Source organism: Trueperaceae bacterium, from assembly GCA_036381035.1.
Classification (GTDB): domain Bacteria; phylum Deinococcota; class Deinococci; order Deinococcales; family Trueperaceae; genus DASRWD01.
In genome coordinates this window covers 170929-227657 of sequence record DASVDQ010000024.1, presented here as the reverse complement: position 1 = coordinate 227657, position 56729 = coordinate 170929, and the positions used below count along the sequence as shown (strand labels likewise).

At 73.6% G+C, this 56729-nt stretch carries 51 protein-coding genes and 5 tRNA genes (2 of these 56 only partly in view); 29 read left to right on the top strand and 27 right to left on the bottom strand.

Going from position 1 to position 56729, the window contains the following annotated elements:
* Positions 1-217: the final stretch of a DNA-3-methyladenine glycosylase gene (locus VF202_04280; protein HEX7039311.1), read on the top strand. The gene continues 452 nt to the left of window position 1, outside the view; only the last 217 of its 669 coding nucleotides appear in the window; the start codon falls outside the window, past its left edge; it ends in the stop codon at positions 215-217.
* A 115-nt stretch (positions 218-332) separates the two neighbouring features.
* Here the strand turns inward: VF202_04280 and VF202_04275 are convergent, their stop codons facing one another.
* From VF202_04275 to VF202_04265, 3 genes are read right to left on the bottom strand one after another with little or no spacing between them, the layout of a single operon-like run.
* Complete coding sequence (locus VF202_04275; GenBank protein HEX7039310.1) at positions 333-1280, bottom strand: cation diffusion facilitator family transporter; 948 nt, start codon at positions 1278-1280, stop codon at positions 333-335.
* A complete protein-coding gene (locus VF202_04270) occupies positions 1246-1638 on the bottom strand; it encodes a DUF2007 domain-containing protein (GenBank protein ID HEX7039309.1) in 393 nt (130 codons plus the stop codon). Before VF202_04270 ends, VF202_04275 begins: the two co-directional genes overlap by 35 nt.
* A complete protein-coding gene (locus tag VF202_04265) occupies positions 1635-2789 on the bottom strand; it encodes a M20/M25/M40 family metallo-hydrolase (GenBank protein HEX7039308.1) in 1155 nt (384 codons plus the stop codon). The genes VF202_04270 and VF202_04265 overlap by 4 nt, the downstream gene beginning before the upstream one ends.
* Before the next feature lie 222 nt (positions 2790-3011).
* Here VF202_04265 and VF202_04260 point away from each other — a divergent pair, with 222 nt between their 5' ends.
* Positions 3012-3836 carry a zinc finger Ran-binding domain-containing protein gene (locus tag VF202_04260; GenBank protein HEX7039307.1) on the top strand — a complete coding sequence of 275 codons (825 nt, stop codon included), beginning with the start codon at positions 3012-3014 and terminating at the stop codon, positions 3834-3836.
* A gap of 94 nt (positions 3837-3930) precedes the next feature.
* Here the strand turns inward: VF202_04260 and VF202_04255 are convergent, their stop codons facing one another.
* Positions 3931-4263: a methylated-DNA--[protein]-cysteine S-methyltransferase gene (locus tag VF202_04255; GenBank protein HEX7039306.1), complete on the bottom strand. Its 333-nt coding sequence runs from the start codon at positions 4261-4263 to the stop codon at positions 3931-3933.
* 61 nt (positions 4264-4324) lie between these two features.
* On the opposite strand from VF202_04255, the gene miaB reads away from it, so the two are divergent.
* Positions 4325-5668 (top strand): tRNA (N6-isopentenyl adenosine(37)-C2)-methylthiotransferase MiaB, encoded by a 1344-nt coding sequence (miaB, locus tag VF202_04250; GenBank protein HEX7039305.1) that lies wholly within the window; start codon positions 4325-4327, stop codon positions 5666-5668.
* Positions 5669-5695: 27 nt separating this feature from the next.
* Here miaB and VF202_04245 read toward each other — a convergent pair whose 3' ends face one another.
* Positions 5696-6727, bottom strand: a complete 1032-nt coding sequence (locus VF202_04245; protein ID HEX7039304.1) for a hypothetical protein — start codon at positions 6725-6727, stop codon at positions 5696-5698.
* A gap of 100 nt (positions 6728-6827) precedes the next feature.
* Here VF202_04245 and VF202_04240 point away from each other — a divergent pair.
* The 4 genes from VF202_04240 to VF202_04225 all read left to right on the top strand — a co-directional run bounded on the left by VF202_04240 (position 6828) and on the right by VF202_04225 (position 7757).
* Positions 6828-6904, top strand: a tRNA-Pro gene (locus tag VF202_04240).
* Positions 6905-6919: 15 nt separating this feature from the next.
* Positions 6920-6995: transfer RNA gene (locus VF202_04235), tRNA-Gly, on the top strand.
* A 61-nt stretch (positions 6996-7056) separates the two neighbouring features.
* Positions 7057-7132, top strand: a tRNA-Arg gene (locus VF202_04230).
* Positions 7125-7757: a hypothetical protein gene (locus VF202_04225; GenBank protein ID HEX7039303.1), complete on the top strand. Its 633-nt coding sequence runs from the start codon at positions 7125-7127 to the stop codon at positions 7755-7757. The genes VF202_04230 and VF202_04225 overlap by 8 nt, the downstream gene beginning before the upstream one ends.
* On the opposite strand, the gene VF202_04220 is transcribed toward VF202_04225, so the two are convergent.
* Positions 7688-9718, bottom strand: coding sequence for a VWA domain-containing protein (locus VF202_04220; GenBank protein ID HEX7039302.1), 2031 nt, complete (start codon positions 9716-9718; stop codon positions 7688-7690). The two genes, VF202_04225 and VF202_04220, sit on opposite strands and share 70 nt — an antisense overlap.
* A gap of 214 nt (positions 9719-9932) precedes the next feature.
* Positions 9933-10613, bottom strand: coding sequence for an HTH domain-containing protein (locus tag VF202_04215; GenBank protein ID HEX7039301.1), 681 nt, complete (start codon positions 10611-10613; stop codon positions 9933-9935).
* 128 nt (positions 10614-10741) lie between these two features.
* On the opposite strand from VF202_04215, the gene VF202_04210 reads away from it, so the two are divergent.
* Entirely contained in the window at positions 10742-11194 is a 453-nt protein-coding gene (locus VF202_04210; GenBank protein ID HEX7039300.1) for a hypothetical protein, read from the top strand.
* A gap of 61 nt (positions 11195-11255) precedes the next feature.
* A complete protein-coding gene (locus VF202_04205; GenBank protein ID HEX7039299.1) occupies positions 11256-12491 on the top strand; it encodes an MFS transporter in 1236 nt (411 codons plus the stop codon).
* Here VF202_04205 and VF202_04200 read toward each other — a convergent pair.
* Positions 12481-12951 carry a hypothetical protein gene (locus VF202_04200; GenBank protein ID HEX7039298.1) on the bottom strand — a complete coding sequence of 157 codons (471 nt, stop codon included), beginning with the start codon at positions 12949-12951 and terminating at the stop codon, positions 12481-12483. The genes VF202_04205 and VF202_04200 overlap by 11 nt on opposite strands.
* 265 nt (positions 12952-13216) lie before the next feature.
* Here VF202_04200 and VF202_04195 point away from each other — a divergent pair.
* From VF202_04195 to clpX, 5 genes are all read left to right on the top strand, one after another.
* A tRNA-His gene (locus VF202_04195) sits at positions 13217-13293 on the top strand.
* Positions 13294-13357: 64 nt separating this feature from the next.
* A tRNA-Leu gene (locus VF202_04190) sits at positions 13358-13441 on the top strand.
* 74 nt (positions 13442-13515) lie between these two features.
* On the top strand, positions 13516-15054 hold the full coding sequence (locus VF202_04185; GenBank protein ID HEX7039297.1) for a trigger factor: 1539 nt from the start codon (positions 13516-13518) through the stop codon (positions 15052-15054).
* 53 nt (positions 15055-15107) lie between these two features.
* The gene (locus VF202_04180) at positions 15108-15713 is read left to right on the top strand and encodes an ATP-dependent Clp protease proteolytic subunit (protein HEX7039296.1); all 606 of its coding nucleotides are present in this window, start codon (positions 15108-15110) and stop codon (positions 15711-15713) included.
* Positions 15713-16918: an ATP-dependent Clp protease ATP-binding subunit ClpX gene (gene clpX / locus VF202_04175; GenBank protein ID HEX7039295.1), complete on the top strand. Its 1206-nt coding sequence runs from the start codon at positions 15713-15715 to the stop codon at positions 16916-16918. Before VF202_04180 ends, clpX begins: the two co-directional genes overlap by 1 nt.
* 7 nt (positions 16919-16925) lie before the next feature.
* Here the strand turns inward: clpX and VF202_04170 are convergent, their stop codons facing one another.
* From VF202_04170 to rho, 4 genes are all read right to left on the bottom strand, one after another.
* Positions 16926-18068, bottom strand: coding sequence for a cysteine desulfurase family protein (locus VF202_04170; protein ID HEX7039294.1), 1143 nt, complete (start codon positions 18066-18068; stop codon positions 16926-16928).
* A gap of 41 nt (positions 18069-18109) precedes the next feature.
* Positions 18110-18574 carry an RrF2 family transcriptional regulator gene (locus VF202_04165; protein ID HEX7039293.1) on the bottom strand — a complete coding sequence of 155 codons (465 nt, stop codon included), beginning with the start codon at positions 18572-18574 and terminating at the stop codon, positions 18110-18112.
* Between the two features lie 247 nt (positions 18575-18821).
* On the bottom strand, positions 18822-19376 hold the full coding sequence (locus VF202_04160; protein HEX7039292.1) for a M23 family metallopeptidase: 555 nt from the start codon (positions 19374-19376) through the stop codon (positions 18822-18824).
* A 15-nt stretch (positions 19377-19391) separates the two neighbouring features.
* Positions 19392-20639: a transcription termination factor Rho gene (rho, locus tag VF202_04155; protein ID HEX7039291.1), complete on the bottom strand. Its 1248-nt coding sequence runs from the start codon at positions 20637-20639 to the stop codon at positions 19392-19394.
* Positions 20640-21710: 1071 nt separating this feature from the next.
* On the opposite strand from rho, the gene ileS reads away from it, so the two are divergent.
* Entirely contained in the window at positions 21711-25118 is a 3408-nt protein-coding gene (gene ileS, locus VF202_04150) for an isoleucine--tRNA ligase (protein HEX7039290.1), read from the top strand.
* Between the two features lie 73 nt (positions 25119-25191).
* On the opposite strand, the gene VF202_04145 is transcribed toward ileS, so the two are convergent.
* The 4 genes from VF202_04145 to VF202_04130 are packed head-to-tail and all read right to left on the bottom strand — an operon-like array spanning position 25192 to position 29589.
* Positions 25192-26070, bottom strand: coding sequence for an ABC transporter permease (locus VF202_04145; GenBank protein HEX7039289.1), 879 nt, complete (start codon positions 26068-26070; stop codon positions 25192-25194).
* Positions 26067-27014 carry an ABC transporter permease gene (locus VF202_04140; GenBank protein ID HEX7039288.1) on the bottom strand — a complete coding sequence of 316 codons (948 nt, stop codon included), beginning with the start codon at positions 27012-27014 and terminating at the stop codon, positions 26067-26069. Before VF202_04140 ends, VF202_04145 begins: the two co-directional genes overlap by 4 nt.
* Before the next feature lie 9 nt (positions 27015-27023).
* The gene (locus VF202_04135) at positions 27024-28682 is read right to left on the bottom strand and encodes an ABC transporter substrate-binding protein (protein HEX7039287.1); all 1659 of its coding nucleotides are present in this window, start codon (positions 28680-28682) and stop codon (positions 27024-27026) included.
* A gap of 16 nt (positions 28683-28698) precedes the next feature.
* The gene (locus tag VF202_04130) at positions 28699-29589 is read right to left on the bottom strand and encodes a DUF1028 domain-containing protein (GenBank protein HEX7039286.1); all 891 of its coding nucleotides are present in this window, start codon (positions 29587-29589) and stop codon (positions 28699-28701) included.
* 200 nt (positions 29590-29789) lie between these two features.
* Here VF202_04130 and gap point away from each other — a divergent pair, with 200 nt between their 5' ends.
* From gap to VF202_04110, 4 genes are read left to right on the top strand one after another with little or no spacing between them, the layout of a single operon-like run.
* Positions 29790-30782, top strand: coding sequence for a type I glyceraldehyde-3-phosphate dehydrogenase (gap, locus tag VF202_04125; protein ID HEX7039285.1), 993 nt, complete (start codon positions 29790-29792; stop codon positions 30780-30782).
* Positions 30779-31978 carry a phosphoglycerate kinase gene (locus VF202_04120; protein ID HEX7039284.1) on the top strand — a complete coding sequence of 400 codons (1200 nt, stop codon included), beginning with the start codon at positions 30779-30781 and terminating at the stop codon, positions 31976-31978. The genes gap and VF202_04120 overlap by 4 nt, the downstream gene beginning before the upstream one ends.
* Positions 31968-32603: a RimK-like ATPgrasp N-terminal domain-containing protein gene (locus VF202_04115; protein HEX7039283.1), complete on the top strand. Its 636-nt coding sequence runs from the start codon at positions 31968-31970 to the stop codon at positions 32601-32603. Before VF202_04120 ends, VF202_04115 begins: the two co-directional genes overlap by 11 nt.
* Positions 32591-33466 carry a hypothetical protein gene (locus tag VF202_04110; GenBank protein ID HEX7039282.1) on the top strand — a complete coding sequence of 292 codons (876 nt, stop codon included), beginning with the start codon at positions 32591-32593 and terminating at the stop codon, positions 33464-33466. Before VF202_04115 ends, VF202_04110 begins: the two co-directional genes overlap by 13 nt.
* On the opposite strand, the gene VF202_04105 is transcribed toward VF202_04110, so the two are convergent.
* From VF202_04105 to VF202_04085, 5 genes are read right to left on the bottom strand one after another with little or no spacing between them, the layout of a single operon-like run.
* Positions 33438-34571 (bottom strand): peptidase C39 family protein, encoded by a 1134-nt coding sequence (locus VF202_04105; GenBank protein HEX7039281.1) that lies wholly within the window; start codon positions 34569-34571, stop codon positions 33438-33440. The two genes, VF202_04110 and VF202_04105, sit on opposite strands and share 29 nt — an antisense overlap.
* Complete coding sequence (locus VF202_04100; protein HEX7039280.1) at positions 34568-35521, bottom strand: electron transfer flavoprotein subunit alpha/FixB family protein; 954 nt, start codon at positions 35519-35521, stop codon at positions 34568-34570. The genes VF202_04105 and VF202_04100 overlap by 4 nt, the downstream gene beginning before the upstream one ends.
* Positions 35522-35527: 6 nt before the next feature.
* On the bottom strand, positions 35528-36283 hold the full coding sequence (locus tag VF202_04095; protein HEX7039279.1) for an electron transfer flavoprotein subunit beta/FixA family protein: 756 nt from the start codon (positions 36281-36283) through the stop codon (positions 35528-35530).
* A 25-nt stretch (positions 36284-36308) separates the two neighbouring features.
* The gene (locus tag VF202_04090; GenBank protein ID HEX7039278.1) at positions 36309-37448 is read right to left on the bottom strand and encodes an acyl-CoA dehydrogenase family protein; all 1140 of its coding nucleotides are present in this window, start codon (positions 37446-37448) and stop codon (positions 36309-36311) included.
* A gap of 34 nt (positions 37449-37482) precedes the next feature.
* Positions 37483-38634 (bottom strand): acyl-CoA dehydrogenase, encoded by a 1152-nt coding sequence (locus VF202_04085; GenBank protein ID HEX7039277.1) that lies wholly within the window; start codon positions 38632-38634, stop codon positions 37483-37485.
* 64 nt (positions 38635-38698) lie between these two features.
* On the opposite strand from VF202_04085, the gene VF202_04080 reads away from it, so the two are divergent.
* Complete coding sequence (locus VF202_04080) at positions 38699-39022, top strand: SCP2 sterol-binding domain-containing protein (GenBank protein HEX7039276.1); 324 nt, start codon at positions 38699-38701, stop codon at positions 39020-39022.
* Positions 39023-39032: 10 nt separating this feature from the next.
* Here VF202_04080 and VF202_04075 read toward each other — a convergent pair whose 3' ends face one another.
* Positions 39033-39500 carry an 8-oxo-dGTP diphosphatase gene (locus VF202_04075; protein ID HEX7039275.1) on the bottom strand — a complete coding sequence of 156 codons (468 nt, stop codon included), beginning with the start codon at positions 39498-39500 and terminating at the stop codon, positions 39033-39035.
* The gene (locus VF202_04070; protein HEX7039274.1) at positions 39500-40795 is read right to left on the bottom strand and encodes an aspartate kinase; all 1296 of its coding nucleotides are present in this window, start codon (positions 40793-40795) and stop codon (positions 39500-39502) included. Before VF202_04070 ends, VF202_04075 begins: the two co-directional genes overlap by 1 nt.
* A gap of 54 nt (positions 40796-40849) precedes the next feature.
* Here VF202_04070 and VF202_04065 point away from each other — a divergent pair, with 54 nt between their 5' ends.
* The 5 genes from VF202_04065 (at position 40850) to VF202_04045 (ending at position 46101) form a co-directional block, all read left to right on the top strand.
* Positions 40850-42241: an FAD-dependent oxidoreductase gene (locus tag VF202_04065; GenBank protein HEX7039273.1), complete on the top strand. Its 1392-nt coding sequence runs from the start codon at positions 40850-40852 to the stop codon at positions 42239-42241.
* Positions 42242-42312: 71 nt separating this feature from the next.
* Complete coding sequence (locus VF202_04060; protein HEX7039272.1) at positions 42313-43110, top strand: ABC transporter ATP-binding protein; 798 nt, start codon at positions 42313-42315, stop codon at positions 43108-43110.
* Positions 43100-43795 carry an ABC transporter ATP-binding protein gene (locus VF202_04055; GenBank protein HEX7039271.1) on the top strand — a complete coding sequence of 232 codons (696 nt, stop codon included), beginning with the start codon at positions 43100-43102 and terminating at the stop codon, positions 43793-43795. Before VF202_04060 ends, VF202_04055 begins: the two co-directional genes overlap by 11 nt.
* Positions 43796-43799: 4 nt before the next feature.
* Positions 43800-44846: a branched-chain amino acid ABC transporter permease gene (locus tag VF202_04050; GenBank protein ID HEX7039270.1), complete on the top strand. Its 1047-nt coding sequence runs from the start codon at positions 43800-43802 to the stop codon at positions 44844-44846.
* Between the two features lie 61 nt (positions 44847-44907).
* On the top strand, positions 44908-46101 hold the full coding sequence (locus tag VF202_04045) for a branched-chain amino acid ABC transporter permease (GenBank protein ID HEX7039269.1): 1194 nt from the start codon (positions 44908-44910) through the stop codon (positions 46099-46101).
* 203 nt (positions 46102-46304) lie between these two features.
* Here VF202_04045 and VF202_04040 read toward each other — a convergent pair whose 3' ends face one another.
* Positions 46305-47558: an ABC transporter substrate-binding protein gene (locus VF202_04040; protein ID HEX7039268.1), complete on the bottom strand. Its 1254-nt coding sequence runs from the start codon at positions 47556-47558 to the stop codon at positions 46305-46307.
* A gap of 292 nt (positions 47559-47850) precedes the next feature.
* Between VF202_04040 and glnA the strand changes: the two genes are divergently transcribed.
* Positions 47851-49191, top strand: coding sequence for a type I glutamate--ammonia ligase (glnA, locus tag VF202_04035; protein ID HEX7039267.1), 1341 nt, complete (start codon positions 47851-47853; stop codon positions 49189-49191).
* A gap of 2 nt (positions 49192-49193) precedes the next feature.
* Complete coding sequence (locus tag VF202_04030; protein ID HEX7039266.1) at positions 49194-49727, top strand: crossover junction endodeoxyribonuclease RuvC; 534 nt, start codon at positions 49194-49196, stop codon at positions 49725-49727.
* On the opposite strand, the gene VF202_04025 is transcribed toward VF202_04030, so the two are convergent.
* Positions 49675-52413 carry a hypothetical protein gene (locus tag VF202_04025; GenBank protein HEX7039265.1) on the bottom strand — a complete coding sequence of 913 codons (2739 nt, stop codon included), beginning with the start codon at positions 52411-52413 and terminating at the stop codon, positions 49675-49677. The two genes, VF202_04030 and VF202_04025, sit on opposite strands and share 53 nt — an antisense overlap.
* 26 nt (positions 52414-52439) lie before the next feature.
* Between VF202_04025 and VF202_04020 the strand changes: the two genes are divergently transcribed.
* Positions 52440-53243, top strand: a complete 804-nt coding sequence (locus VF202_04020; GenBank protein HEX7039264.1) for an Ig domain-containing protein — start codon at positions 52440-52442, stop codon at positions 53241-53243.
* On the top strand, positions 53240-54850 hold the full coding sequence (locus VF202_04015; GenBank protein ID HEX7039263.1) for a hypothetical protein: 1611 nt from the start codon (positions 53240-53242) through the stop codon (positions 54848-54850). Before VF202_04020 ends, VF202_04015 begins: the two co-directional genes overlap by 4 nt.
* Here VF202_04015 and VF202_04010 read toward each other — a convergent pair.
* Together VF202_04010 and VF202_04005 are read right to left on the bottom strand one after the other, a co-directional pair.
* The gene (locus VF202_04010; GenBank protein HEX7039262.1) at positions 54847-55155 is read right to left on the bottom strand and encodes a 4a-hydroxytetrahydrobiopterin dehydratase; all 309 of its coding nucleotides are present in this window, start codon (positions 55153-55155) and stop codon (positions 54847-54849) included. The two genes, VF202_04015 and VF202_04010, sit on opposite strands and share 4 nt — an antisense overlap.
* Positions 55156-55181: 26 nt before the next feature.
* Positions 55182-56729 carry the 3' portion of a hypothetical protein gene (locus tag VF202_04005; GenBank protein HEX7039261.1) on the bottom strand. It continues 333 nt past the right edge of the window, so 1548 of the gene's 1881 nt are visible here — the last part of the coding sequence; its start codon lies beyond the right edge, outside the window; the stop codon is at positions 55182-55184.

Here is a 56729-nt window from a genome sequence, read left to right as displayed (position 1 = left end):
GCTCGGCATCGGGCGCGGGCACGACGCCGAGGCGCTGTGGGGACCGCGCCTCTACGTCCTCGACGGGCCGCCTCCCGCCGCGGTCGCTGTGACCCCGCGCGTGGGCGTGGCCTACTCCGGCCCATGGGCCGACGCGCCGCTGCGGTACCTCGACCCGCACAGCCGCCACGTCTCTCGGCCCTCGCCGTCCCAGCTCGGCAGCGGGCGTCGGCGCTGAGGCGGCCCCGGGGGGCGGGGCCCTTGGGCGACAGGGGGCCGAGCGACGCGGCCCTGGCGCGACCGGCGCCCGCGCGACGCGGCCCCGGCGCGACGGGCCCCGCGCCGCGATCGGCCTAGCGCTCCTCCGGGTACTCCTCGCGGGGGCTGCGCGAGACGTCGCGCACGCCCTCCTCGTACGGCTCGATGTGGACGGTCATCTCGAGCCCCTCCACGGCCGAGCGCACGCGCCGCTCGACCTCCCTGGCCACCTCGTGCGCCTGCTCGACGCGCATGTCGCCGTCGACGAAGACGTCCACCTCGGCGAACCTGGCGCTGCCCGACCGCCTCGTGCGCAGCCGGTGGTAGCCGCGCACGCCGTCGACGCCCTCGATCTCGCCGATCACCCTGGCCTCGTCGGCCTCGGGCAGGCGCTCGTCGAGCAGGCGCGAGAGCGAGCGGCGCATGACGTTGACGCCGGTGACGACGATGTTCGCGGCCACCAGCAGCGCCACCAGCGGGTCGAGAGGCAGCCAGCCCGTGAGGCGCACCAGCCCGACGCCGACGATCGTGCCCAGCGAGGTGAGGACGTCGGTGAACAGGTGGCGGGCGTTCGCCGCGAGCGCGTCGGAGCGCACGCGCCGCGCCACGCGGAGCAGCCGCATGGCCAGGCTGCCGTTCACCACGGCCGCCGCCGCGGCCAGGCCGAGGCCGATGCCCACCTGCTCGAGCGGCTGCGGCTCGAGCAGGCGCCGCACCGCGGTGAGCCCGATCACGGCCGCGGCCACGATTATCAGCGCGGCCTCCAGCACGCTCGAGAGGTACTCGGCCTTGGTGTGGCCGTAGGGGTGCTTGTAGTCGGGCGGGGCCGCGGCGACGCCGACGGCGACGGTGAGCACGACCGCGGCGACGAGGTTCACGAGCGACTCGGCCGCGTCGGAGAGCAGGCTCACCGAGCCCGTCACGAGGTAGGAGCCGAACTTCAGGGCCAGGATGACGAGCGCGCCCGCCAGGCTGAGCGCCGCGGCGCCGCCCTTGGCCTCGTCGCCGCTACTCGCCGTGCCCGTCGTCCTCCTCGTCGTCACCGTCCTCCTCGCCGAGCGGCGCGAAGCCCTCGACCGCCTCGCCGCGCGCGAGGCGCTCCATCAGCTCGTCGAGCTCCTCGCCCTGGTAGTCGGTGACCGTCTCGGCGATCAGCGCCATCGCCGCCTGAGCCTGCTCCTTCGGCACGAGCACGTGCGTGGCCGTGACGTTCGTCGAGCCCAGGTGCGAGAACGCGTCAGACTGCAGGTCGAGGCCGCGCACCATCACGACGAACCCCTCCTCCTCGAGGAGCGCCGCGACCATCTCGGCCAGGGCGGCGGCCGGTGCCTCGTCGACGACCGTCCACTCGTCGCCGTTGACGATCACGGTCTCGCCCTTCATGCTGCGTCCTTCGGTCACGGACGACCTCCCAGGTAGGCGAGCGCGAGCTCGCGGTAGGCGCGGGCGGCGACCTCGAGGTCCGCCACGGGCACGCTCTCGCGGGTGGTGTGGGCCAGCTCCTCCTCGCCAGGGCCGAACCCGACGACGGGGCGTCCGCCCACGGCGAGGTGCGGCGCGTCGGTGCAGAACCACCACACGCCCTCGCGCAGCTCGCGGCCCGACGACCGCAGGGCGCGCGTGAGGGCCGCGCGCGCCGTGGCCACCGCCTCGTGCCCCTCGTCAGCGAGGTAGGCGGGCGCCACGTGGGGGCGCTCCTCGACGCCGCCGTCCGGACGCGTCGCGCGCGAGGTCGGCACGCTGAACGAGACCCCGTCGTCCGCCGCCACGGAGCCGAGCAGCGCGAGGACCTCCGCCGCGCCCTGCCCGGGCAGGGTGCGCACGTCGATGACCAGCTCGGCGCTGCCCGGCACCACGTTCGTCGTGCCGCCCGGCGACGTGCTCAGGCGCGTCGGCGTGGCGGTGGCGGAGCCGAGGACCGCGGAGGCCGGCAGCTCCAGGTCCCGGAGGCCGGCGACGTAGCGGGCGGCGGCCTCGAGCGCGTTCTCGCCCAGCTCGGGCCGCGCGGCGTGGGCGATCCTGCCCTGGAACGTCGCCACGACCTCGACCCTGCCCTTGTGGCCGAGCTTGAGCGCGAGGCCCGTGGGCTCGCCGAGGACGGCCACGTCGTAGTCCAGCGTGGCGGCCAGGTGCGCCGAGCCGAGGCCGCTCACCTCCTCGAGCACCGCCCCGGCCAGCAGCAGCCTGCCGGCGAAGCCCGCGGCCGCCGCCTCGGCGGCGCCGACCGCCATGCACGCCAGCGCCGACTTCATGTCGACGCTGCCGCGGCCCCACAGACGTCCGTCGGCCACGACCCCGCCGAGCGGCGGGTGCGGCCACTCGCTCGGGTCGCCGGGAGCGACCGTGTCGAGGTGCCCGGTGAGGAGCAGCGTCGGCCCTGGTCCGCGGTCGATGACCCCGACGGCGTTGCCCAGCCCGTCGAGGTAGGCCTCGTCGAAGCCGAGCCGCCGCAGCGCCGCCACGAGGACCTCGGCGGCGGCCCCCTCCTCGCCCGAGGGGCTCGGCGTCATGACCAGCTCGCGGGCTAGCTCCAGGGCGCTGGGCGCGGGCATGGAGGGCATCATACGTGGGAACGCGCTCCCGGCCGGGACCGCGCGGGTCGCCGGGACCGCGTGGGACCGAGGGACGACGCCGAGGCCAGCTGGTGTGAGCGGTGGCGCCGCATGCGCCGAGTCCCCGCGCGGCGTGGGATCCGCCCCGCGCCCGCGCCGCGGTGGGCCCTATGCTCGTCCCCGACACGTGAGAGCGCACCTACCTAGCACGCGAGGGCGTCCATGACCGACGCGTCCGCCGCCGCGGGCGGCGCCTGGCCCTGCGCCGCGTGCGGCCACGCGAACCCGCCGCGCGAGGGCGTCTCAGGGCTCGTGTGCGAGGCCTGCGGCGTGGCCCGCGCCGGGGTGCTCGTGCCGCCGCTCGACCTGCCGCGCCGACCGGGACTCGCAGACGTGCCGGGCTTCTGGTACGCGCTCGGGTGGCTGACGCTCCTCGCCCTCGGCGCCGCGCTGCTCGCCTCGGGTGGCGCCCTGGCCGCCCTGGGCCTCGGTCGTCACTGGGTCGTGGCCGAGATGGTCGCCGCCGCCTACGCCGCCGGCTCCTCCCTCCTGGCGGCCGTGTGGGACAGGTGGTTCAACCAGGTCGAGCTGGCGGTGCCACCTCGCGCCGCGACCGGCGAGGGGTTCACGGCCGAGCTGCGGCTGGTGCCGTACGTGCGCCTGGAGCGGGTCTCCGTGAGCCTCGCTCTCGTCGACCGCTACTACGAGCGGGCGGGCGACGCCGGGATGGAGCTGCGCTCCCGCTCCTTGGGCGAGTTCCGCCTCCTCGACGGCGGCACGCTGCCGGGCAGGCGCCTGGCCGCGTTCGAGGCCGGGTTCGTCGCGCCCTTCCCCGTCACCAGGCACAGCGACGTGCGCGCCGAGCTCGCCGCCGACCTGCTCGGGCTCCTCGGCTTCTTCGTGCCGGCCCTGCGCTGGAACGCCAGGAACCTGCGCGAGCACGGCGGCTACGTCGTCGTCGCCACGGTGCGCGTGGGCTGGCTGCCGCGGCGGCTGGTGAGGCGCGTGCTCGTCTACCACGTCGGCGAGCGGCTGCACGTGGGTTGAGCCCGGCCCCCCGCGGGACCCCTGCGCCGCGGGCCCTGCCCGCCCGCCGGCACCGACACCAGAGCTAGGCGGAAGGGCGAGGGCCGGCCCCGCGTCAGTCCGGCAGCTCCGGCCGCCAGCGGTGCGCGCGCATGTCCACCCTCTCCCCCTGCGCGCCGCCGCCCACGAAGGCCACGCCCTCGGCACGCAGCAGCGCCACCTGCAGCTCGCCGTGGCCGACCTTGTAGGTCGAGATGCCGCCGGAGGCGTTCACGACCCGGTGCCAGGGCACGTCGCCGTCCTCGTCGCGCAGGCCGTAGAGGACCGCTCCGACCTGCCTGGCGGCGTGCGGCGCCCCGACCATCTCCGCGACCTGCCCGTAGCTCACGACCTTGCCGCGGGGCACGGCCCGCACGACCTCGAGCACCTGCTCACGGAACGACGACACGCCGCACGATAAGGCCGACCGGCACACGCTTGCTAGGATGTCCACCTGTCTGGAGGGCGCGTTGAGAGCCGCGATAGTCACCTACGGCTGCCAGATGAACGAGTACGACACGCACACCATCGCCTCGGAGCTGGTGGCGGGCGGGCACATGCTCGTCGACGACCCTCGCGACGCCGAGCTGGTCCTGCTCAACACGTGCGCCGTGCGCGGGAAGCCGGTCGAGAAGGTCGCGTCGTTCCTCGGCGAGCTGCGCAAGGAGCGGCGCGCCGGACGCGACGTGAGGGTCGGCCTGATGGGCTGCCTCGCCCAGCTCGAGGAGGGCAGGGAGCTGGCCGAGAAGTTCGAGGTCGACCTGCTCATCGGCCCCGGCGCGATCACCTCGGTCCTGCCGGCGATCGACGAGCTCGAGCGGCGCGGCTCCGGCGGGCTCGTAGAGCGACGCGGCTTCGACCCCGAGCTCCACGACCACGTGCCGCCGGCGCCAGGCGGCCTCTCCGGCTTCCTGACGATCATGCGCGGCTGCAACCACCACTGCACCTACTGCGTGGTGCCGCGGACGCGCGGACCAGAGGTCTCGCGCAGGCCCGAGGTGATCCTCGCCGAGGCCGAGGCGATGGTCGCCGCGGGCGCCTGCGAGATCACGCTGCTCGGCCAGAACGTGAACTCTTACGGCCTCGACCAGCCCGGCCTCCCCTCGTTCCCCGAGCTGCTGCGCATGGTCGCCCGCACCGGCGTGGCCCGCGTGAAGTTCACGACCAGCCACCCCATGAACTTCTCCTCCGAGCTCATCGACGTGATCGCCGAGGAGGAGGCCGTCTGCAACTACGTGCACCTCCCCGTCCAGTCCGGCTCGGACAGGGTGCTGAGGCGCATGGCGCGCGAGTACCGCCGCGAGCGCTACCTGCAGATCGTGCGCGAGATCCGCGCCAAGGTGCGGGGCGTCGTGATCTCGACGGACATCATCGTCGGCTTCCCCGGCGAGACCGAGGAGGACTTCGAGCAGACGCTCTCGCTCTACGACGAGGTGGCCTACGAGCAGGCGTACATGTTCATCTACTCGGCGCGTCCGGGCACGCCCTCCTACGAGCACTTCGAGGACATGCCGCGCGAGGTGAAGACCGAGCGGCTGGCGCGGCTCATCAGGAAGCAGAAGGAGCACTCGCTGCGGGCGAACCAGGCCCTGGTGGGCCGCGAGCTGCGCGTGCTGGTCAAGGAGACCTCGCGCGACGAGGCCTACGTCGTCGGCCACTCCGACCAGAACCACACCGTGCTCGTGCCGCGCGAGCAGGTGACGAGCATGGGCCTGAAGCGGGTGCGCATCGAGCACGCCACGCCCCACGCGCTCTACGGGCGCATCGCCACCCCCGAGGCCGACGCCTACGTGCCCCTCGTCATGGCCACTTGACGGGGGCGAGCGCGCCGCTCGCCTGCCTCACCGTCGCGGCACCGCGCGCGGGCTGTGGTCGACCCCCGCCGACGCGACGCCGAAGCCGTGCCCGAGCAGGTCCGTGACCTGCAGCGACAGGTCGCCGGTCAGCTCCTCGACGGCGAACACGAGCAGCCCAGGGCCCAGCCAGTCGAGGCCGGACACCCAGCCGGGCTCGCTCCAGACCGTCGACGCGACCCCGTCCGGCCCGATCGCGACGACCTCGGACCGCTGCCCGCCGGTGTCGAGCCTCACGTAGGCTACGGCCTCCCCCGTCGGGTCGGCCCGCGCCTCGGTCACGAGCCCCGGTGACGTCTCGACCGGCCGCGCCGCCCGCGTCGCTGGGTCGACGACGAGCAGTCCCGACTCGGTCCAGACCAGCAGCTCCTCCCGCCACCACGCCAGCGGCGCGGCCGCGCCAGGGTACGCCGAGACGTCCTCGCCGCTGGCGACGTCGACGACGTGCACGCCGTCCTCGCGCGACGTCGCCAGCCGCCGCCCGCCCGGCGCCAGGACGATCCCGAAGCCGCTCGTCACGTGACGCGACCCGCCCGTCGCGAGGTCGTAGGCGTGGACCTCCCACCCCCCGGAAGCCGAAGGCACCTGCACCAGCACGGTGTCTCCGGAGGACCACGCCGTCTGGAAGCCGCCCGCCGGCCGCGTCATCCCCACCGAGCGCGGCAGGTCCCAACGGGCCACCTCGCGGCCCGTGAGCGTCTCGACGACCCCCAGGTACCAGCCCCACCCGGACCAGCCGGCGTCCTCGTCGGTATGGTCGTGCGCGACGAACGCGACGTACCTCCCGCCCGGGGAAGGCGCCGGGTCGAACTCGCTGGCGTGCGGCGTGGCCGTGAGCCGCAGCTCCGAGCCGTCGCGGTAGAAGAAGACCTCGCTCTGCGGCGGCCTGTCGTGGATCGCGGCGGCGTCGTCTGGCACGCGCGTCGAGACGAACGCGAAGCGCTGGGCGGCGGCCGGGGCGGCGACGGCGCAGACGAGGGCGAGTGCGAGGGCGTGGCGGACGAGCGGGCGGCAGAGCATGGGTCCCTCCGGCGGGTGGGCGGTAGGGGTCCAGGTTAGCCGCGGCCAGCGCGCTTCCGCGTGGTAGACTCACGTCCGGCCTCGCCGGGCCGGGGCGTGACGGGGCGTAGCGCAGTCTGGTAGCGCACCTGCTTTGGGAGCAGGGGGTCGCAAGTTCGAATCTTGCCGCCCCGACCACACGAAGGCGACCGCGCGGGAGTAGCTCAGGCGGTAGAGCGACAGCCTTCCAAGCTGTATGTCGCGGGTTCGAATCCCGTCTCCCGCTCCAACCAACGCACGGGTCCCGGGCGGCGCGGCCCGCGCCGGCGCCGCTCGGCACGCGGCCGCGTGCACCAGTAGCTCAGGGGATAGAGCAGCCGCCTTCTAAGCGGTAGGTCCGGGGTTCGAATCCTCGCTGGTGCACCATCCTCCCAGCCTCGCGGCCGGCCAGCGCCTCGCCGACGAGGCCGAGGGGCTGGCTAGAAGCGCCATCGTGGCTCCAGCGGTGCGCGGTGGGCAGACAGTCGCGTCCGTGGTCTCGTACGCCCTTGGCGTCGCCGGGGGCACCTACGGTCGGTCGGACGGCGCCGCCGCTCGGGTTCTCAGCCCCGTCAGAGGGCCCTGGGCGGGAGCAGAAGGACCCGAACCGCCCCAGGACGGCCTCAGGGCGCTGCACTGGATCTCCACCGAGCTGTCGCTGCGCCAGGCGGGCGTGCCCGGGGACACGATCAGGGACCTCTACAGGCTCTACGTCGTCGAGCTGAACGCGGTGGCCGAGAGCTTGAGCGGGGGCCAAGCGACCGTCGACCCGTGGCGCACGGCTGCGGCCACCCTCCTGGCCAAGCCGCCTGGAGCGGACCTGGCTCGGGTCAGAGCAGGTCCCCGGCCCGGCTCGAGCGGTTCGGCGCCGCGCCAGGCCGAAAGGCGACCGACCGGCTCCCCGCGCGCCCGGACCAGGGTGTTGGGCGAGCGAGCCGACCCTCACCTCACCGTCACGGGCACGCTCTCCAGCGTCTTCCTCGCGGCGCCGCTCACGTACCTGACCTCGTAGCCGCCCGGCTCCTCCGGCGCGGTCAGCTCGAGCGAGGCGCCCCAGGCCGTGAAGGCGACGCTCAGGTAGTCGCCCTCCGGCGCGCCGGCCCTCACGATCGTGACGAAGTCGCCCGCGCCGTTCGGCCCCGTCCAGTCCACGGTGAAGGCGGCTCCGGCCGCGACCTCGGCGGGCAGCCGCAGGCTGACGACCGGCGGCGTCACGTTCACCGTCGCGCTCGCCAGCACGCGCCTCTCGACGCCGCTCACGTACCGCACCTCGTACTGTCCAGGCTCCACGGGTGCGACGAGCTCGAGGGTCGGCCCGAACTGCGTGAACGAGTAGCTGAGGTAGGTCTCGGGCGGCGCTCCCGGCGGCGCGAAGACGACCATGTCGAGGGGCCCGTTCGGCCCCTGCCACGTGACCTCCACGTTCGCGCCGCCCATCACCTCGGCCGGAGCCGTGACGGCGACCTCGGAGGCCACGACGCGGAGAGGGCGGCTCACGAGGACCCCGCCTCCCGCCGCGGCCAGGTACCTGAGCTCGTAGTCGCCGGGCTCGACGGGCGCGGTGAGGGTGGCGGGGTTGCCGAACGACGTGAACGCGTAGGAGAGCATGGCCGCGGGCTCGGCCCCCACGGGGACGACGGTCAGCACGTCGCCGTCGTTCGCCGGTCCCTCCCAGGAGACCACGAAGGTGGCCCCGCCGGCCACCTCGTCGGGGGCGTGGAGGCTGGCGCTCACCCGCCTGGCGGCGAACGGGGCGCTGCGTCCCACGACGCGCGTGCCGCCCTCCGGCAGGACCAGGTGGTAGCGGGCCTCCAGCTCGCCCTCCTCGTACGGCACGAGCACGCTCGCCACGCCGCTCGCGCCCCTGACGCCCGCGACGGCGAGGAGCACGTCGTCGGGCGCCGCGACGGGCGCCACGGTGATCCAGGCGCTGGCGCCCGCGGAGGCGCCGGCGAAGCTCACCTCCACGCGGCCGCCCATCACGGGGTCGGTGGGCTCCACGGTGACCGCGACCGCGAACGCGGGCGCCAGCTCGAACGCGAACTCGTTCGCGGCGTCCGGCGAGACGGCCAGGCCGGCGAACGTGAGCGGCGCGTCGGCGTAGGCGTCGGAGACGACGGCGTTGTAGCTGCCCGCCGGCAGCTCGCCCTCGAAGACGCCGGGGCCGGTCTCCCGCAGCGCGTGTTCCCCGCCGCCGAGAGGGTCGACGAACCTCACCGTCGCGCCGTCCGTCGCGGGTCTCCCGTCCCGGGTCAGGCGCACCGTGACCGCCACCCCGGCCTCGACCTCGGCCAGCTCGACCGCCCTGCCGAGCGCCGCGGCCAGCTCCGCCGCGCTGTTCGCGCTCTGGAACGTGCCGATGCCCGCGAAGCTCCTCTCGGCCTCGGGCGTGAGCGCCAGGCCGATGATGTGCAGGTCGATCTCGAAGCCCTCGCCGGCCAGGCGCTCTGCCACCGCGCGCAGGTCGCCGCCGCACGACTCCTCGCCGTCGGTGACGATCACGATGACCTTGCGCCCGGCGGCGCCCCGGAGGTCCTCGGCCGCCCGCTCCAGCGAGTAGGCGATGGGCGTCGCGCCCAGCGGCTCCGTGCCCTGCACCGTCGCGAGGAGCGCATCGCGGTCGAGCCCCTCCACGGGGACGGCGAGGAAGCTGTCCTCGCAGGCCTCGGGGTCGAGGGCCATCCTGCGCGAGCCGTAGACACGCAGGCCCACGCCGAGGTCGGCGCCCTCCGGGAGCCGGCTGATGAACGCGGCCAGCGCCTCCTTGGCCGCCGTGATGCGCAGGCGGCCGTCGGGCAGCTCGTCGAACATCGAGCCGGAAGCGTCGAGCACCAGCACGACGTCGGTGCGCCCGGCGACGGGCGGCGACCCGGCCGTCGCCGTCGCGAGCCAGGCCGCGGCGGCGAGCGCCAGCCCCATGGTGCGGGCCCAGGAGGCCCTTCCCGACCTCACCCCTGACGCAAGGCAGAGCATGGCACCTCTCTCCGGCACGGCCGCGACGCGGCGTGTCAGTGGACAGGGACCATGCTACTCGCGATCGCGGGAACGTCAGCGACGGGTGTGGGAGCCGCCGCCAGGCCGCTGCGAGACCGAGCTGCGTCAGCGGACGTGGCCTCCCGGCCGCGCGGGACCCGGACGTGCTCCAGGCGGGCGCCGGGGGGAGGCCGTCCCCTGCTCTCCGGCCGGCTCAGGGGCGGCGCTGCGCTCGGCCCTCGGCGGGCGCGACGCCGGCGAGGGCCCCGGCGAACACGCAGGCGCCGTCGCCGAGGGCCATGCACGACGTCAGCCTCACCTGTTCGCCGAGGAGGCGGGACAGCAGGCGCTCGTCGAAGCGGCAGACGGCCCTGTTGCGCCGCGCGACGTTGTGGAAGACGCAGTTCACGGCCTTGACGCCCTGCCCGTCCTCCGCCCGCGTGGCGTGGTAGCCGAGGTCGTTCATGATCTCGACGACCCGCGCCCGCCTCTCGTCCGGCGCGAGGCGCTCGAGCTCGGGCAGCCACGGGCGCGACAGGTCCTCGACCATCACCTCGAGGACGGCCTCGGCGGCGTCCTCGCCCAGGCGCTCGTGGATCGCCTCCAGGAGGGCCAGGGCGAGGCGGTCGTACTGTCGCGGGAAGCGCTCTCCCCCCTCCGCCGTGAGGCCGTAGGCCCGTGACGGGCGCCGGCCGGTCCTCCTGAGCCCGACGGGACCGACGAGCCCGTCGCGCTCTAGCGCCGTGATGTGCTGCCTGATGGCGTTGCGCGACACGCCCACGCGCTCGGCGAGCTCGTCGAGCGTCAGCCCGCGCTCGCGGTTGCGCAGCAGGTGCAGCATGACGTCGCCGCGCGTGTCGCTCTGCCCCAGCATCTCGGCCTCCCGCGCCAGCATAGCCTGGCGACAATAATGGCATAAAGTTGTTGCATTATTGTCGGCCCGGTGCTAGCTTCGTGGTGCGGCCGCATCACGCAGCGGGCCGCGGCGCATGCGCAGCGCCCGCGGCCGGAAGGATGCCAGGCATGGAGCAACGCAAGTACCGGCGCGCGCTGGCGCGCCTGCTGGCCCTGTCGCTCACGGCGGCGCTACTGAGCGCGGCCGCCGCCCAGGACCTGACGACCGAGCCGCCCCCGGCGCCGTGGGTCAACGCCTCGACGCTCCTCCCCCTCCCCGACTTCATCCCCGGAGCCGGCGCCCTCTACATCGACCCGGCGAACGCGCCCGTCGGCCCCTGGCTGGCCTACGGCACGGACGGCTCCCTCGTCGAGGTGCTGTTCATGGTCCCCGTGAGCGCCATGCAGAACGCCACGAACTGGGACGACCTCGCGACGGGCCTGCTCGCCGAGCTGGGCCTGACCGTCGACCACGTCGACGTCACCTTCAACGGCGGACACCCGGGCATGGCCGAGCCGCACTACCACGTGCGCCTCGCCTTCGTCGACCACGCCACCCAGCAGGGCCTCCTGACACCCTGACCGATCCTTCGCGGCCCGCTCTCGCGCAGCGCACCAGCGCCGTGCGAGAGTGGGCCGCAGCATGTCAGCCGGCCCCACCACCGCCCCGCGAGGCTTCCACGGCTGGCGCATCGCCTGGGCCCTCGCCGTCACCCAGACCGTGGGGTTCGGCGTCCTCTTCTACTCCTTCCAGGTCTTCACCCTGCCCATGGAGGCCGAGCTCGGCCTGACCAGGGCGCAGACCTCCGGCGCCTACTCCCTCGCGCTCCTGCTCTCCGGGCTCACGGCCGTGCCGGTGGGCCGCTGGGTGGACCGTCACGGCGCCAGGGGATTGATGTCGGCGGCGTCGCTGGCCGGCGCCGGCCTCGTGCTGGCCTGGTCGTACGTGCAGGGCCTCCCCGGCCTCTACCTCGTGCAGGCCGGCATCGGCCTGGTGATGTCCGCGGTCCTCTACGACGTGGCGTTCACGGTGCTGGCGGTCTGGTTCCGACGGCACCGGCTGCGCGCGCTGCTGATCGTCACGCTCGTCGCCGGCCTGGCCAGCACCGTCTTCGTGCCGCTGGCCACCTGGCTCGTCGCGTCCCTGGGCTGGCGCGAGGCGCTGCGCGTGCTGGCGCTCGTCACGCTCCTCACGACCGTGCCCCTCCACGCGCTGGTGCTGCGGGACCACCCGCGGCGCCTGGGCACCGGCCCGGACGGCGACCCGCTCGCCGGCGACGGCGCGCCCCCCGCCGAGCCCGCCGTGCGCGTGCGCGAGGCGCTGCGCAGCGGCGCGTTCTGGTGGCTGGCCGCCGGCTTCACGCTCGACCGCGTCGCCGTGGTCGCGATGGCGGCTCACGCCGTGCCCCTGCTGCTCGAGCGCGGGCACGACCCGGCGCTCGTCGCCACGGTGGTCGGGCTCGTGGGCGCGATGCAGCTCGCCGGACGGCTGCTGTTCACGCCCGCGGCGCGGAGCGTCGACCTGGCCACGCTGACCGCGGTCACGTTCGGGCTGAGGGTCGTCGCCCTGCTGCTGCTCGTCCTGCCGCTCCCGGCGGTCGGCCTGTTCGCCTTCGCCGCTCTGTTCGGCTGCGCGAACGGCGCCAGCACGCTCGGCCGCGCCGGCCTCGTCGCCGAGCGCTTCGGCAGCGCCAACTACGGTGCGATCAACGGCAGCATGAGCACGCTCATCGCCGTGGTGCAGACCGTCGCTCCGCTGGCCGTGGGCGCCCTGCGGGTGGCCACGGGCGACTACGCCGCGGCCCTCCTGGCGCTCGCCGTCACCACGGCCGCCGCAGCCTACGCGGTCGTCAGGTCGCGCGGGGGCGTCAGCGCCTGACCGACCCCTGGCCCGTGTGACCGGCCAGCGCCGTCTCGGCCTCGTCGAGGACGTCCCTGCCGCCTTCGACGACGAGCAGCGAGCCGCTGCCGGCCACGACGCGCTGCAGGTGCCTGGCCTCGTCGCCGCGCGAGCCCGTGATGTCCTCGATCTCGGCCAGGGTCCAGCCGCCGGCGCCCGCGCGCTCGGCCTCGGCCTGGGCGCCCGGCGCGGCGTAGGGCGACACGGCCGCCGGCGTGCCCATCGCGCCGCTCGCGCCGAGCGTCGCCGAGGGCGGCACGATCACGTCGGCGCGCGGTCCGTCCTCGGGGGTGGCCGCGGGCTCCGCGCCGTCCGCGCCGCCGTCCTCCGGCGCGCCCTGCACGACCCGCGCCGCCTCGCCCAGCCCCGCCGACCGCAGACGGTCCAGGGCCTCCTCCAGCTCGCTGTCCATGCCGTACACCACGACGAGCCTGCCCATGCGCGCACCTCCCGCTCCCCCCGGAGTGTGCGGTGCGCGGGGGAGCGGACGATGAGGCCCCGTGAGAGCGTCGACGGCGTCGCCGCCGAGGGCCGGCGTCACCGGCGCCGGCGTCGGCTAGCTCCCGCGGACGAGCGCGCCGGTCACCGGGCGCGGCGCTCAGCCTCGTCAGGAGCGCGGCCGGGCGCCCCTGAGGGCGCCGTTCTCGCCTCACCGCCGACACCGAACGCGCTTCCGTCTGTTACAATCACTCGTTGCCGGCACGGTGGATGTAGCTCAGCCGGTTAGAGCATCGGATTGTGGTTCCGAGGGCCGTGGGTTCGAGTCCCATCATCCACCCCAGGCAGTGCGGGCGAACCACGCCCAGGGCGCGGGCGGGGCACGATCGCCCCGCCCGACCCGCCACGCGAGGATGGCGGAACTGGTAGACGCGCTGGACTTAGGATCCAGTGGCCTAGCCGTGCGGGTTCAAGTCCCGCTCCTCGCACCACGGAGCGGCAAGCTCGCGGCTTGCCGCTTCCCTTTGCACGCGGGCCCGCGCTCCCGCGGGCCCGGAGGAGACCGATGAGGACCGAGCTGATCGACAAGAAGGCGGTCGAGGCGACCGTCAAGGTCACGGTGCCGGCCGCGCAGGTCGACGAGGCGTTCGAGGAGGTCCTCTCCGACCTCGCGCGCCGCGTCCGCGTCCCCGGCTTCAGGCCGGGCCGCGTGCCCCGCGGGGTGCTGGTCAAGCGCGTCGGGGAGGACGCGCTGGCCGAGGAGGTCAAGGAGAAGCTCATCGACGCCACGTTCCAGGCGGCGATGAAGGAGCACGAGCTCCTGCCGATCAGCACGCACTTCCACGCCCACGACCCGGTGCCTGGGCAGGACTACAGCTTCGAGATCCACTCCGAGCTCTACCCCGAGGTCACGCTGCCCGACCTCGCCGGCATCACCCTCGAGTCTCAGGGGCGCGAGGTGACCGACGAGATGGTCGCCGAGGCCGTCGAGGAGCTGCGCCGCGAGCACGCCACGCTGGTCCCCGTCGACAGGCCCGTCGAGCCGACCGACTACGTGGTGATCGAGGCGCGCAGCCTGCCTGCCGAGGGCGACGACCGCGCCGGAGAGACAGCGGAAGGCGACGCGGAACGGCCCGCGGCGGACGGGGCCGACGCCGGCGAGGGCGCGTCGGCCGCGACCGAGCCCGCCGGGGCCGCGGACGACGACGCTGCTTCCGCCGAGGTGCCTCCCGCCAGCACGTTCCCCGTCGACCTCGAGCGCGCGCACGAGGAGCTGGTGGGCCAGCTCGTGGGCATGGCGATGGGCGAGGAGCGCGAGGTCACGCTCACCGACGACGCCGACCCCGAAGAGGGCGGCGCCCCGCGCGTGCGCCGCATGCGCGTCAAGGTCGTCGACGTCAAGGCGAAGGAGAAGCCGGAGGCGGGGCAGGAGCTCGCCACCCAGCTCGGCGTCGACACCTGGGAGGAGGTCGTCGAGAACGTGCGGTCCTCGATCGCCGACGACCTGCGCCGCCAGGCGTACGAGGCCAGGCGCGGCGAGCTCATCGACAAGCTCGTGGCGGGCGCGACCCTCGAGCTGCCGCCCGGCCTCGTCAGGCGCAGGCAGCAGACGCTGCTGGAGAACCTCGTCCAGGACCTCCAGCAGCGCGGCGAGACGTTCCAGAGCTACCTGGCCAGGCTCGACGCCAGGGGCAAGCGCGAGGAGTTCGAGAGGGAGCTCATCGAGACCGCCGAGCGCGGCGTGAAGCGCGACCTCGTCCTCGAGCGCCTCATGGAGGTGCGCGGCACGCAGCTCTCCGAGGCCGAGCTCCTCGAGGCCCTGAGGTTCCTGGCCGCGCAGCGGCGCCAGGACGTCGGGTCGTTCGTGCGGGACATGGGCGACGAGTGGGTGGCGAACTACCGCTTCATGCTCACGCGCGACAAGGCCGTCCGCGAGCTCGTGGCGGAGCTGACCGGCGAGAAGGACGCCGGGGCCGGCGCCGAGGAGCTGGTCGCCGCTGCCGAGGCGTCGCTCGACGCCGAGGACGAGGCCCACGACCACGACCACGAGCACGACCACGGTCACGGGCACGACCATGACCACGCTCACGAGCACGAGAGCTGAGCGCGCCCGGCCGCCCGGCGGCGCCGCCGGCTGGTGCTAGGCTCTAGTCAGCCATGCCACTGATCCCCTACGTCATCGAGCAGACGGGCCGGGGCGAGCGCACCTACGACGTCTACAGCCGCCTGCTCAAGGAGCGCATCATCTTCCTGGGCGGGCCGATCGACGCCGAGGTGGCGAACGTCGTGACGGCGCAGCTCCTGCTCCTCGACTCGCAGTCGCGCGAGCAGCCCATCAACCTCTTCATCAACTGCCCCGGCGGGGAGGTCTACGCCGGCCTGGCGATCTACGACGTCATGCAGTACATCTCGGCGCCGGTGCACACGAACTGCGTCGGCATCGCGATGTCCATGGGCTCGGCGATCCTCATGGCCGGCGAGAAGGGCCACCGCGTGGCCCTCCCCCACTCGCGGATCATGATCCACGCGGGCTCGGCGGGCTTCCCGCGCGCGTCGCTGCCCGACCTCGAGGTCCAGGCGCGGGAGTTCGCCGACATCAGGAACATGATGGAGGAGATCTACCAGCGCCACACCGGCCACCCGCGCGAGAAGCTGCGCGCCGACATGGAGCGCGACAGGTTCATGTCGCCGCAGCAGGCGCTCGAGTACGGGCTCATCGACCGCGTGATCGAGCCGCGGGCGCCGGGCAGGTTCGGCTCCTGATGACCCCGCGCGGAGGCGACGTGCCGCGCTGCGCCATCTGCGGCCGGACCGAGGGCACGGTCGAGCTCGTCGCCTCCGCGAGCGGCGCACTCCTCTGCACGGACTGCGCCGGGCGCATGGGCGAGCGCGTCGTCGCCGCGGCGGCGCGCCGGCACCGCCAGCTCCCCACGACCGTCCCCCGCGAGATCAAGCGCGTCCTCGACGAGTACGTGATCGAGCAGGAGGACGCCAAGCGCACGCTGGCCGTGGCCGTCTACAACCACTACCGGCGCCTGGCGCACCCCGGCAGCGAGATACAGAAGTCGAACGTCCTGCTCGTGGGCCCCTCCGGCACCGGCAAGACGCTGCTGGCCGAGACCCTGGCGCGCACGCTGAAGGTCCCGTTCGCGATAGCCGACGCCACCACGCTCACCGAGGCCGGCTACGTGGGTGACGACGTCGAGAACATCGTCCTGCGCCTGCTGCAGGTCGCCGACTACGACGTCGAGGCCGCCCAGCGCGGGATCATCTACATCGACGAGATCGACAAGATCGGGCGCAAGTCGGAGGGACCGTCGATAACCCGCGACGTCTCCGGCGAGGGCGTGCAGCAGGCGCTGCTGAAGATCATCGAGGGCACCGTCACGCACGTGCCGCCGCAGGGCGGGCGCAAGCACCCGCACCAGGAGCTCATCGACGTCGACACGCGCGACATCCTCTTCATCTGCGGCGGCGCCTTCGAGGGCTTGGGCGACATCATGCGCAGGCGCCTCGACGTCTCGCGCGTCGGCTTCCAGGCGGCCGGCGAGGCCGAGGAGGCGCTCGGCGACGCCGAGGTGCTGCCAGAGGACCTGATGGCCTTCGGGCTGATCCCCGAGCTCATCGGCCGCCTGCCAGTGGTCGTGCGCCTGCACGAGCTCTCCCTCGAGGCCCTCGTCGACGTGCTCACGAAGCCGCGCAACGCGCTCGTCAAGCAGTACGTCGAGCTGTTCGCCTTCGACGGCGTCGAGCTTAGCTTCGAGGACGAGGCGCTGGTCGAGATCGCGCGGCGCGCGCAGGCGCGCAAGACCGGCGCCAGGGCCCTGCGCAGCGTGATGGAGCGCGTGCTCTCCCCCCTGATGTTCGAGGTGCCAGGCAGCGACGTCACCCAGATCACGGTCCGCGCCGCCGACCTCGACGACCCGCAGGCGATACTCGCCAGGGCCGCCCGCGTGCGCAGCGCCTGAGGACGCCTCAGGCCGCCACGGCGCGGCAGCGCGCTACGACGTCAGCGAAGCGGGCGGCGGCCTCCCTCACGTCTTCCGCGGTCGTGGGGTAGCCGAGGCTGAAGCGCACGCTGGCCTTCGCCGCGCCGGGCGGGAGGCCCAGCGCCAGCAGCACGTGGCTGGGCTCGAGGCTGCCGGCGGCGCACGCCGAGCCGGCGCTGACCTCCACCCCGGCGTCGTCGAGGGCGATCAGCAGCGTCTCGCCGTCCACGCCCTCCACGCTCACGTTCACGTGCTTCGCGCCGCGCGGCGCCTCGGCGCCGTTCACCCTCACGCCGGGGACGCGCGTCAGGAGCGCCTCGAGCTCGTCGCGCAGCGCCGTGAGGCGGGCGCGGTGCTCCGCGCGGCGCGCCTCCGCCAGCTCGACCGCCACGCCCATGCCCACGATCGCCGGCACGTTCTGCGTGCCCGGCCTCATGCCGCGCTCCTGGGAGCCGCCGCCCATCAGCGGCTCGACCTCCAGGCCGGGCCCGAGGACCAGCGCGCCGACGCCCTTGGGCCCGCCGACCTTGTGCGCCGACAGCGACGCGGCGTCGGCGCCGAGCGCGGGCAGCGACACGTCCTCGAGGCCGAGGCCCTGCACGGCGTCGCAGAAGAACAGCGCCCCGGAAGCGTGCGCGGCGGCGGCCGCGGCGGGGGCGCGGAGGAGCACGCCGGTCTCGTTGTTGACCAGCATCAGCGCGACGAGCGCGGCCTCCCCGGCGCGCTCCAGCGCGTCGGCGACCTCGGGCCCGCCGATGGCCCCGCCCGGTCCGTGGCGCACGTGCGCCACGCGCCGGCCCTCGCGCGCCAGCGCCTCGGCGGTGCGCAGCACGGCGGCGTGCTCCAGCGGGCTCGTCACCAGGGCGCCGTCCCTCCCGGCCAGCAGGCCGCGCAGGGCGAGGTTGTCGGCCTCTGTGGCCCCGGAGGTGAAGAGGACCTGCTTGGGCCTCACGCCCATCACCGCGGCGACGCGCTCGCGCGCCTCCTCCACGCCGCGCCGCGCGCGCCGGCCGGAGGCGTGGAGGCTCGAGGGGTTGCCGTGCACGTCCCTGAGGTAGGGCAGCATGGCCTCGAGCACCAGGGGGTCGAGCGGCGTGGTGGCCGCGTGGTCCAGGTAGATGCGTTCCATGGGTTGGTCCGCTCGGGTCCGTCCCTAGGGCAGCGGCCGGCTCAGGCGGCGCCGTCGCCGACGACGGGCAGGCTCTGCGCGCCCTCGGGCGGCGCGTACTCGAGCCGGCGGCGCTCGGCGACGAGGTCGGCCAGCGTCGTGGACCCGAGCACCCGGCGCACGGCCTCGTCGACCTCGCGCCACAGGCCCTCGGTCGAGCAGGCGCCGACGCGCACGCAGCCCGTGTCGTCGAGGCAGGCGACGGGCGCGAGGCTGCCCTCGAGCAGCTCGACGACCTCGAGGCTGGCGATCTGGTCGAGCGGGCGCGCGAGCCGGTAGCCGCCGCGGGCGCCGCGCACCGACTCGACGATGCCGGCGCGGCGCAGGGTGGCGAAGATCTGCTCCAGGTACTGCTGGCTCAGGTCCTGTCGCTGGGCCACGGTCTTGAGGCTGACGGGCTCGTCGCCGGCCAGCGCGACCTCGACGAGGGCGCGCATGCCGTACTGAGACCTGGTCGAGACCCACATGTGAGGCTTCCCTTGCCGTGACCGAGGCTGTGCGGCCGGAGACCGGCCGCCGCGAAACTCGGAACCATTCCGAGTAACCTGGTCGAGTATAACCGCGTCACCGTAGGTGGTCAACGCGGACGGCGACGGGGCGTCGCCCGCCGGCCGCGTCCCCGCCGCGGGCGCCGCGCCGCTCACCGACCCGCGGCCTCCCGGCCCTCCTCGCCTCGCTCACCGCCCCGCGGCCTCCCGGCCCTCCTCGCCTCGCTCACCGACCCGCGGCCTCCCGGCCCTCCTCGAGGTACCCGAGCGGGTCGACCGCCTGCGCGCCGAAGCGCAGCTCGAAGTGCAGGTGCGGTCCGGTGGAGGCGCCGGTCGAGCCGACGAGCCCGATCACGTCCCCCTGCCTCACGACCGCCCCGGCCGCCACGAGCACCGCGCTCAGGTGGGCGTAGCGCGTCTCGCTGCCGTCGCCGTGGTCGAGGGCCACGGCGTAGCCGTAGGTGCCCCACCAGCCGGCGCGCACGACCGTGCCGTCGCGCGCCGCCCTCACCGGCGTGCCCAGGTTCGCGGCCCAGTCGACGCCGGCGTGGTAGCGGTTGCCGTTCACGGAGATGTTCCGCCACCCGAAGCCGGAGCTCAGCCGCCCGTGCAGCGGGTAGACGAAGCTCTGCGAGGCCAGCCGCACGTCGGCGAGGTCGGAGAGCGCCGCCGGCAGCAGCGCCAGCTGCGCGTCCCTCAGCGCCTGCCTGGCGTCTCCCCCCTGCGCCGAGGCGCAGCCGAGGGCGGCGAGGCAGGCCAGCGCCAGCAGAGCCCGGCCCACGACCGGTGCATACCGTTAACCCTGGCCCAGCGTGGAGAGGAACTCCGCGTTGCTCTTGGTGCGGGCGAGGCGCGAGAGCAGCATCTCCATCGCCTCGGCCGGGTCCATGTCGGAGATGACCTTGCGCAGCAGCCACATCTTCGCCAGCGTGGCCTCGTCGAGGAGCAGGTCCTCGCGGCGCGTTCCCGACTTGAGGATGTCGATGGCCGGGAAGATGCGGCGCTCCTCGAGCTGGCGCGAGAGGTGCAGCTCCATGTTGCCGGTGCCCTTGAACTCCTCGAAGATCACGTCGTCCATGCGCGAGCCGGTCTCGACGAGCGCCGTGGCCAGGATCGACAGCGAGCCGCCGCCGCGGATGTTGCGCGCGGCGCCGAGGAAGCGCTTCGGCCAGTGCAGCGCGTTCGAGTCGAGGCCGCCGGAGAGCGTCCTACCGGTGGGCGGCGTGACGAGGTTGTTCGCGCGCGCCAGGCGCGTGATCGAGTCGAGCAGGATCATCACGTGCCCGTTGTCCTCGACGATGCGCCGCGCGCGCTCGTGCACGAACTCGGCCACGCGGATGTGGTTCGAGGGCGGCTCGTCGAACGTGCTGGCGATGACCTCGACGCCCTTCACCGACTCGCGGAAGTCCGTGACCTCCTCGGGACGCTCGTCGACGAGCAGGACGATGACCTTGATGTCAGGCTCGTTCGTGACGACGGCGTTGGCGATCTTCTTGAGGAGGGTCGTCTTCCCCGCCTTGGGCGGCGCCACGATCAGGCCGCGCTGGCCGCGCCCTATGGGCGCCAGCAGGTCGATCACGCGCGCCGAGAGCTCGTTCTGCGTGGTCTCGAGCTGGATGCGCCTGTCGGGGAACGTGGGGACGAGCTCCTCGAAGCGCGGGCGCTTCGAGGCCTGGAACGGGTCGACGTTGTTCACGGCCTCGACGCGGATCAGCGTGCCGTAGCGCTCGTTGTCGCGGGGGCGCCGCGCCTTGCCGAGGATCATGTCGCCCGTGCGCAGCCTGAACTGCTTGATCAGCCCGGCGGAGACGATGACGCTGCGGGTGTTGTTCTGCAGCAGCGACTCCTGGAGGAAGCCGTAGCCGTCCGAGGAGATCTCGAGGTAGCCGCGCACGAGCCGCAGGCCCTCCTGCTCGGTGGCGCGCTCGAGGATGGCGACGACGAGCTCGTCCTTCTCCATCTGCCTGTACTCGTCGAGCCCGACCTCCTTGGCGAGGAGGTGGAGCTCGGGCAGCACCTTGGCCTGCAGCTCGCGGAAGTTCACGGCGCCCTTGCGTCCGTGGTTCCTGCCGCGTCGCCCGCGCCTGTCGCCCTGCTGCTCCAGGTCGGCCTGGCGTCCGGCTCCCTGGCGCTCCTCGGCCGGCGCCTCGTCGGCGCTCTCGGCCGGCTCGGCCCCGGCGCGCGGCTCCGGCTCGGCGCGCTCCTGCACGTCGGCGCGCGGCTGCGCGTCGCCGCTCGGCGCGCGCTCCTCCTCCACGACCGCGCCGTCGCGTGCGGCGTCGTCGAGGGCCGAGCGGTCCTTCGGCGGGCGTCCGCGGCGGCGCGGCGTGACCGCCGCCTCGGCCTCCACGGCGTCGTTCTCGGCCGCGGCGGGCTCCTTGCGGGGGCGTCCCCGCCGGCGGACCTGCGTCTCCTCGCTCGGCGCGGCTGCCTCGGCCTCGCTGCTCTTGGCTCTTGGGCTCATCGTCACTCCGTTCCCATGGGGCGTCTGCTGGTAGGTGTCTCCCAAGCGGGTCTCGCCTCGTCCCGCCGGCACGCCGCCGTGCGGCGCGTCGCGGCGTCCGGTCCCGGATCGTGCCGGGTTCCAAGAGCCTGCCTTCGAGGCTAGCGGTCCACCACACGCCGAACGCGGACAGGAGCTTGGGATGAGCGTTCGATCCGGATTTGCCAGGAGACGCAGCGGCGTATTGACGTCCTACAGGCCTGCTGCTAGCGTGAGTATATGCGCCGCTGGCCGCGTTGTAAAGCGGCTGCGGCACGGCCCGGGACGCCCGGGCCACGGCTGTGACGGGAACGCACGGAGCGCCGACGGCTCCCCAGCGAACCGGGGACGGTGAGAGCCCGGCGAGCACAGGCGCTGTCCGTATCCTCCCCGAGCCGCCCCCCGAACGGCGCCTGGGCGCCAAGTAGACGGGGCCGCGTGGCGCACGTCACGCGCCAGGCTCTCCCGCCGTCGGCGGGGCAGCCGCGGAGGCGGCGGTCGTGAGGCCAGCCGCGAAGTTGGGTGGTACCGCGCTCGATCACAGGCGCCCCAACGCTCACCACGTAGCGCTGGGGCGCCTTCTCATGGCCCCGGTGCAGGGTCGTAGGCGCCGCAGGCGCCGGGAGGCAGCGAGTGAGGTTCACAGAGGTGAGGCCGCAGGTCGACTGGCCCGCGCTCGAGCGCGAGGTCATCGAGTTCTGGAAGCGCGAGCGCGTCTTCAGGCGCTCGGTGGACAGGCCCGCGCCCAAGGGCGACTGGGTGTTCTACGAGGGCCCGCCGACGGCGAACGGCAAGCCCGGCGTCCACCACGTGATCAGCCGCGCCTACAAGGACCTCTTCCCGCGCTTCAAGACGATGCAGGGCTACCGCGTGGGCCGCAAGGGCGGCTGGGACACGCACGGCCTGCCCGTCGAGATCGCCGTCGAGAAGCGCCTCGGGTTCACCAGCAAGCAGCAGATCGAGGAGTTCGGCATCGAGGAGTTCAACCGCCTCTGCCGCGAGGACGTCTTCTCGAACATCCAGGACTGGAACGCGATGACCGAGCGCATCGGGTACTGGATCGACCTCGAGGACGCCTACGTCACCTACCACAACAGCTACATCGAGTCGTGCTGGTGGATCATGAAGCAGCTCTTCGACAGGGGCCTGCTGTACGAGGACTACAAGACCACCTGGCACAGCCCCTCCTCGAACACGACGCTGGCCTCGCACGAGGTCTCGCTCGGTTACCGGGAGGACGTCGAGGACCCGTCCGTCTTCCCCAAGTTCCCCGCCGTGACCTCCGACCTCCGCGCCAGGGGGCTCCTGCCGGCCGGCGAGGAGCGGCCGGTGAGCTTCCTGGCGTGGACGACGACGCCGTGGACGCTGGCCGCGAACGCCGCGCTGGCCGTGAAGGCGGACGCCGCCTACGTCCTCGTCGAGGGCCCGCGGGCGCACGGCGCGGAGCCCGCCGCCGAGCTCTACGTCGTGGCCGAGGACCGCTTGGGCGCCGTGTTCGAGGGCGCGCAGGGCCGCGTGCTGGCGCGGTCCACGGGACAGGAGCTCGCCGGCCTGCGCTACCACCCCGTCCTGCTCGGCCGCGCGCCGGAGGGCGCCGACCTCGAGAACGTCTACCGGGTCGTGGTGGACGAGATCGTCACGCTGGACGACGGCACCGGCATCGTGCACGTCGCGCCGGCCTACGGCGACCTCGACGTCGGCCGCCGGCACGGCCTGCCCCAGCTCTGGTCGGTCGACCTTACCGGCGCCGTGGTACCCGACGTCAGGCCCGTGACGGAGTACCCGCCGCGCGACGAGCCCTTCGACGCCGCGGCGCTGCTCGCGCGCGCCAGGGAGCCCGGCCCGTTCGCCGGCGCCTGGTTCAAGGACGCCGACGACGACATCACGGCCGAGCTCACGCGCCGCGGCCTGATGTACCGCTCCGGCACGGTCAGGCACGGCTACCCGTTCAACTGGCGCGACGACAAGCCGCTCATGAACGTCGCCAAGCGCGGCTGGTACATCAGGACCACCGCCGTCAAGGACCTGCTGCTCAGCAACAACGCCGTGATCGGCTGGCACCCTGAGCACATGCGCGAGGGGCGCTTCGGTCGCTGGCTCGAGAACAACGTCGACTGGGCGCTGTCGCGCGAGCGCTACTGGGGCGCGCCGCTGCCGATCTGGCGCAGCGAGGACGGCGAGGACGTCGTGTGCGTGGGCAGCGTCAGGGAGCTGGAGGAGCTCACCGGCCGGGACCTCTCCGGCCTCGACCTGCACCGCCCCTACGTCGACGAGGTCACCTTCGTCAAGGACGGCAAGCTCTTCCGCCGCGAGCCCTACACGGTGGACGTCTGGTTCGAGTCGGGCGCGATGCCCTACGCCCAGTGGCACTACCGGGGCGAGGAGTCGCCGCCCGAGGTCGTCGAGGCGCTGAGGAGGAACTTCCCCGCCGACTACATCTGCGAGGCCGTCGACCAGACGCGCGGCTGGTTCTACAGCCTCCACGCCCTCGCCACGCTGCTCACCGACCCCGGCGACCCGTCCGCCGGACGCCCGCCCGGCGCGCTCTCCCACATGTTCCCGCCCACCTCGGCGTTCAGGAACCTCAACGTGCTCGGCCACATCGTCGACGAGAACGGCGAGAAGATGTCGAAGTCGAAGGGCAACGTCGTCGACCCCTGGACCGTCCTCGACAAGCAGGGCGCCGACGCGCTGCGCTGGTACTGCTACGCCTCCTCCCCCGCCGGGACCCCGAAGCGCTTCAGCGCCGCGCTCGTCGACGAGGTCCAGCGCGACTTCTTCATGACGCTGTGGAACGTCTACGGCTTCTTCGTCCTCTACGCGAACCTCGAGGACCCCGACCTGGGCGCGGCGCCGCCTCCCGCCCGGAGGCCCCTCATCGACAGGTGGCACGTCGCCCGTCTGCAAGAGCTTATCGAGGCCGTGACGGACGCCCTCGAGGGCTTCGACCCCACGACCGCCAGCCGCGCCATCCGCGACTTCGTCGTCGACGAGCTGTCGAACTGGTACGTCAGGCGCAACAGGAAGCGCTTCTGGCGCGGAGGCGACGCCGCGCCGGAGGAGCGCGAGGACTCGCTGTGCGCCTACGCGACCCTGCACGAGGCGCTCCTCACCGTCGCGAAGCTGATGGCGCCGATGGCGCCTTTCACGGCCGAGGAGCTCTACCGCAACCTCGAGCTCTCGGTCAGGCCCGGCTCGGAGCCGAGCGTCCACCTGGCCGCCTGGCCTCAGGCCGACCCCGCCCTGAAGGACGTCTCCCTGGTCACGGCCATGCGCGCGCTGGTGCGGGTCGTCGAGCTCGGCAGGGCCGCCCGCGCCGCCGCCGGCGTCAAGCTCCGCCAGCCCCTCGGCGAGGTGCTGGTCCGCGTGCGCGACGAGGAGGAGCTCGAGGGGGTGAGGCGCTTCGCCGACCAGCTCGCCGAGGAGCTGAACGTCAAGGAGGTCCGCTTCCTCGGCGTCACCGACGCGTTCGTCGACTACCAGGTCAAGCCGAACCTGCCGCGCCTGGGCAGGCGCCTCGGCCGCCTGCTGCCGGCGCTGCGCGCCGCGCTGGCCGAGCTCGACGGGCGCGAGGTCGCCGCGAACGTGCGCGAGGGGCGCCCGACGGTCGTCGAGGTCGAGGGGCAGGAGGTCGAGCTCGAGCCGGAGGACCTGCTGCTCGACGCCCGCAGCCCCGCGGGCTACGCGGCGCAGGAGGAGCGCGGCTACCTGGCCGCCCTGCGCACCGAGGTGACGCCCGAGCTGCGGCTCGAGGGCCTCGCGCGCGACGTCGTGCGCCTGGTCCAGAACGCGCGCAAGGAGGCGGGCCTCGAGGTCAGCGACCGCATCGCCCTGGAGCTGCGCGCCACCGGCGAGCTGCACGAGGCCCTGAGGACCCACGGCGCGTCGGTGGCGGCCGAGGTCCTCGCCACCGAGTTCACGCTGGAGGGCAGCCTCTCCGAGGCCCCTCACGACGAGCCCGACGTCCACGCCGAGACGCACACGGTCGAGGGCCTGCCCCTCGAGCTGCGGCTCAGGAAGGTGACGCCGGTCAGGGCCTGAGGCGCCGCGCCCGCGGGCACGGGGCCCGGGCGCGCGCCCGGGCCCCTGGCGTCGCGCGGCCCGAGGAGCCGTCCTACCGCCCCGTGGCCCGCGGGTCCAGCAGGTCGCGCAGCCTGTCGCCCAGCAGGTTCAGCGCCAGGACGACGAGGAAGATCGTCACGCCGGGCACCAGCGACACCCAGGGCGCGACGCGCAGGAACTGCCGACCGTTCGAGAGCATCACGCCCCACTCGGCCAGCGGCGGCTGGGCGCCGAGGCCGAGGAAGCTCATGCCGGCCGCGGCCATGATCATGAAGCCCACGTCGAGGGTCGCGGCCACGAGTATGGGGCTGAGGCTGTTCGCGAGCACGTGCCTGGCCAGGATCCACGGCGTGCGCGCGCCCGACGCCACGGCGGCCTCCACGAACTCCCGGCTCCGCAGGCTCAGCGCGCTGCCGCGAGCGATGCGCACGTAGTAGGGCACGCCGGCGATGGCGATGGCCAGCATCGTGTTGCCGAGGCCGGGGCCGAGGATCGCCACGACGATCAGCGCCAGCAGGATGTAGGGGAAGGCCATGAGCAGGTCCACGAGACGCTGCACCCAGAAGTCGAAGGCGCCGGCCAGGTAGCCGCTCACGAGGCCGAGGGTCACGCCGCAGACGACCGCCAACCCCACCGCCCCGAAGCCGACGCCGAGCGAGACGCGCGCGCCCCACACGACCCGCGACAGCAGGTCGCGACCGAACTCGTCGGTGCCGAGCGGGTGGCCCGGGGTGAGGGGCGGCCGGAGGCGGTCGATCAGCGACCCGCGCACCGGGTCGGGCAGGCCGAGCCACGGCGCCAGGGCCGCGGCGGCGACCACGACGGCGAGGAACGCGAAGGAGACCAGGGCGACGGGCTCGCCCAGGAAGCGACGGAACGTCGAGCGCCGGCGCGGCGCGGCCGCCGCGCCCGCCGTGGTCGCCAGGCTCACGAGAACGTCACGCGCGGGTCTACGAGCGCGTAGGCGACGTCGGTGACGAGGTTCGCGAACACGTACGAGGTGGCGACGACGAGCGAGACGCCCTGGACGAGCGGGAAGTCGCGGGCCAGGATCGCGTTCACGGCCAGCGTGCCGATGCCGGGCCACGAGAACACCTGCTCGACGAGCACCGCGCCGCCGAGCACGTAGCCGATCTGCAGGCCGATGACCGTGAGGATGGGGATCAGGGCGTTGCGGAAGACGTGCTGCATCGTCACCACCCGCGGGCGCAGGCCCTTGGCCCGCGCCGTGCGCACGAAGTCCTGGCCGAAGACGTCCATCATCGTCGACCGCGTCATCCGCGCCAGCAGCGCGCCGATCCCGGCGGCGAGGGTCAGCGAGGGCAGCACCAGGTGCGGCAGCATGTCGGCGAACCCGCCCCCGCCGGGCGGCAGCATGCCGGTGACGGGGAACAGGTCGAGCCGCAGGCCGAACACGACCTGCAGCACGATCCCGAGGAAGAAGGGCGGCAGGGAGTAGCCGACGAGGCTGGTCGCGATCGCCGCGCGGTCGGCGAGCGACCCCGCTCTGGCGGCCGAGAACACGCCCAGCGTCACGCCGGCGGACACGGCGACGAGCAGCGCGGCGGCGGAGAGCACGAGCGTCGCCTGGAAGCGCTGCCACACGAGCGAGAGCACCGGCGCCTTGAGCTGGATGCTGCGCCCCCAGTCGCCGGTCACGACGCCCCGGAGCCAGCGCGCGTACTGGACGGGCACCGGCCTGTCGAGGCCCAGCTCCTGGCGCAGCGCGGCGAGCGAGGTCGCCGTCGCCTTGGGGCCGAGCATCACCTGGGCGGGGTCGCCCGGGGTGAGGTGGAGCGAGAGGAACACGACCACGCTCACCCCGAGCAGCGTGGGGACGGTGACGAGCAGGCGCCTGACCAGGTAGGCGAACATCCCAGGGTCCTACCGGCCGACCACCTCGACGTTCTCGAACCTGAACACGCCGGTGGGGTGCGGCACGAACCCCTGGATGGCGCTGTCGTGGACGACGATCTGCGTCTCGTGGTCGACGGGGAGCACGGGCAGGTCGGCCATGATCAGCCGCTGCGCCTCCTCGTAGAGCGGCACGCGCTCGGCCTGGTCCGTGACCGTGCGGGCGGTGCGCAGGAGCTCGTCGACCTCGTCGTTGTCGTAGTAGCCGAGGTTGAAGCCGTTGGGCGGGAACTGGTCGCCGGAGAGGAGGATGTAGAGGAAGTTGTCCGGGTCGCCGTTGTCGCCGATCCACGACATCTCGAACATCGCCGGGACCGAGTCGGCCTCGTCGACCGGCACGATCACGCGGTCGAGGTAGGTGCCCCACTCGAACTGCTGGATCGTCACGTCGATGCCGACGCGCCCCAGGAAGTCCTGGATCACCGTGCCCATGGCGACAGACTGCTGCATGCCGGAGCCCGACTCCGGCACCCAGAACTCGACGGAGAAGCCGTCGGGGTACCCGGCCTCGGCGAGGAGCTCGCGGGCGCGCTCGGGGTCGTAGGGGTACGCCTGCACGTCGTCGGCGTAGCCCCACACGACGGGCGGCAGGAAGTTCGCGGCCGTCTCGCCGGTGCCGCCGAGGATCGCCTGCACGATCGCGTCGCGGTCGATCGCGTGGGCCACCGCCTGCCTGACGCGCGGGTCGTCGAACGGCTCCTTCGTCACGTTGAAGACGAGGTACCAGGTGTGCATGCCGGGCTGCTCGGCGAACGTGAAGCGCGGGTCCTCGCGCAGGCGCGGCAGGTCGTCGGGCGGGAGGTTCACGGCCAGGTCGATCTCGCCGGCCTCCAGGGCCGCCAGGCGCGCCTGGTCCTCGACGATCGGCCGGAAGATCAGCCGCTCCACCCGGGGCGCGCCCCGCCAGTAGTCGGGGTTGGCCCCGAGGATCACCTCGACGCCGCGCTGCCAGGAGACGAAGCGGTAGGGGCCCGCGCCGACGGGGTGCTCGGAGAAGTCGCGCCCGTACTGCATCACGGCCGAGGGGCTGACGATGGCGGCCGCGTGCATCGCCATGTTCGCGAGGAACGGGGCGAAGGTCTCCTTGAGAGTGATGCGCACCGTGAGGTCGTCGACGACCTCGATCGTGTCGATCGCGCCCAGCGTGAACTCGGCGTAGGGGAACTCGCCGGTGTCGTGGTACGGGTGCTCGGGGTCGATCTGCCGCTCGAAGCTGAACCTCACGGCCTCGGCGTTCACGGGGGTGCCGTCGTGGAAGGTCACGCCGGGGCGCAGGTGGAACGTGTAGACGAGGCCGTCGTCCGACACCTCCCAGCTCTCGGCCAGGCCGGGCTCGATCTCGGTGGAGCCGTCCTTGAAGCGCACCAGGCCCTCGTACATCTCCATCGCGGCGCGCGAGGAGTTGTAGTCGCTGAGCTGGGCGACGTCGAGGGTGACCGGCTCGGCCTGCAGGCCGATCACGATCTGCGAGCCCGGCTGCGCCAGCGCGACGCCCGCCCCCAGGAGCGCGAGGGCCGCGGCGACGGCCGCGAGGGCCCTCCTACGCGGCGCGGCCAGCGCGGCGGCGAGCACCCCGCGCACGGCGCCGCCCTTCTCCCCTGCCCCCGCCGTGTCGACGAGTCCGCTCACTGCCGAACGCCTCATCTCACTCACCTCCGAACCTCTCACGCAGGTACCTCCAGGCGACGGGGTCGACGGTGGGCCCGCCGAGCCAGCGCTCCTCGAGGTTCTCGATGCCGTAGAGGCCCGCGAGCGCCCGCTCGGTGGCCTCGTCCCACGCGCCCGTCGGCTGCCCGTCCAGCAGGCCCTGGCCCGCGAGCACGCCCTGCAGCCAGCGGACGTCGTCCTCGCCCAACACCCGCGGCGCCTGCGAGGGCTTGTCGAGGTAGAGCCGGTGCAGCTCGAGCAGGCGCCTCAGCTCCTCCACGGGCGCGGGGTGGTCGTCGACGCGCAGGTCGATCCAGCGGTCGTCGAGCCCCGCGTAGCCCTTGCCCGCGCCCACCACGAGCAGCGCCGCCGACTGGCGTCCGCGCCTGTCCCCGCCGGCGGCGTCGGCCGCCGCGAGGGCCGCGACGAGCCGCTCGGGGAACGGCAGGTCGGTGCGCTGGGCGCCGGCGACCAGCGCCTCGACCACCTCAGGGCCCGCGAGGATGTTCCCCTGGGCGGCGAAGCCGTCGCCGGCGACGCCGCCGGCCCAGGGGTGGCACTCCGCGCCGGTGAACGTGGCGCTGCGCCCGTCGGCGGCGACGATGCCGAACTGGCGCGACTGGAACGACGCGTCGCTGTCCCTGAACGCGGCCACGCACTCCTCGGGCGACGCGCCGCCCTCGAGCAGCGCCAGGGCCCTGGGGCCGTAGGTCGTGTTCACGTACGACTGGCTCGCCACCGCGCCCACGCCCGCCGCGGCCGTGGGGACGTAGGCGCCGACGGCCAGGAACCTGCTGGCCACCACCACGCCCAGGTCGCCCGTGGCGTCGTCGCGGGCGACGAGGGAGAAGGTGGCCACCGGCACCTCTGAAGCGCGTTCTTCGCTCATGGCCCTCCCGACCCTGCTCTCCTCCAGACCCTGGTCTACCCCAGACCCTGCTCTGCCACGCAACTCTAGCCCCTGCGCTTGGCCGCCGACCCGTTCTCGCCGGCCGACCCGCTGAACCACGGGAGGCCGCCGGCGACGGCTATGATTCGTGTGGGACGAGCGCGCGGCGCGGGGCACGCCGACGTCATCTGGAGGGAACAATGAGGATCGGGATCAACGGCTTCGGGCGCATCGGGCGCCAGATCTTCCGCATCGCCCACCAGCGCGGCCTGGACGTGGCGGTCGTCAACGACCTCACCGACAACGAGAGCCTGGCGCTGCTGCTGAAGTACGACTCGAACTACGGGCCGTTCCCCGGCGAGGTGAGGCACGAGGGCGACCACATCGTCGTCGACGGCAAGAAGGTGCTAGCCAGCTCGCACCGCGACCCCGCCGAGATCCCCTGGCGCGAGCACGGCGTCGACCTCGTCATCGAGTCCACGGGCGTGTTCACGAAGCGCGAGCAGGCCGCGAAGCACCTCGAGGCCGGCGCGAAGAAGGTCCTCATCAGCGCCCCGTCACCCGACGCCGACTTCGACATCATGATGGGCGTCAACGAGCGCGAGTACGACCCGGCGAAGCACGTGATCGTCTCGAACGCCTCGTGCACGACGAACTCGATGGCCGGCGTCATGAAGGTGCTGCACGAGGCCATCGGCGTCGAGACGGCGATGATGACGACGGTCCACAGCTACACGAACGACCAGCGCATCCTCGACGCCCCGCACAAGGACCCGCGCCGCGCGCGCAACGCCGCGACGAACATCATCCCCACGACCACCGGCGCGGCCAGGGCCGTGGCCAGGGTCGTGCCGTACTACCAGGGCCGCTTCGACGGCGTGTCCCTGCGCGTGCCCACGCCGACCGTCTCGATCTCCGACATCACGGCCCTGCTGCAGCGCGAGGTCACCGCCGAGGACGTGAACCGCGCGCTCGAGGAGGCGGCGGCCGGCTCGCAGAAGGGCATCCTGCGCGTGACCTACGACCCCATCGTCTCCTCGGACGTGCGCATGGACCCCCACTCCGGCATCGTCGACGGGCTGCTGACGAAGGTGATCGGCCGCCTCGCGAAGGTCTTCGTCTGGTACGACAACGAGTGGGGCTACTCGACGCGCATGGTCGACGTGGCCCAGGTCATGGGTGAGTCCCTCTGAGTCGTTCCCTCCGCACGCTTGACGACCTCGACGTCGGCGGCAAGCGCGTCCTGGTGCGGCTCGACCTGAACGTGCCGCTCGAGGGCGGGCGGGTCGCCGACGACACGCGCATCGAAGCGAGCCTGACGACCGTGGAGGAGCTCCTGGGCCGCGGCGCGACGCTGTTCCTGATGAGCCACCTCGGGCGCCCCAAGGGCGCGCCAGACGACGCCTACCGCCTGGGTCCCGTCGCGCGGCGCCTCGCGGAGCTGCTGGGCCGCGAGGTGCGCTACCTGCCGACGGCGGGGCCGGGCTCGCCCGAGCAGCAGGCGTTCGTCGCCGGCGCCCCGGCGGGCAGCGTCACGCTCCTCGAGAACACCCGCTTCGACGCTCGCGAGACGAAGAACGACCCGGAGCTGGCCCGCACCCTCGCGGCCTACGCCGACGCCTACGTGAACGACGCCTTCGGCTCGGCGCACCGCGCGCACGCCAGCACCGAGGGCGTCGCGCGCCTGCTGCCCAGCGCCGCCGGGCGGCTGATGCTGGCGGAGGTCGCGGCCCTCTCGCGCCTCGTGGAGGAGCCGGAGCGGCCCTTCGCCGTCGTGCTGGGCGGCGCCAAGGTCTCGGACAAGATCGGCGTGATCAGGAGCCTGCTGGAGCGGGCCGACAGGCTCCTGGTGGGCGGCGCCATGGCCTACACGTTCGTGAAGGCGCAGGGCGGCGACGTCGGGGACTCGCTCGTCGAGGACGACATGCTCGGCACCGCGCGCGAGCTCGTCGAGCTGGCCGCGGAGCGGGACGTGCCGCTGCGGCTCCCCGAGGACTCCGTCTGCGCCAGCGAGGTCGCCGCGGGCGCCGAGCGCAGCGTGCACCCCTCCGACGCGATACCAGCCGGCCTCAAGGGGCTGGACATCGGCCCGGCGGCCAGGGAGTCGTTCGCCGCGTCCCTGGCGGGCGCCGGGACCGTGTTCTGGAACGGGCCCATGGGCGTTTTCGAGGTCGCCGGCTTCGACGAGGGCACGCTGGCCGTCGCGCGCGCCCTGGCGTCCCTGGAGGGCGCCTTCACGGTCGTGGGCGGCGGCGACAGCGTCGCGGCCGTGAACCGCGCCGGCCTCGCCGGGTCCATGGGACACGTCTCCACGGGCGGCGGCGCGTCGCTGGAGTTCATCGAGAACGGGGACCTGCCGGGCCTGGCGGTCCTCAGGGATGACCCCTAACCCCGAAGCCCCCGTCCTGTTCCACCTCGACAGGCAGCGGTTCGGCGACCTGGCGCAGGTCGCGAACCTCTCGGGCGACTACACCTACCTGACGAGCGGCTACTACGCGTCCCTCGACGCCGAGCTCGCCGGCCTGCGCGTGCTGCCCACTACGCAGGAGGCGCTCGACGCCTACGTCGTGCCCATCGCGATGGAGAAGGCGCGCCTCGCCGGCATACCCGTGCCGCCCCACGAGACGGTAACGGACCGCTTCCCCCCGCCGCCGCTGCTCGCCTACCCGATCAACCCGTTCTCGAGCCGCGGCGAGCTGCTCCTCGACGTCGAGACGATCGAGCAGCGCCGCAAGGGCCTCTCCTACACCGGCAAGTACGCGGTCCTCGTGCAGCACCTGCCGGTCGACCACCGCATCGACGTCCTGCGCCTGGTGATGGGCAAGACGCACGTGCCCGAGTACGAGGAGCTGGGCCGGCTGCTGTTCGAGACGTACCGCCTGCCGCTGATGAAGGTGAGGATCGTCGTGACGACGAAGGAGTACCTGCTCTCGGCCATCGAGCCGCTGCCGTTCGGGGAGCTCACCGAGGACGACAGGTCGCTCCTCGAGGGGATGGGCTCGTGGCGCGGCTAGCCATCTTCACCGAGCGCTACACGATCAGGTCGTCGGTCGAGCTCACGGCCCTCACCGAGTTCCGGCTGGCGGCGTTCGAGCGCGGGCATGAGCTCGACTTCCTGTTCAAGAACGAGCTGAAGTACCTGCGCAACTACGACGGCATCCTCATACGCGCCCTCACCGACCCGCTCAACACCAGCTACGTCGTGGCGCGCACCGCCGAGATGCTGGGCAAGCGGGTCCTCGACCACTCCGACGCGATCCGCGTCTGCTGCGACAAGGTCAACATGTACTCGCGCCTGATGAGGGCGGGCGTCACGGTGCCGGAGACGCGGTTCCTCGAGGAGTCGGAGCTGACGGCCGTGAGGGCCGCGCGCCTGTTCGAGGAGCTCGGAGCGCCGCTGGTGCTCAAGGCTCCGAACTCGTCGTTCAGCGCCTACGTCGACAAGGTCACGACGCCCGACGCGTTCATCCGCGTCGGCAAGCGCTTCCTGCGCCGCGCCGACCGCATCGTCGTCCAGCAGTACATCCCCAGCGAGTTCGACTGGCGCGTGATCACCCTGGCCGGCCGCGTGCTCGCCGTCGTGCGCTACGAGTACGCCCCGCAGCAGTGGAAGCCGATGGACCGCACGCCGGAGGGGGAGTGGGCGAAGGTCGTGGGGGTGCCCCGCGACGAGGCGCCGCGGGGCCTGCTCGGCACGGCGCTGGCGGCCACGAACGCGGTCGGGGAGAGCCTCTACGGCGTCGACCTCAAGGAGATCGACGGCCAGTACTTCGTGATCGAGGTCAACGACAACCCGACGATCGCGGCGGGCGAGGAGGACCAGGCGAACCCCGAGATCTACGGGGAGATCATCGCTCATCTGGCCGGCGACGGATGACCCGCCCCCAGCGCTCCAGCACGACCATGCTGCGGTGGCGCGCCTTGCCGTAGACGCTGACCCTGTCGAAGTCCTCGCGGCGCAGCGCCAGGTTCACGCTGTCGAGGCGTCCGTGCGGCTCGACGACGACCGGGTCGTGCAGGTAGACGTTGTCGTCGTCGTAGCCCGTCATCACGACCCAGTGGGGCTGCTTCTGCGCGTAGAGGCGGTAGCCAGAGACGAGCACGATGGGCACCGCGCCGCGGCGCAGCGCGTCGACGACGTCGCCGACGCCGAAGCTCCGCACCTCGACGCGCCCGCCCAGCGCCTTGATCTCGCGCTCGAAGGTCTCGTGCGACAGCGCGATGACCTCCTTCTTCGCGGGGTCCCTCACGCTGTCGAGGAACGGCACGCCGGCGTCGCGCGTGATGACCGTGGCCTGGAAGCCGCGGCGCAGCGCCGCGGCGGCCAGCCCGTGCGCCGAGCAGCCGCCGTGCCCCGAGGTCATGAACACGGTCGTGGCCTCGCGCCACAGCGTGAGCTCCAACCAGCGCTCGAGCGGCACCGGGTAGCCGTGGTGGCGCATGGCCATCATCAGGCAGGCCGGCCCGCAGGTGAAGTCGAGGGACTGGGCGTAGAACGGCACGCCGAAGAGAGTGGCGCCGCCCGGCAGGAACCGCTTGCGCATGCGGACGGCGCCGGTGCCGTCCTCGTAGTAGTCGGGCGCGCCGCCCACGACCTCGTAGCCCTCGCTGCCGTAGAGGGCCATGGCGGCCCTGTTGTCCTCGCGCACCTCGAGGCGCAGCGAGACGCTGCCGCGCTCGCGCGCCGCGGCCTCGGCCTGGGCCAGCAGCGCCCGCGCGACGCCCTTGCCGCGGTGCTCGGGCGACACGATCATCGAGTAGAGGCGGGCGGTGCGGAAGCCGCTGCGGAACAGGACGATCGCGTCGCCCACGACCTCCCCGCCCGCCTCGGCGACGAGCACGACGGCGCTCTCGCGGCCCAGCAGACGGGAGAGGGAGGCGCGGCTGATGCGGTCCCCCGGGAAGCCCTGCTCCAGCTCCACGAGGGCGTCCAGGTCGCGCCTCTCGGCGCGCCTGACCGCGAAGCCGCGCTGCGACGTCATCCCGCCGTGGTCTCCTTGACCGCCTCCAGCAGCGCCGGGCCGACGCTGGCGACGTCGCCGACGATGCCGTAGTCGGCGACCTTGAAGATCGGAGCGTCGGCGTCCTTGTTCACCGCCACGATCACCTTCGCGCGGTTCATGCCCGAGAGGTGCTGCACCGCCCCGGAGATGCCGAGCGCGACGTACAGCTCCGGCGCGACGGTCTTGCCGGTCTGGCCCACCTGCTCGGCGTAGGGGCGCCAGCCCGCGTCGACGACGGCGCGGGTCGCGCCGACGGCCGCACCCAGCGCCTCGGCGAGCGGCTCGACGACCGCGGCGAAGCGCTCGGCGCTGCCCAGGCCGCGCCCGCCAGCGACGACGACGCGCGCCTCCTCGAGGGGCAGGCGCGCTCCCTGCGCGGCGGTGCGCTCGCCCACGCGCTTGCGCGGGTCGGCGGGGGCCGGTGCCTCCCGCACCTCGACGGTCCCCCGCGCGCCGGCGTGACCGGCCGGCGCGAGCGCGTTCGTCTTGACCGACACGACGACGGGGCTGGCCAGCGCCTCGACCGTCTCCGTGACGCGCGAGAGGTAGCTGAAGCGCTTGGCCCTCACCGCACCGCCCTCGCGGGAGACCGCGGTGACGTCGTCGAGCAGCGCGCCGCCCAGGCGCACGGCCGCGCGCGGCGAGGCCGAGAGCCCCAGCTTGTCCGCGGCGAACAGCACGACGTCGGCGCCGAGGTCGCGCGCCGCGTCGGCGGCGGCCGCGGCGACGGCCTCGGCCGTCGCGAAGGCGCCGCGCAGGGCGGTCACCCTGGGCAGGTAGGCGGCCAGCTCCTCGGCGGCCGCCCCGGGGTCCGCGCCGAGCACCAGCCCGACGGCGTCCCCTCCCAGCTCGCGCGCGGCCGTGACCAGCTCGGCCGCGCTCCTCTTCAGCCGCCCTCGCCTCTCTTCGGTGACTAGCAGGATCACCATCGCCTCCTAGATGACCTTCGCCTCGGTGCGCAGCAGCCTGGCGACCTCCCGCGCGGCCTCCTCCGGCTCGCCGTCGATCATCCTGTTGAGGCGCGGCCGCACCTGGATCTCCTGGGACACGACCCTCACGCGCGGCGCCGGGGCGCCGAGCGCGGCCAGGTCCCGCGTGGCCAGCTCCTTGCGCTTGGCCTTCATGATGTTCGGCAGCGTCGGGTAGCGCGGCTCGTTGAGGCCCTGCTGCGTCGTGACGACGGCGGGCAGGGTCACGGTCAGCTCCTCGACGCCGTCGTCGACGTCGTGCCTCAGCCTCAGCTCGCCGCCGGCGAGCTCGAGCCGCGTCGTCCAGTCGGCGTGCGGCCAGCCGAGGTGCTCGGCCAGCGCGGGGCCGAGGGCCGAGCTGTCCCAGTCGGCCTGCTTGCCGCCCGTCAGCACCAGCTCGGCGCCCTCCTCCCGCGCGACCTGCGCCACGACGCCGGCCAGCGTGACGGGGTCTAGCTGCTCGTCGGTGACGACGTGGACGGCGCGGTCGGCGCCGAGCGCCAGCGCCGTGCGCAGCGCGTCGGCGAAGCGCGCCGGGCCCACGGCCACGGCCACGATCTCGAGGTCGTGGCCGGCCTCGCGCAGCCGGATCGCCTCCTCGACGCCGTACTCGTCCATCCCGTCCATCACGAACGTGACGCCGGTCAGGTCGACCCGACCGCCCTCGGCGCGCACGCGCGCCTCGGCGTCGGGGACCTGCCTCACCACGGTAAGTACCTTCATGCTCTCCTCCGCTCGCTCCCGGGGCTCACCTCAGCACGCTGCGGGCGATGACGAGGCGCTGGATCTCGTTCGTGCCCTCGTAGATCTGGTTCAGCTTCACGTCGCGCATCAGCTTCTCCACCGGGTACTCGTTCATGTAGCCGTAGCCGCCGAAGACGTTGATCGCCTCCTGGGCGGCGTGGAACGCCATGTCGGAGGCGTAGGCCTTGGCGATCGCGGCGGCCTCGCCGTGGGGCAGGCCCCTGTCGACGAGCCAGGCGGCGCGGTAGGTCTGCCACCGCGCGGTCTCCACGCCGATCTTCATGTCAGCCAGCTTGAACTGGATCGCCTGGAAGTCGGCGATGGGCCTGCCGAACGCGTGCCGCTGCAGCGCGTAGGCCTTGGCCTCGTCGAGCGCCCTCCTGGCCACGCCCACGGCGCCGGCGGCGACGGGCACGCGCGTCTTGTCGAGGGTCCGCATCGCGATCCTGAAGCCGTCGCCCGGCTCGCCCAGCACGTTCGCGCGCGGGACGACGACGTCCTCGAACACCAGCTCGTACGTCGGGCTCGCGCGCTGGCCCAGCTTGCCGTGGAGCTTGTGGGCGCTCAGGCCCTCGGCGCCCCTCTCGACCACGACCGCCAGCGTGCCGCGGTGCCGCTGCTCGGGGTCGAACGTGGCGAACACGACGATCACGTCGGCGATGCCGCCGTTCGAGATCCACGTCTTGACCCCGTTCAGGACGACCTCGCCCGAGCGCAGCTCGGCGCGCGTGGTCATGGCCGCGGCGTCGGAGCCGTTGTTGGGCTCGGAGAGCGCGAAGGCGGCCAGCCTGGGCCCCTCGAGCAGCGGGGAGAGGAAGCGGCGCTGCTGCTCCGGCGTGCCGGCGATGAGGATGGGCGTGATGCCGAGCTCGGAGGCCATGAGGATCGTGTAGATGCCCATGCAGCCGTAGCCGAGCTCCTCGCCGATCACGACCTCGTCGACCATGCCGAGGCCCAGGCCGCCCACCTCCTGCGGGACGCCCACGTTGAGCAGGCCGACCTCGTGCGCGGCGGCCACGACCTCCTCGGGGTAGGTCTCCTGCCGGTCGTGCTCGGCCGCGACGGGGATCACGTGGTCGCGCACGAAGTCGCGCGCCAGCGCCTGGAACTGCTTCTGTTCTGGCGAGAGCTCGAAGTCGATCACGCCTCTCCCCTCCGCTCGCCAGGGCAGCGCCCCGTCAACGCTCCAGCTCCCTGTAGAGCTGCCTGTGGATCACGATCCGCTGGATCTCGCTCGTGCCCTCGTAGATCTCGGTGACGCGCGCGTCCCGGAAGTACCGCTCGACCGGGAAGTCCTTGGTGTAACCGTAACCGCCCAGGACCTGCACCGCGTCGTGGGTCACCGCGTTCGCCGTCTCCGACGCGAACAGCTTGGCCATCGCCGCCTCGCGGGTGACGCGGAAGCCGCGGTCCTTGAGCCACGCGGCGCGCAGGGTGAGGAGCCTGGACGCGTCGATGCGCGTGGCCATGTCGGCGAGCTTGAAGCCGACGCCCTGGAACTCGTGTATCGCCCTGCCGAACGCCTGGCGCTCGTTCGCGTAGGAACGCGCGGCCTCGAAGGCCGCGCGCGCCACTCCCACCGCCAGGGCCGCGATGCCGATGCGGCCGCCGTCGAGTCCGGACATCGCGATCACGAACCCCTGCCCCTCACCGCCTAGGCGCGCCTCGCTCGGCACGAAGCAGCGGTCGAACGTGACGCTGCGGGTCACGGCGGCGTGCTGGCCGAGCTTCTCCTCCGCCCGGCCGAAGGTCATGCCCGGCGCGCCCTTCTCGACGACGAAGGCCGTCACGCCGCGCGCGCCGGCGGCGGGATCGGTCTTGGCCATGACCACGTAGAGCTGCGCCTCGCCGGCCGAGGTCACCCAGGCCTTCGTGCCGGTGAGGAGGTAGCCGCCCTCCACGCGCTCCGCCCGCGTCCTCATGGCGACGGCGTCGGAGCCGGCGTGCGGCTCGGAGAGGCAGAAGGCGCCGATCCACTCGCCGCTGGCGAGGCGCGGCAGGTAGCGCCGCCTCTGCTCCTCGGTGCCGTGCGACAGCAGCAGCGACTGCGGCAGGCCGTTCGTGACGCTCATGATCGTCGCGTGCGAGGCGTCGGCCGCCGCGACCTCCTCGAGCAGGACCGCGTAGGTGACGGTGTCGAGGCCGGCGCCGCCGTACTCCTCCGGCGTCGTCACGCCGAGGAGCCCCAGCTCGCCCATCTTGCGCAGCGTCTCCCACGGGAAGCGCGGCGACCTGTCGAGCTCGCCCGCCAGAGGGGCGATCTCCGCGCGCGCGAACTCGCGCACGGTCTGCCTCAATGCCTGTTGTTCCTCGGTCAGGGCGAAGTCCACTAGGTGCTCACACAGCGCGAAGCTGGCGCGAGTATACCGGCGCCGCCTCGGCTACACTGGCGCGGTGACGGTCAAGGAGCTACTGCTGCGCGTCCCCGAGGCGCTCAAGGAGGGCGCCGAGGCGCCGGACGCGGTCGTGCAGTTCGAGACCGAGGAGCCGGTGCACTACGTCGTCGAAGGCGGCGTGGTGCGCGCGCAGGGCGGCTTGGCGCCGCGCGCCGACGTCACCGTGCGTGTCAAGGGCGAGGACCTCCTGCGGATGATCGAGGGCCGGCTCAACCCCATGACCGCGCTGATGACGGGCCGCCTCAAGGTCAAGGGCGACGTCGGCCTGGCGCAGCGCCTGATCAGGGCGATCGACAGGGACAAGCTGCTCGGGAAGCGCTGAGGCGCCGCGCTCAGCGGGCCTGGCGCACGACCTCGTAGCTCACGAACCGGCCCTGCTCGTAGCGGAAGACGGCCGAGAACGTGCCGGGCTCGTCGAGCCAGGGCAGGAAGTGCCTGTCGCCCTCCCACAGGGGCAGGTCCTTCACGGACGCGGTCTCCACCCACACCAGGTCGCCCTCCGGACCGGGGCGCGGCTCCCCGGAGAAGCGCGTGACCAGGTAGACCCACACGTACCAGTCGTCCCGGCCGTCGAAGTCGGGGAACGTGATGAGGCCCTTGTACTCGGACTCCAGCACGACGAGGCCGGCCTCCTCGAGGACCTCGCGGCGCAGGCACTCCTCGGGCGACTCGCCGGGCTCGAGCTTCCCGCCGAGGCCGTTGTGCTTGCCGGCCTGGGGGTGGCCGGCGTCGGGCCGGCGCAGCATCAGCGTCTCGTCCCCCCGCCGCACGTAGGCCAGGGTGCCGAGCTTGACGCCCACTAGTCCGACGGCGCGTCGAGCCCGAACGCCGTGTGCACCGCGGCGAGCGCCGCCTCGGCGTGCTCGGCGGGGATCAGCACGGAGAGGCGCACCTCGCTCGAGGTGATGGCCTCGATGTTCGCGCCCACGCTCGCGACGGCCTCGAACAGCCGCGCGGCCACGCCGGGCGTGGAGCCGATGGCGACGCCGACGACGGTGAGCTTGGCGACGTCCTCGTCGACGGCGGCCGTCGCGCCCAGCGACGCCAGCACGGGCTGGAGCGCCTCGAGCGCCTCGGGGACCGCCTCGCGCCTGACGATGAACGCCATCTGCTGGCGGCTGTCGCCGGCGCCGCGGACGCCCTGGACGATCATGTCGACGCTCACGCCCTGCTCGGCCAGGGCGCCGAACACGCGGGCGGCCACGCCCGGCCTGTCTGGCACCGTGTGCAGGTCGATGCGCGCGTGGCCGCGGTCGAGCGCCACGCCGGTGACGGGCTTGCCGGTGATCATCTTCCCCTCCGAGGCGGCGGCGACGTCGGCGACGACGGTGCCGGGCGCGTGCGTGAACGACGAGCGCACGTGGACCCTCACGCGGTAGGCGCGCGCGTACCAGACGCTGGCCGGGTGCAGGACCTTGGCCCCGTGGCTGGCCAGCTCGAGCATCTCGTCGTAGTCGATGCAGGAGAGCTTCGTCGCGCTCGGCACGAGGTGGGGGTCGGTGGTGTAGACCCCGTCGGTGTCCGTGTAGATCTCGCACTCCTCCGCCCCGAGCGCGGCGGCCAGCGCCACCGCCGTCGTGTCGGAGCCGCCGCGGCCCAGCGTCGTGATCGCGCCGTTCGCGTCGGCGCCCTGGTAGCCGGCTACGACGGCCACGTCGACCTCGTGCAGCGCGGCGACGAGGCCGCTCGGGTCGACGCTGAGGATGCGCGCGCTGCCGTGGTTCGAGTCGGTGAGGAACCCCGCCTGCGGGCCCGTGAACGACCGGGCCGTCACCCCCCTGGCGCGCAGCGCGATCGCCAGCAGCGCGGCGCTCTGCTGCTCCCCGGTGGCGAGGAGCGCGTCGAGCTCGCGCCTGTCGGGACGGGGGCCGACCTCCCGCGCCTGGCCGATGAGCCTGTCCGTCGTGCGGCCCATCGCCGACACCGTCACCACGGCCTTCTCGCCGGCGCGCACGTGCTGCTCGACGCGCGACGCGACCTTGCGCACGCGCTCGATGTCGCCGACGCTGGTGCCCCCGAACTTCATCACGCGCAGGCGCGGCCGGTCCGCCGCGCCGACCCGTGCGGCTGCCCGTCCCGTCCCGGCCGCGTCCATGGCAGGAGAGCTTACACCCGCGCCGGCACGGGCGATCAGTGGTAGAAGTGCGCCATGCCAGGCACCTCGGGCCCACGCGTGGCCGTCGTCGGGGCCGGCCCGGCCGGCTTCTACGCCGTCGAGGCGGTGCTCAGGTCGCACGAGGCGGCGACCGTGGACCTCTTCGACAGGCTGCCCACGCCGTACGGCCTCGTGCGCTTCGGCGTGGCGCCCGACCACCAGAAGATGAAGGTCGTGACGAAGCTCTACGAGCGCACCCTGCGCGACCCGCGCGTGCGCTACCTCGGCAACGTCGCCTTCGGCCGCGACCTGACCCTGGATGACCTCAGGCGCCACTACCACGCCGCCGTGTTCGCGGTGGGCGCCGCCACCGACCGGCGCCTCGGCGTGCCGGGCGAGGACCTGCGGGGCTGCGTGGCCGCCACCGACTTCGTCGCCTGGTACAACGGGCACCCCGACGCCTGCGACCACGACTTCGGCGGCCTGCTGGCGACGACGAGGGACGTGATCGTGATCGGCAACGGCAACGTGGCCATCGACGTCGCCCGCGTGCTGGCCAAGAGCGTGGCCGAGCTGGCCGTCACCGACATCGCCGACCACGCGCTGGACGCCCTCGCGAGGTCGTCGGTCGAGCGCGTCACGATCGTCGGCAGGCGCGGGCCCGCCGAGGCCAAGTTCACGACGAAGGAGCTGCGCGAGCTGGGCGAGCTCGTCAACGCCGACGTCGACGTCGACGCCGCCGAGCTCGCCCTGGGCCCCGCCAGTGCCGCCGCGGTCGCCGCCGACGTCACGACGGCGAAGAACGTCGAGGTGCTGGGCGCGTTCTCGCGGCAGCCGCGCCAGGGCAAGCCGCGCACCGTGGCGCTGCGCTTCCGGCTCCAGCCCGTCGAGGTCGTCGGCGACGGACGCGTCGCGGGTGTGCGCTTCGAGCGGACGCGCCTCGACGGAGAGCCGGGCGGCTACGTCCGCGCCGTGGGCACCGGGGAGCACGTCACGCTCCCCGCGCAGCTCGTCCTCAAGTCCGTCGGCTACACCGGCGTCGCGCTCCACGGCCTGCCCTTCGACGAGCGCCGAGGCGTCGTGCCCAACGAGCGCGGACGGGTGCTGGAGGGCGGCGCCCCGCGGCCCGGCCTCTACGTGGCCGGCTGGATCAAGCGCGGCGCCAGCGGCGTGATCGGCACGAACAAGGCCGACGCCATGGAGACGGTCGCCGCCCTCATCGAGGACCTGAGCGAGGGCAGGCACGCGCACGATGGCGGCGCGGAGGACCTCGCCCCCGCGGCCGTGGACGCGCTCCTGGACGCGCGCGGCGTGCGGCCGTTCCGCGCCGAGGACTGGTTCGCCCTCGACGCCGCCGAGGTGGCGGCTGGGGAGGCGTCCGGCCGGCCGCGCGTCAAGGCGGTCAGGCTCGACGACATGCTCGGTCGCCGGCAAGGGCGCTGCTGAGCGGCAGGCTGCTGAGCGGCAGGTGATACCATCGCCGCCGTAACCCCTTACGGCATCGAGAGGTCAGCGAGTTGGACCAGACAGGCGACGACGTGTTGCTCAGCATCCGAGGTCTCGTCAAGGACTTCGGGGGCCTGAGGGCCGTCAACAACTGCAGCTTCGACGTCAGGGCCGGCACGATCACCGGCCTGATAGGACCAAACGGGGCGGGCAAGACGACGCTCTTCAACCTCGTCTCCGGCTTCTACAGGCCCGACGCCGGGACGGTGCTGCTGCGCGGCGAGGACATCACGGGCCTGCCGCCGCACGTGCTCTTCTCGAAGGGCCTGTGTCGGACCTTCCAGATCCCGCGCGAGCAGAAGGGCATGACGGTGCTCGAGAACCTCATGCTCGTGCCCGCGGGGCAGATCGGCGAGCGCTTCTGGAACCCGGTGTTCCGCCGCGGCGCCGTGTGGCGCCAGGAGCGGGCGCTGCGCGAGAAGGCGCGCGAGGTCCTCGACTTCGTCGCGCTCTCGAAGCTCGAGAACGAGCCGGCCGGGTCGCTCTCCGGCGGCCAGAAGAAGCTCCTGGAGCTGGCGCGCACGCTCATGGCCGACCCGGTGATCGTGCTGCTCGACGAGCCGGCCGCCGGCGTGAACCCGACGCTGATGGGCCGGCTGCGCGAGAAGATCGAGCAGCTCAACAGGGAGCGGGGCATCACGTTCCTGCTCATCGAGCACGACATGCCGCTGGTCATGGGCCTGTGCGACCCGGTCGTCGTCATGAACCAGGGCAGCAAGCTCGTCGAGGGCCCGCCCGCCGTGGTGCGCGAGGACCCGCGCGTGCTGGAGGCGTACCTAGGAGGTCAGAGTGTCGCTCTTGACGGTTGAGGGCGCCGTCTCCGGCTACGGCGAGATGCAGGTGCTGCGCGGCGTCGACATCAGGGTCGAGGAGGGCGAGATCGTGTCGATCGTCGGGCCGAACGGCGCCGGCAAGTCGACGGTGATGAAGCTCGTCTTCGGCCTGCTCAAGCCCTGGGAGGGCCGCGTCACGTTCGCCGGCGAGGACATCTCGGGGCTGCCGCCCGAGCAGATCGTCCGGCGCGGGCTCTGCTACGTGCCGCAGGTGGACAACGTCTTCCCCTCGCTCACCGTCGAGGAGAATCTCGAGATGGGCGCGTACATACTGGACGAGCCGTTGAAGTCGCGCAAGGAGCGCGTCTACGAGCTGTTCCCGCGCCTCGCCGAGCGCCGCTCGCAGCGGGCCGGCAAGATGTCGGGCGGCGAGCGGCAGATGGTCGCGATGGGCCGGGCGCTGATGCTCGACCCGAAGCTGCTGATGCTCGACGAGCCGTCGGCGGGCCTGGCCCCCCTGCTCGTCGACCTCATCTTCGACAAGGTCGCGGAGATCAACAGGACGGGAGTAGCGGTACTGATGGTGGAGCAGAACGCCAAGCGCTCGCTGGAGCTGGCCCACCGCGGCTACGTGCTGGCCACGGGACGGAACCAGGTCGAGGGGCCCGGCTCGCAGCTGCTGGGCGACCCCGAGGTCGCCAGGCTCTACCTGGGAGGCTGACGTGGTGGAGACACGACCCCTCCCCCGCGCCCGCGCGCTGCGGCGCAGCGTCTCGACCGTCATGGGCAGCCGCTGGGCCCTGGTGGGCCTGCTCGCGCTCATCGCCCTGCTCATCGCCGTCATGTCCTCGGCCCAGGGCGTGAGCGGCACGCGCATGCTGGGCCTCGTCGTCCGCGGCGTGCTCCTTGGCGGCGTGCTGGCCCTGGGCGCGCTGGGCGTGACGCTCGTGTTCGGCGTCCTGAAGATGGCGAACTTCGCCCACGGCGACCTCATGACGCTCGGCGCCTACCTGGGCCTCGTCGTCATGTCCCTGCTCCCCGCCGGCCCCCCGGTCCTGGGCCTCGGCTTCGGGTACGAGTTCGTGGTCGCGCTCGTGGTGGTCATGCCGCTGGTCGGCCTCGTCGCCTACGGCCTCGACAGGCTCACCTTCCACCGGCTGCGCCGCCGGCGCAGCGCGCCGGTGATGATGGCGATGGCGGCGCTCGGCATCGCGTTCGGCCTGCGCAGCATCGTCTACATGGTGTTCGGCGCCGACTTCGCCTTCTACTACCAGGGCCGGGCGCGGCCCGTCGTCGAGCTCTTCGCCGGCGTGCGCGTGCGCACCGACCAGCTCTTCATCCTCGGCCTGGCGCTGGTGCTCATCCTCCTCGTCTACCTGCTCCTCGAGCGGACGAAGGTGGGCAAGGCGATGCGCGCGATGGCCGACAACCCCGACCTGGCGCGCATCAGCGGCATACCGACGGAGCGCGTGGTGCTGTGGACGTGGCTGGTCGGCGGCGCCCTGGCCGGCGCCGGCGGCATGCTCTACGGCCTCGACGTCCAGCTGAGGCCCGAGATGGGCTGGTGGCTGCTGCTGCCGCTGTTCGCCGCGGTGATCCTGGGCACGATCGGCAACGTCTACGGCGCCCTCCTCGGCGCCTTCACCATGGGCATCGTGTGGCAGGTGTCGTCGGCGTTCGTGAACCCCGCCTACGGCCCCGCGGCGGCGTTCGTCGTCATGATCCTCGCGCTGCTGGTCAGGCCGCAGGGGCTGATGGGAGGGGACCGCTGATGGTCGCCGGCCGGACGATCGTGCCGGCGGCGCGGCGCCGCGAGCTCGGGGGAGGCGGGCGATGACCGACCCCACCGTCCTGCCGCGCGCCGTGCTCCTGGCCGTGCCGCTCTACCTCCTGCTCGTCGTCGTGCTGCGCGGCCGCTCGGCGGCGGTGAAGCACGCGGTCTCCATCGTCGTCGCGCTGGCCGTGGCGGCGGCGCTGGCGCTGCTACTGCCCGCCGGCATCCTCTCCTACGTCACGACGTTCCTGCTGATGGGCAGCGTGTACGCGGTCCTCACGCTGGGGCTGAACGTCCAGTGGGGCTACACCGGGCTCTTCAACATCGGGGTCGCGGCCTTCTTCGCGATCGGCGCCTTCACCTCGGCCCTGTTCACGACGAACCTGCCCACCGGGTCGCTGGCGGCGTTCACCCAGCAGGCGTTCGGGCTCGGCGCCCCGTTCTGGGTGGGCCTCCTGGCCGGCGGCGTCGTCGCCGGCCTGCTGGCCCTGCTCGTCGGCTGGCCCACGCTCAGGCTCCGCGGCGACTACCTGGCGATCGCGACCATCGGCATCGCCGAGCTGGTGCGCCTGGTGTTCCAGAACGAGCGCTGGCTCGCCAACGGTCCCCAGCCGCTGCGCGGCCTGCCCCAGCCGCTCTCCTGCCTGACCGGCGACGGCTGCGACTGGCTGCCCGGCTTCGTGAACTCGTTCTTCGCCCCGCTGGCGCCGCGCGACTACCCGTACCTGTACGTGGCGATCGTCGGGCTCGTGCTGTTCCTCGTCTACACGGGGCTCGAGCGCGCGATACGCTCGCCGTGGGGGCGCGTGCTGCGCGCCGTGCGCGAGGACGAGGACGCCGCGGCGATGAGCGGCAAGGACGTGGCCGCCTTCCGCATGCAGGCGTTCGTCGTCGGGGCCGTGATCATGGGCATGGGCGGCTCGCTCTACGCGCACTACGTCGTCGCCATCGACTACGGGCACTTCGACCCGCTCTACGGCACGTTCCTGATCTGGGTGATGCTGATGCTCGGCGGCAGCGGCAACAACCGCGGCGCCGTGCTGGGCGCCCTGCTCGTGTGGGCGATCTGGACGGGGGCGAGCTTCCTCGTCGACGCGCTGCGCCCGACGCTGGCGGCGATCTCGCCCGACCTGCCGCAGCGCGGGCCCTACATCCGCTTCCTGCTGATCTCGCTCCTGATGCTGTTCATCGTCCTCTACCGGCCGCGCGGCGTGCTGCCGGAGGAGAAGGTCGTCTCGCTGACGCGCGACTGAGGAGGTAGGCGCCCCGCCGGCGCCGCTCGTCTCGCCGCGCCGGCCACGGGGGCGGCGCTAGCGGGCGCCGCCCCTGCCTCTGGCCCGGTCCGCGGGCGCGCCCCGCCACCGGCCGGGCGGCGGTTCCGGCAGAAGGAGGCGGGGAGCCCGCGCGGGCTCCCCGCCTCTTCACCTCGCGGCCCGCGGCCGCGGGCCCATGACCGTCACTCCGCCGGGATCTGGTCGGCGGTGCGGATCTGGTTCGTGACGATGTCGCCGTCCTGGTACTGCCACACCTCGACGGGCGTCACGACGTCGCCGGCGTCGTCGAAGTCGACCTCGCCCGCGGCGCCCGTGTAGTTGATGTCGGCGCCGAGCTGGAGCAGGCGGAAGGCCTGCTCGAAGTCGCCCACGCCCACCGGCTCGCCCTCGGGGTTCGAGACCTCGCGCAGGCGGTCGCGGATGTTGGCCGGGGTGATGTCCACGCCGTCGATGTACGCCTTCGCCATGGCCAGGCCGATCACGGCCACGGCGTCGTAGGCGGTGTCGATGTAGGGCAGCGGCGGGCGCTCGCCGTAGGCGCCCTCGTACGCCTCGGAGAAGCGCACGTAGCCCTCCCACTGCGGGTCGGCGCCGGGCGCCGTGCCGTAGAGGCCCTCGACCGTATCGGCGCCGAGCGCCTCGACGAGGTCGAGCGACTTAGTGCCGTCGGTCATCATCCAGTTCGTGAAGCCGTAGAGGTCACGGGCCTCCTGCATGAAGACCGTGGCGTTGCCGGGGTACGAGGCGGCGATCACGACCTCGGGGTCGCCGGCGAAGAGCTGGTCGAGCAGGCCCGCGTACGTGGGCTGCGGCTCCTCGGGGTGGCCGACGCTGGCCGTGACCGTGCCGCCGCGCGCCTCGAAGGCCCGCGTGAACGCCTCGGCCAGGCCCTGGCCGTAGGGGTTGTTCACGTAGATGACGGCGGCCCTGTCGTAGGAGAGGCCGTCGACGAGCTCGCCGCGGGCGAGCTGCGCGAGCACGACGCCCTGCAGCGCGTCGGAGGACACCGTGCGGTAGATGAAGTCCTCGGTGTCCGGCAGCGTGGTGATGAGCGGCGAGGTGCTGGCCGGCGAGATCTGGAGGACCTGGCCGGGGATCGTCACCGACTCGGCCACGGTGACGGAGACGCCGCTGGAGAGGGCGCCGACTATGGCGACGACGCCGTCCGTGTTCACGAGCTTGCGGGCCCTGTCGACGCCCTGCGAGGGGTTCGTCGCCGAGTCCTCGGTGACGATCTCGATGAGCGGGCCGCCGAAGACGGCGGTGGCGGCCGCGTTCACCTGGTCGGCGGCGAGCTGCGCGCCGTTGTTGATCGCGGGACCGAACTCGGCCAGCGCGCCGGTGTAGGCCATCAGCGTGCCCACCCGCGAGACGGGCGGCTGAGCCATGGCGAGCCCCACGAGCGCGACGGCCAAGACACAGAGTGCTCTCTTCATCGACTGACGTCCTCCCTCGGATGCGATGCTGTCTCTGGCGGCGGTTGCGAGCATCCTAGTCGCGCCCAATGGCGCTGTCAACGCGCTTGGGGCGCCCGGCGCGCGCGGCGGGCCGAGGGCGACGAGCCGCGTCGGCCGCGGCGCCCGGCCGTCCCTCGGCCACACGGTGTCATGCTGATAGTGCACAGGTGTGCGGCTCACCGTTGACACTTGGCCGGATATGCCGTTACGCTTCGGCCGTTATCCGGGGAAGCTCGCCCCGGCGTGACGCTGGGTTCGGCGAAAGGACTATATGGCAACGACGGTAGACGAGGTCCGCGCAAGCCTCAAGGAGCACGACGTCAACTTCCTACGCCTTCAGTTCTCCGACATCCTCGGGCAGATCAAGAACGTGGAGGTGCCGCGCTCGCAGTTCGAGAAGGCCCTCGACGGCGAGATCATGTTCGACGGCTCCTCGATCCAGGGCTTCGCCCGCATCGAGGAGTCCGACATGCTCCTCAAGCCGGACTTCGACACGTTCCTGGTCCTGCCGGCCGCGATGGAGGGACCGGGCCGCGGCACCGTCGCGCGCCTCATCTGCGACATCACGCTCCCGGACGGCTCGCCGTTCCCGGGCGACCCGCGCTACGTGCTCAAGCGCCAGATCGAGAGGCTGCGGTCGCTGGGCTACGACGACTTCTACGTCGGACCAGAGCCCGAGTTCTTCCTCTTCCAGCGCGGCGAGGGCGGCGTGCCGACCACCACGACCACCGACGCCGCCGGCTACTTCGACCTCGCGCCCGTGGACCGCGGCGAGGACGCCAGGCGCGACATGGTCAACGCGCTCGTCGACATGGGCTTCGAGATCGAGGCCGCCCACCACGAGGTCGCGCCGGGCCAGCACGAGATCGACTTCAAGTACGCGCCCGCCGTCACCACCGCCGACAACATCCTCACGTTCCGCACCGTGGTCAAGCGCATCGCCATGAACCACGGCCTGCACGCCACGTTCATGCCGAAGCCCGTGCAGGGCATCAACGGCTCCGGCATGCACTGCCACATGAGCGTGTTCAAGGACGGCAAGAACGCGTTCTACGACGAAGGCGGGCGCCACCAGCTCTCCACGGTCATGGAGCACTGGATCGCCGGCGTGCTCGAGCACGCCACGGCCGTCGTGGCCGTGACGAACCCGACGGTGAACTCGTACAAGCGCCTCACGCCCGGCTTCGAAGCGCCCACGAACATCGCCTGGTCGGTGTCGAACCGCAGCGCGATGATCCGCGTCCCGGCGCGCCGCGGCAACAGCACGCGCGCCGAGCTGCGCATGCCCGACCCGTCGTGCAACCCGTACCTGGCGCTGGCGGCGATCTGCGCGGCCGGGATCGACGGCCTCGAGCGGCAGCTCGTGCCGCCGCCGCCGGTGAACCGGAACATCTACCACATGAGCGTGCGCGACCGCAGGCGGCACAAGATCCGCGAGCTGCCCATGACGCTGCGCGAGGCGATGGGCAACCTCAAGCGCGACAAGGTCGTCGTCGAGGCGCTCGGCGAGCACGTCTTCAAGCAGTACGTGGCGGCGAAGACCCTCGAGTACGACGACTACAGGATCGCCGTGCACGCTTGGGAGCTGAACCGGTACCTGGCAGAATACTGAGCGTGGAGAGGGGCACGCCGGCGCCGCGCGCGCGGGGCTTCCGCGCCGTCGGCGTGGACCCGGGGCTCGCTCACCTGGGACTGGGAGCCGTCGAGGAGGCGCGCCCGGACGCGCGCCTCCTCGGCTCGCGCCTGGTCACGACCAGCGCCAGGCTGCCCGCCTCGGCGCGCCTGCGCGCGCTCAGGGACGAGGTCATGGCCTTCCTCGCCGAGCACCGGCCGGACGCCGTCGTGCTCGAGTCCCAGTTCTTCCACCGCCAGAAGGCGACGTCGTTCAAGGTCGGACAGGCGTACGGCGTCGTGCTGCTCTGCGCCGCCGACCTGGGCCTGCCCGTGCACGAGTACGGTCCCCTCGAGGTCAAGCAGGCGCTGGTCGGCACCGGCCGCGCCGACAAGGGGCAGGTCGCCTACATGGTCCGCGCGCTGCTGCGTCTGCCGCGGCGGCCGGCCAGCGACCACGAGGCCGACGCCCTGGCGCTCGCCCTCACGCACCTGCAGAGCCGCCGCCTCGCCGCCGTGAGCGGGCGCGCCTCTTAGCCGCCGCCCGCGCCGGCGCGTCGCCGGGGGCGCGGCGCCGCGGCGCGGGGGGAGCCGCCGCCGCGGTCGGCAGCGCCTCGAGCCTCACGTCGAGGTAGACGACGGCCTCGAACGGACGCAGCTCCACGCGCCAGCCGCCGAGGAGGTCTTCCCTCGTCCACGACGCGGCGTCGCCGTGTGGGTGGCGGCGCGCGACGAGGCGCTCGCCGTCCCGCGGCAGCGGCAGCCCCAGCGCCTCCCACGCCGGCCCGGCGGGCGCGACCAGCGTGCCGGCGACCGGCTCATCGGAGTGGTTGAAGGCGACGAGAGCCGCCCCGCGGCCCTCGCGGGAAGCGAAGCAGTGGGCGTGCACGCGCTCGAGCTCCGCGCCGCCCGCGCCCAGCACCCGCAGGAGCGTCAGGCCGTCGGCCGCGGCGAAGCGCTCGCGTTCCCTCAGGAGGGGAGCGAGCTCGCGCCGGTGCCGCTCCCTGAAGTCGGTGTCGGGTCGCTCGCCCATGCGCGGCGCCGCGAACTCCATGCCGTACGACTCCTCCAGCCCCTCGGCCTGGCCGTGACCGAACAGCGGCGTGCCGGGCAGCGTGCACAGCAGCGTGGCGAGCCCGAAGTAGCGGTCGCCGGCGCCGAACGCGGCGCGGGCGCTCGGCTCGTCCGGCGTGGTCAGGTAGTTCACGTAGCGCTCGAGCACGCGGGGGTCGCGCCGCAGCACGTCCCGCAGGTGGCGGCGCAGCTCGCCGTCGCGGCGGGACGCCAGGAGCCGCATGAAGGCGCTGTTGTAGGCGCGGTGCATGCCGAGGCGCCCGACGAACGCCTCCTCCAGCAGCCAGAACGCCTCGGCGATCAGCATCGTGCCGGGGGCGCGCTCCTCGACCGCCTCCACGACCTCGGCCCAGAACTCGCCGGGCAGGAGGGTGTCGAACGCCTCCTCCCCGCGCGCCAGCGCGCTGCGCGACGGCACGGCGCCGCCCTCGCCGGGGCGCGGGTGCCACAGGCGCCTGACGTGGTCCCGCACCAGCGTCATGGCCGCGTCGAAGCGCAGCACCGGGAAGCGGCGCGCGGCCGCCACGACCGTGTCGACGACGGCGCGCCTGGCCTCGGGGTTCAGGAAGTCGACCTGGGCCGTGTCGTTCCACGGCAGGCCGGTGCCGTCGTTGCCGTGGTAGAGGTACCGCCGCTCGCCCGTGGCGCGGTCCAGGCGCTCGAAGACGACGGCCGCGTCGCGGCCCGTCAGGTAGCCGTCCTCGATGCGCACGGCGAACGGCCGGCCGGGACTCAGGTCCGGCCCCGTGAACGAGTAGGCGGGGAACGGCGGCTCCTCGGCCTGCACGAACCAGTCGGGGTGCTCCTCGACCCAGCGCGAGTCGATCGCCGTGTGGTTCGCCACCAGGTCCGCTGCCAGCCTGATCCCATGACGCGCGGCCCTCTCGCGCAGGCGCGCCAGCGCCTCCTCGCCGCCGAGCGCGTCGGCCACGACGTGGTCGTGCACGGCGTAGGCGCTGCCGAGGTCGGCCCGCAGGCCCTGGAGCCGCTTGACCGCGCGGGAGGCCGCGCTGCGCTCCCACACGCCGACGAGCCAGAGGGTGTCGAAGCCGTCGGCGGCCAGGTCGGCGAGGGCTTCTTCCGGCACCTCGTCGAGGCGCGTGACGCTCACGCCGTGCCAGGCCGACAGCTGCGCCAGCCACACCGGGAGGACCTTCGCGACGATCCGCGCCGAGCGCATCCACGGCTCCTCGCGCGCGTAGCGCGGCTCGCCCCGCGGGCCGGCGGCGCGCTGCCAGGCCGGCGGCGGGCCGGGCGGACCGCCGGCGCCGGGCGCGCGCCGCTCCTCCTCGCGCAGCTGGTCGAGCGCGCGCAGCGCCCGCCTCACCAGCTCCCCGGCGCCCGGCCCGAGCACGTGGCGCCACAGCGCCAGCGCGGCCTCGAGGCGCGCGGCCAGCGAGGTCGGGTGCAGGCGCCGGGGCAGCGTCAGGAGGTCCAGCAGGCTCGCTGCGCCCGCCGACGCGATGACGGCGGCGGCCGCAGGCCCGCCCGGCGCCTGGGCCCCCTGCCCGCCCGCGTCGGGGCCGGGGAGGGCGGGCGCGTCCGTGGCGGCGAGCCCGGTGTGGAGCGCCGTCCAGGCGGGCTCCAGAACGGACCTGGACCCTCCGGGGTCGAACAGGGCGGCCAGCGGGGCGAGAGCGGCGTCGTCGGCGGCCAGTCCGAGGAGGGCCAGCTCCTCGGCGAGCTCCGCGGGGTCGCCTCCGTGCCCGGGCACCTGGTAGACGCTGCCGAAGGCCGCGAGCGCCGCGTCGGCGCCGCCCTCCCCCAGGCGCCGCCGCAGCTCGCCCAGCGCGGCGTCCCGCCACGGCGCCGTGGCGAGCACGGCGTGCATCAGCTCGTGCAGCACGACGGACGCGGCGACGAGGGCGGCGGAGGCGCCCTCACCGGCCCCGCCCTCGGACCTCAGCGCCGCGGCGATGCGCGCCGCGGACGCGGCGTCGACGCGCAGCAGCCGTCCGCCGAGGCCGAAGGAGTCCGCGGGCACGGCGTAGCGCTCGCGCGACGCCCTGGTGACGTGCAGGCGGCGGCGGAGGTCGCGCGGCACCGCCGGCGACAGCGGCACCTCGAGCGTACCGGCCTGCGCCGAGCGCGCGCCCCGGTCCGCGACGGCGACGCGGCGCAGGGTGGCGGTCGGCGGGTCGGTGCCCATGCGGCATAGGGTAGGCTTTCACCCGCGTGGGCAGGAGGTCTTCGGGCGGAGCGAGGGGGCCGTGGCGGGCGGCGCGCGCGGCGTCGCTGGCGCTGCTGCTGGCGGCCTGCGCCGGCGAGCTGGCCGCCCCGGGCGAGGCCCTGCGCTTCCTCGCCCCCGACGTGCCCGAGGCGATCGTGAACGAGCCCTACCGCGCCCCCGTGCACGCCGTCGGCGGCCTGCGGCCGTACGAGTTCCGCCTCGAGGGCGGCGCGCTGCCTCCCGGGATCGAGCTCGTCGGCGGCGTGCTCCAGGGCACGCCCACCGAGGTCGGCACCTACGAGTTCACGCTCGTCGTCTCCGACGCCGACCTCTCCTCGACGTTCCAGGAGTTCGTGCTGCGCGTCGTCCAGCCCCCGCCGCCGGCGCTCTCGTTCGCCCCGCCCGACACCGAGGTCAGGGGCAGCGTGACGCTGCGCGCCCGCCTGGGCGCCGCCCGCGCGCTGCAGGGCCTGTCGACGCTCGTCACCTGGGACGCCGGCGCCTTCGCCCTGGTCGAGGACAGCGTGCGCCCGTCGCGGGACGACGTGGCGCTGTTCACCGATGTCGGCCCGGGACGCCTGCAGGTCGACCTGGCGGCGCTCGGCGGGACCGTCTCGGGCGAGGCGGAGCTGTTCCGCTTCGAGCTCGTGCCGCTGGCGCCCCCCGCCGTGCTCAGGCTCACGAGCATCACCGAGTTCGCCTCCCGCCGCGGCGGCGGCCTCGTCAGGGAGACGGCCGAGCTCACCGAGGGCGGCACGCCGCGGCCCCGGCAGCCCGCGGAGCCGGGCGAGGGCGAGGGCCTCCTGTGAGGCCGCGCAGGGGACGGACCACGCGGGTGCTCGCCTCGTGGAGCGGTCGTACGAGCCTCCGCGGTGCGCGCGTCAGGGGCGCACGGGCCCGCGGCGCGCTCCTCGGCGCCCTGGCGCTGCTCCTGGGCACGCCCGGCACCGCGCTCGCCACCACGTACGTGGCCCTGACGCCCTACGAGGTCCTCGACCTCGCCGACGCCGTGCTCACGGCCAGGGTCGCCGACGTGACGACCCGCGCCGACGACGCGGGGGTGTGGACCGTCGTGACGCTCGAGGTGCGCGAGTGGCTCACCGACGACCCGGAGGCCGGCGAGGACGAGGCGCCGCGCGAGGAGGTCGTGATCGAGGTCCTGGGCGGCGAGGCGGAGGGCAGGCGCCTGATCGTGCCGGGCAGCCCGGCCTGGCGCCCCGGCGACGAGGTACTCGTGGCGCTACACGCCGCGGCGGGCCTGGCGTCGCCGGTCGTCGGCTTCGCCCAGGGCCTGTGGCGCGAGGACGGGGCGGGCCTCGTCGACGCCCAGGGGCGCTTCCTGGGGCTCGACCCCGCCGGCGCCCTCGTGCGCGCGGAAGGCCCCACGGCGGTGGAGTCCGTGCTCGAGGTCGTGCGCCGGGCCCTGGCCGGCGAGGCCCCGCCGCCGGCTGACGCGGCTCCGCCCGCGGGCGAGCCCGGCGGCGACGGGCCCGACGCGCCGCCTGGAGAGGAAGGCGGACGGCCCGCGCCGCCCGGGGAGGAGGGCGGGGCCGAGCCCGCGCCGCCCGGCGAGGAGGGCGGGGCCGAGCCCGCGCCGCCCGAAGAGGAGGTCGGCGAGGCGTCCGAGGCCGAGCCGGCCCCGCCGGCGCCCGCGGCACGGGTGGAGGCCGCGTACGCGGTCGACGACGCGGGGGGCCCGCTGCTGCTGTCCGACAGGCTCGCGGCGGCCGCCGCGGCCTGGGAGGAGCTCGCGCCGGACACCGTGGAGGTGTCGCGGAGCCCCGACGCCGACCACGCCTTCGCCTACGGGGACCCGGCCCTGTTCGGCCCGGCCGTGCTCACCCTCACGCTCGCCGAGGGGCGCGAGGTCCGCGTGCTGGTGCGCCCGGAGGAGCACGAGCTCCTGGCCGCCGCGCTGCGGCACGAGGTGGGCGCCCTCCTCGGCCTGCCGCCCACGCCCAGCGGCGTGATGGCGATGGCGTTGACCGACCCGGCGGCGCTGCCCGGCGAGGCCGAGCTGGCCGAGCTGGCGGCGCTGACGTCCTTCGACCCCGCCGACCTCGACCGCGACGGGGTCGTCGGCTTCGGCGACCTGCTCGAGCTGGCGGCGGCCTACGGCCAGGCCGGCGTCAACGTGCGCGGGGACCTCGACGGCGACGGCGACGTCGACGACGACGACGTCGCGGTCCTGAGGCGGTCGTACCGCTTCACCGCGCCCGCCGGCGCCCCGTCGCCGGACGAGGAGGGAGGCGGCGCCCGGGAGGGCGCGGGTCCCGAGCCGCAGGGAGAGCCCGAGCCCGAGCAGCCGGGCGGGCCGGAGGGACCCGACCAGCCCGAAGGACCCGACGAGCCCGACGAGCCGGACGGACCCGACGAGCCGGGCGAACCCGGCGACGACCCTGGCGGAGCGCCCTAGGCCTCGCCGGGCCTCGCCGGAGAAGGCAGCAGGGCCTCGATCGCCCGGGCCAGCTCGAGGTCGCGCGCCGTGACCCCGCCGGCGTCGTGGCTGCGCAGCTCGAGCCTCACGCGGGAGTAGGAGCAGTGGAAGTCGGGGTGGTGGCCCCGCTTCTCGGCGAGCAGGGCCACGCGCGTCAGGAACGCGAAGGCCGCGGAGAAGCCGTCGAACGAGAGCTCCTTGGTCAGGGCCGCCGCGCCGGCGCTCCAGCCGGGCAGCCCCGCCAGGGCCTCGCGCACCTCTTCGTCTGTCATGGCCTGCGGCATGGGGCGTCTCCCCTCCGCCGCGACGCTCAGACGGCCGTCGAGAAGAGCCTCGCCTTGGCCAGGTGGAGGACGGCCAGGTCGGTGTCGCCGCGGACGAAGAGCAGGGTACCCGCGCCGAGGGGCGCGATCAGGTAGTCGGTGAACGACCCCAGCACCTGCCCTGGCAGCATCGCCACGAGGCTCTCCTGGGAGCCGCGGGTCCGCCCGCGGTACTGGCGCACCGTGATCTTCTGCCCCGCCAGCTCCACGGTGAGCGGCTCTCCCGTGAGCGAGTGGAACGACTGCTCGTCGGCCTGGGCCCGCTCCAGCGCCCCCTCGACGTCGCCGGGGTCGAGCGTCACGGCGTCCATGATCTTGTCGACGAGCGCCGCGACCGTGGCGTTGTCGAGGTCGACGCCCGTGGCGCGCGCCGCGCCCCGCAGCAGCCCCGTGAGCGCCTGGCGCCTGTCGGGGGCGCGCGACGAGATGTGGTTGGCACGGTTGAGGGCCTGCACGACGAGCTCCTGGGGCTCCCCCCTGACCGTGTTGGCGATGACCTTCGCGACGGTGAGCAGGTCCTCGCGCCTGGGGCTCGTCAGCACGTGGAGGACCACGAGCGCCTCGGCGAGGCGCAGCGCCAGGCTGCGCCCCTCGTCGCGCAGGCGCAGGTGGACGTAATCGCCCTCGCGGAAGACCGCGAGGCGCTCGCGGCCGAGCTGCACGACGGAGGCGCCGGTGAGGCTCACCTCCTGGTCGTCGACGAACAGCACGCGCGAGGCGCCCGCGCCGGAGAACGCGAAGTCGTGGCCGCCCATCGACAGGCGCACCGGGCCCACCAGGCGCACGGTGATCTCCGTCGTCGCCGGGCTGATGTGCTCGACGCGCAGCGCCGGGTTCACGCCGAAGAGCACGCCGCCGCCGAGCTGCGGCCCGCTGGCGCGCCCGCCCACGGAGGTCGGCAGGTAGTCGGCCAGGCGCTCGAAGAACGTGTGGACGACGTCCTGGAGCATGGCCGCGTCGCGGTGGAACATCATGCGCTCGTTCCGCTCCATCGCCAGCGCCTCGCCCAGGCGCCTCTCGAGCTCGCGGCGCTGCACGGCCTTCTGCTCCTCGGGCAGCATCTCCCTGTTCAGCTCCTGTATCGCCAGGCGCAGCTGGCGGCTGCTCGGCAGGCGCGGGTCGATCGGCGAGTTGCGCCCGGCGTAGGGGTCGGCCGCCACGGCCAGCGCCGCCTGCCTGACGTACTGCAGCGCCTGCGACTCGGGCACGGCGACCTCGGGGAGCGGGCCGCCCTCCTTGCCGATCGTCATGATCAGGTTGATGAGGTCGCGGGCGATCTCGGCCAGGGAGTCGACGTCGGAGAGCGAGACGAGCGGGTCGGCCAGCGACGGGATCGGCTCGACGACCTTGAAGCCGCGCAGGCTGGAGTCGCGGACGAACGCCTCCCTGAGGACGTTGCGCTTGAGGTTCTGCAGGGTGGCGTAGGCGATGCGGGCGGCGTAGCGGTCGCGCTGGGAGCGCCAGCTGGCCGCGAGCTGCTGCACGAAGCCGTCGAGCTCGTCCCACCACACCCGCCGCGCCAGGCGCTGCAGCAC

Coding starts and splice junctions, on each gene's coding strand:
- clpX (HEX7039295.1), top strand. CDS start 15,713: ATGACCCCGCGCGGAGGCGACGTGCCGCGCTGCGCCATCTGCGGCCGG.
- VF202_04070 (HEX7039274.1), bottom strand. CDS start 40,795: ATGGACGCGGCCGGGACGGGACGGGCAGCCGCACGGGTCGGCGCGGCG.
- VF202_04140 (HEX7039288.1), bottom strand. CDS start 27,014: ATGTTCGCCTACCTGGTCAGGCGCCTGCTCGTCACCGTCCCCACGCTG.
- glnA (HEX7039267.1), top strand. CDS start 47,851: ATGGCAACGACGGTAGACGAGGTCCGCGCAAGCCTCAAGGAGCACGAC.
- VF202_04025 (HEX7039265.1), bottom strand. CDS start 52,413: ATGGGCACCGACCCGCCGACCGCCACCCTGCGCCGCGTCGCCGTCGCG.
- VF202_04260 (HEX7039307.1), top strand. CDS start 3,012: ATGACCGACGCGTCCGCCGCCGCGGGCGGCGCCTGGCCCTGCGCCGCG.
- VF202_04210 (HEX7039300.1), top strand. CDS start 10,742: ATGGAGCAACGCAAGTACCGGCGCGCGCTGGCGCGCCTGCTGGCCCTG.
- VF202_04220 (HEX7039302.1), bottom strand. CDS start 9,718: ATGCTCTGCCTTGCGTCAGGGGTGAGGTCGGGAAGGGCCTCCTGGGCC.
- VF202_04170 (HEX7039294.1), bottom strand. CDS start 18,068: ATGGAACGCATCTACCTGGACCACGCGGCCACCACGCCGCTCGACCCC.
- VF202_04185 (HEX7039297.1), top strand. CDS start 13,516: ATGAGGACCGAGCTGATCGACAAGAAGGCGGTCGAGGCGACCGTCAAG.
- VF202_04045 (HEX7039269.1), top strand. CDS start 44,908: ATGACCGACCCCACCGTCCTGCCGCGCGCCGTGCTCCTGGCCGTGCCG.
- VF202_04215 (HEX7039301.1), bottom strand. CDS start 10,613: ATGCTGGCGCGGGAGGCCGAGATGCTGGGGCAGAGCGACACGCGCGGC.
- VF202_04130 (HEX7039286.1), bottom strand. CDS start 29,589: ATGAGCGAAGAACGCGCTTCAGAGGTGCCGGTGGCCACCTTCTCCCTC.
- VF202_04115 (HEX7039283.1), top strand. CDS start 31,968: ATGACCCCTAACCCCGAAGCCCCCGTCCTGTTCCACCTCGACAGGCAG.
- VF202_04105 (HEX7039281.1), bottom strand. CDS start 34,571: ATGACGTCGCAGCGCGGCTTCGCGGTCAGGCGCGCCGAGAGGCGCGAC.
- VF202_04205 (HEX7039299.1), top strand. CDS start 11,256: ATGTCAGCCGGCCCCACCACCGCCCCGCGAGGCTTCCACGGCTGGCGC.
- gap (HEX7039285.1), top strand. CDS start 29,790: ATGAGGATCGGGATCAACGGCTTCGGGCGCATCGGGCGCCAGATCTTC.
- VF202_04065 (HEX7039273.1), top strand. CDS start 40,850: ATGCCAGGCACCTCGGGCCCACGCGTGGCCGTCGTCGGGGCCGGCCCG.
- VF202_04100 (HEX7039280.1), bottom strand. CDS start 35,521: ATGGTGATCCTGCTAGTCACCGAAGAGAGGCGAGGGCGGCTGAAGAGG.
- VF202_04265 (HEX7039308.1), bottom strand. CDS start 2,789: ATGCCCGCGCCCAGCGCCCTGGAGCTAGCCCGCGAGCTGGTCATGACG.
- VF202_04010 (HEX7039262.1), bottom strand. CDS start 55,155: ATGCCGCAGGCCATGACAGACGAAGAGGTGCGCGAGGCCCTGGCGGGG.
- VF202_04245 (HEX7039304.1), bottom strand. CDS start 6,727: ATGCTCTGCCGCCCGCTCGTCCGCCACGCCCTCGCACTCGCCCTCGTC.
- VF202_04200 (HEX7039298.1), bottom strand. CDS start 12,951: ATGGGCAGGCTCGTCGTGGTGTACGGCATGGACAGCGAGCTGGAGGAG.
- VF202_04165 (HEX7039293.1), bottom strand. CDS start 18,574: ATGTGGGTCTCGACCAGGTCTCAGTACGGCATGCGCGCCCTCGTCGAG.
- VF202_04040 (HEX7039268.1), bottom strand. CDS start 47,558: ATGAAGAGAGCACTCTGTGTCTTGGCCGTCGCGCTCGTGGGGCTCGCC.
- VF202_04095 (HEX7039279.1), bottom strand. CDS start 36,283: ATGAAGGTACTTACCGTGGTGAGGCAGGTCCCCGACGCCGAGGCGCGC.
- VF202_04180 (HEX7039296.1), top strand. CDS start 15,108: ATGCCACTGATCCCCTACGTCATCGAGCAGACGGGCCGGGGCGAGCGC.